Origin of the sequence: Pseudomonas sp. Leaf15, assembly GCF_001421425.1 — a bacterium.
In the GTDB taxonomy this organism is placed as follows: Bacteria; Pseudomonadota; Gammaproteobacteria; order Pseudomonadales; family Pseudomonadaceae; genus Aquipseudomonas; species Aquipseudomonas salomonii.
This window is the reverse complement of sequence record NZ_LMKI01000032.1, coordinates 7501-63057: the sequence shown is the minus strand read 5'-3', so window position 1 is coordinate 63057 and position 55557 is coordinate 7501. Positions and strand designations below refer to the sequence as shown.

The following is a 55557-nucleotide window of genomic DNA, read 5'->3' as shown; positions in this document are numbered from 1 at the left end:
CAGCGTGCGTCAGATCATTCGCGAGCTGGAAGCCTCGCAGGAACCGGTTTGGAGTCCTATGATTCTTAATGGCAGTGGCTTTGGCGTCCTCGCCAACCACTCGTTGGTCATGGCCAACTATATTTCCCGGGCAAACGCTGCAGTTATAGATTTGCGTCAGCTCCTCAACCAGGGGTGATGATGGACGCTACTCAAAAGGAGGCCGCGCATCGCGCGGCCTCCGACGCTGAGCTGATCTGCTGGGTCGACGAGCAGGACAACCTGCTCGGTCACTTCGTCAGGTCCGACCTGCGCCAGCGCGGCCTGATCGGCCGGTGCACCTTTATCTTTCTGTTCAACACCGCCGGTGAGCTGTGTGTGCACCGACGCACCCTGAGCAAAGCCCTGTATCCCGGTTTTTGGGACACGGCGGCGGGTGGCATGGTGGCGGCGGGCGAGAGCTACGTGGTTTCGGCTGCCCGTGAGCTGGAAGAAGAACTCGGGGTTGGCGGTGTGGAATTGGTCGAGCATGACCATTTTTACTTTGAGGACGGCGATAGCCGGTTGTGGTGCACATCTTACTCGGCAGTGTGGGACGGCCCGTTGCGCCTGCAGCCCGAAGAGGTCATGGAAGCGCGGTTTCTGCCCCTTGAAACGGTCCTGCAGGAAGCTGAACTGAAGCCTTACTGCCCGGATGCTCAAGAGGGCCTGCGGCGCTATCTGGCCTCACGTCGCTAAAGTTGCATAAATTGGCGCTATTTGGCCCTTAGCAATCGGGCTTTTTGCCGTTACACTGCGCGCCTTTTCACCCGAACCGCCTTGGCGTTTCGGTAGCGCTGCCCCTGCCTGAGTGGGGCTTCGCGGTCGGTAAGTTGCCTTAGCGAATACCGATCAGTCTTTGTCCTCCCAAGAGGATTGCCGGTGGCCAAAAAAGCCGCATCCTTCGCCGCCCTTGGTGGCCTGGTATTTTCCACCGATGCAGGTCGACACTGCCCGGACTGTCGTCAGCCCGTGGATTCGTGTACCTGCAAACAGACCCTGATCCCTGAAGGCGACGGTATTGCCCGCGTACGACGCGAGAGCAAGGGCCGTGGCGGCAAGACGGTGACCACCATCACCGGCGTGCCCCTGGCCGAAGAAGCCCTGAAGGAACTCGCTACCACGCTGAAAAAGCGCTGTGGCACCGGTGGCGCGTTGAAAGACGGCGTCATCGAGATCCAGGGCGATCACGTCGAGTTGCTGTTGGCCGAGCTGATCAAGCTGGGTTACAAGGCGAAGAAATCCGGCGGCTAGCCGCCTCTGTGAAACCCACCCCGATGACCGCTTTGCTGAACGCGAACGGTCGTCTCCATGGTTTTCACAGAGCCTGTTCCTGACCGGTGTCTAAACTCTGCCCTGCGAGTGGGGTCTACCTTCCTTACAGGCAAATCGTCATTTTCATTCTTTAGACTTCGCCAGCCTTGCAAGAAGGGTGTGGTGATCTTCGACTTTATATAGGGGACTTCGATGTCCGTACGACGCACACGCAAAGACGATGGCAGCCAATGGACAGTTGCGGACAGCCGCAGTGTTTATGGGATTCGCCATTGGGGGGCCGGGTATTTCGCGATCAATGATGCCGGTCGCGTTGAAGTCCGTCCGAACGGCCCGAACAGCACACCGGTTGATCTGTACGAGCAAGTCGACGAGCTGCGCAAAAGCGGCCTGTCCTTGCCGCTGCTGGTGCGTTTCCCCGACATCCTGCAAGACCGTGTACGCCAACTGACCGGCGCGTTCGATTCCAACATCGAGCGCCTGGAATACCAGAGCAAGTACACCGCGCTGTACCCGATCAAGGTGAACCAGCAGGAAGCGGTGATCGAGAACATCATCGCCACCCAGAACGTGTCGATCGGCCTGGAAGCCGGCTCCAAGCCTGAGCTGTTGGCCGTGCTGGCCCTGGCGCCGAAGGGCGGCACCATCGTCTGCAACGGTTACAAGGACCGTGAGTTCATCCGCCTCGCGCTGATGGGCCAGAAGCTCGGCCACAATGTATTTATCGTGATCGAGAAAGAATCCGAAGTCGGCCTGGTGATCGAAGAGGCTGCGAGCCTCAAGGTCAAGCCGCAGGTTGGCCTGCGTGTGCGTTTGTCGTCGCTGGCGTCGAGCAAATGGGCGGACACCGGTGGCGAGAAGTCCAAGTTCGGTTTGTCGGCGGCGCAATTGCTGTCGGTGGTCGAGCGCTTCCGCGCTGCCGGCCTGGACCAGGGCATCCGCCTGCTGCACTTTCATATGGGTTCGCAGATCGCCAACCTGGCCGACTACCAGCACGGTTTCAAGGAAGCCATTCGTTACTACGGCGAACTGCGCAACCTCGGCCTGCCGGTCGACCACATCGACGTGGGCGGTGGCCTGGGCGTGGACTACGACGGCACGCACTCGCGTAACGCCAGTTCGATCAACTACGACATGGACGATTACGCCGGTGTGGTCGTGGGCATGCTCAAGGAATTCTGCGACGCGCAGAGCCTGCCGCACCCGCACATCTTCTCCGAAAGCGGCCGTTCCCTGACCGCCCACCACGCCATGCTGGTGGTGCAAGTCACCGACGTTGAAAAACACAACGACGAAATCCCGCAGATCGAGAACAAGGAAAGCCTGCCGGAAACCGTGCAGTGGCTGGTCGACCTGCTGGGCCCGACCGACATCGAAATGGTCACCGAGACATACTGGCGCGCCACTCACTACATGAGCGATGTGGCCACCCAGTACGCCGACGGCAAGCTGACCCTGGCGGAAAAAGCCCTGGCCGAACAGTGCTACTTCGCTGTGTGCCGCCGCCTGCACAACTCGCTCAAAGCCCGCCAGCGCTCGCATCGCCAAGTGCTGGATGAGCTCAACGACAAGCTGGCCGACAAGTACATCTGCAACTTCTCGGTGTTCCAGAGCCTGCCGGACACCTGGGCGATCGGCCAGGTGCTGCCGATTCTGCCGCTGCACCGTCTCGACGAAGAGCCGCTGCGCCGCGCCGTGCTGCAAGACCTGACCTGCGACTCCGACGGCAAGATCAAGCAATACGTCGACGAGCAGAGCATCGAGACCAGCCTGCCGGTGCACGGTTTGAACGAAGGCGAAGATTATTTGCTGGGCATCTTCCTGGTCGGCGCGTATCAAGAAATTCTCGGTGACATGCACAACCTGTTCGGTGACACCGACTCGGTGAACATCTACCAGCGTGAAGACGGTTCGGTGTACAGCGCCGGGATCGAGACCCACGACACCATCGAAGACATGCTGCGCTATGTGCACTTGTCGCCGGAGGAGTTGATGACGCACTACCGTGACAAGTGCGCCAGCGCGAAGATCAGTGCCAGCGAGCGTACGCAGTTCCTGGATGCGTTGCGTCTTGGCCTGACGCGTTCGTCCTACCTGTCCTCGTAAGTACACTGCTCCCAGGCTGACAAAGATCTCAAAGTGACAGAGATCCAGTGTGGGAGCGGGCTTGCTCGCGATAGCGGTGTATCAGTCAGCACATTCAGGGCTGATACACCGCTATCGCAGGCAAGCCAGCTCCCACATTTGGATTTTCGTTTGGTCGTACCTTCTGTGTGAGGTCTGAACGATGTCGAGCAAATGGCTGCAAGCGTTAACCCTGGCAGTCGCCGCTTTTCTGTCTGCCTGCTCCCCGATCAAAGTGCTCAACGCACTCACCCCCTCCAGCACGTTCACCAAAACCTCATCCATTGCCTACGGCCCTGACCCGCGTCAGCAGCTCGATATCTATCGCCCCGTCACCGCCTTGCCCAACGCCCCGGTGGTGGTGTTTTTCTACGGCGGCAGCTGGAACAGCGGCTCCAAGGATGATTACGGTTTTGTCGGCGAAGCCCTGGCTTCACGCGGCATTGTGGTAGTGATCGCGGACTACCGGCTCTACCCGCAAGTGCGTTACCCCGCTTTTCTCCAGGACGGCGCCCAAGCGGTGGCCTGGACTCACCAACACATCGCCGAGTACGGCGCCGACCCCAAGCAGCTCTACCTGATGGGCCATAGCTCCGGCGCCTATAACGCCTCGATGCTGGCACTGGATGCGCGTTGGCTGAATGAGGTCAAGCTGTCACCCTCGATGCTCAAGGGCTGGATCGGCCTGGCCGGGCCCTATGACTTCCTGCCGATTGAAAACCGCGATGTGCGCCCGGTGTTTTTCTTTCCGGACTCACCGCCCGACTCCCAGCCCATCAACCACGTCAGCCATGGCGCACCGCCGAGCCTGTTGATTGCCTCGGTGAGCGACACGCTGGTCAACCCCAAGCGCAACACGGGCGGGCTGGCGAAGAAACTGCTCGAAGCGGGTGTGCCGGTCGAGGCGTTCTACTTCACCAGAACCAGCCACGCGACATTGGTGGCGTCCATTGCCAAGCCATTGCGCTGGCTGGCGCCAGTGCTGGATCAGGTCACGGCGTTTATCCGCTCCACTGCAGGCCAGTGAGGCTGGCTTTACCGGACTATCAGGGTGCACTTGGCCGAGCTTTCGGGGCTGTTTTTCTCCAGCGCGACTGACTGCAGCGTGTTTTGCGCTGAAGGGCTGACTGTCCAGCCATCGTCATTCTCCATCAGTGTTCGACCCTGTGGGGGGACCGTCGTTGTTATGCCTAGTCGTGTCACGACGATGTGAAAGTTCGTTTGATTCACAATCTCCACGCCTGCCGGGATGACGGGCTGCGTGGGGAGTGCTGACGGATCGTTATCCAGTTTGAGCGTCCATTCGCCCGTGTCCGCAGTGACTGGCGGAACCTGAACAGGCGGTTCGGCGATGGTTTCGGTTGGGGGGTTGGCCTTTTTCTTCCTGGGCTTACGAAGGACCGCGACAGCTATCAATACGACCACTATCAACGCGCCGATAATCCAATAGGTGTTGTTGCTCATGGGGGTTCTTCCTTGAGTTGAAAGGTGGTCGCGTCCTGAAGCTGAAGGCTCTTCAGGGGCGATCTCCATTCAACGCCGGAAAATCAGGGTTGTAACCTGTGAGAACTGACAGTTTTCATCAAACTGCGCGGGGCGCCTCATCCCCCAGGTAGCGATCACGCAACGGAACGCCCATTTCCTGGCGTAGCGCATTTTCGGTGAAGGGCAACGGGTTGAGGGTGGTTGGCCGGGTGAGCGGATTGTTGTCGTAATCGAACAGTTCCCCATCCTCAATGGCGAGGCCGAGCGCTTGGTACTCGACGTTATTGACGAAAACCGGCTGACCGTAGCGCTCAATGGGGTTTCCATCGGGGCCAAAAGCCTGTTGGTTTCCGGGTTGGTAGGTGCCGGTGGCGCCATTGAAGGCATGGGCCAACTCATGCTGGAGTGCAAGCAGCGGCGTGGTCGACAGCTGTTGGCCGAAGTGAAACGTTTGAAGCTCTATTTCGGCGTGAGTGGCGACTGAGCCGGCGACCTCATTTTTGATGTAGCCCAATTCGGGTTTATCTTGAAACCCTGAAGATTGCCCACTGGAAGGCCGGTCGCTATAGGCGTTGCGGAAGTAGTAGTAACTGCCGCTCATGTCGGCAGATTCGCGCAGGGTGACGGGAGACCTTATGGCGTCTACGAAATCGTCCATCTGCTCAAGCACCCGCTGGCCGACAGGCGAACCCCGAAGCTGGTCGAGAACGTCTTGCACAGCGTCGATGAACTCGGGTGTGCCTGCTATCTCCAGCCCTTTTCTACCGACGTCCCTGACCTCCATATGGGTGACTTTTGAAAGTCCAGTGTGATGAATCTCGTCGGACGCTTTGGCGTAAATTCGATCTTTTTTGCTCATGGACTGAATCACGTCATGGCCCGCTCCGGCGTAAAACGTGGTGTTAGCCGCGCCCTTCAGCCTATCGTCACCGCGGCCTCCATTTAGAACGTTGATGCCTCCCCCTGCGTGCAACTGGTCATTGCCCTGGTCGCCGTTCAAATAAACCAGCCGGCGGTTGGCGCTATTGCCTGCGCGCAGCACATCATTGCCTTTGCCGCCGCTCAGCACGGCATTGCCTGCGCCTGCGTGCATCCGATCATTGCCGTCGCCACCCAGGGCGATGCCGCCGCCGCTGCCTAAACGAATGGAATCGTTGCCACTGCCGCCATCGACCCGTGCATAGCCGGCGCCGGTTTTGACCCGGTCTTTGCCGTCGCCCGTCATGATCCGAACAGCCGTCTTGACGCCAGGACCAATGACCACCGTGTCATTTCCGCCCTGAGTTTCAATATTAATCATGTGCAGGTCTGTGTTTTCGGGCATTGGGAAGGGGTAGGTTTTCCCATTGATGGTTGCCTTCAATGTCCTGCTGTCATGGACTGTTATCTTTACGCGGTCTGCCTGATCGCCGGTGACGATGTGGGTCATGCTGGCTGAGTGGTAGTTGCCGGCGCTGTCTTGCCAGGTTTCCACTTCACGCTTGATCAGTACATTGGCGTCGTTGAACAAGGTGTGTGTCTGTTGGCCAAGGTCAGGCGTGGGTGCCGGCGGGCTGGGGGCTTCAGGCTGGGGTGCCAATGTCGGAGCGTCGGATGCGCCGAGGGGAATGCGGGAAGGTTGTGTGTTCACGGAAGCTCCTGTTTCCATCTGGCACGCGAGGATGCGCCAGGCGGCCTTGGGTGGTTGCAGCCCTTGGAAAGGCTCCGTGAGGAGTTGTGAGTTTTTCTTACGCCGTAACCCGGCCGCTCTTCACGGTCGGGCGCCGAGCCAGCGGTCCTGTTTGTTCAGGCGCCAGGCAATGGCCCACAGTGTCAGGCTGCGCAGGGCCATGAACAGCAGGAAGGTTATCCATAGCCCGTGGTTGCCGTAGCCCTGTAACAACCACGCGAACGGCAGCAATATCACCACCGTCAACAGCATGCCATTGCGCATCTCCCGGGCACGAGTGGCGCCGATGAACAGGCCGTCCAGCAGGTAGCTCCACACCGCAATCAACGGCAGCACCGCCAGGTAGGGCAGGTAAGTATCGGCGGTTTCACGCACGCTCGGGATGTCGGTTTGCATGGCGATAAACAGGTGCCCGGCGAAGGTGAACAGCAGCGCGAACCCCACACTGGCAATCAATGACCAGCCACAGGCAACCACCAGCGAGCGGCGCAACGCCTGGCGGTCATGCGCACCGATGGCGTGCCCGCACAGCGCTTCCACTGCGTGGGCCAAACCGTCGAGGGCGTGGGCGGTCAACAGCAGGCCGTTGAGCAACAGCGCATTGGCCGCCACGGTGGCATCGCCCAGTCGGGCACCTTGCACCGTTATCATGAAAAACACCGATTGCAGCGCCAGGCTGCGGATAAAGATATCGCGGTTCACCGCCAGCAGTGGGCGCCAGCTTTGCCACTGCTTTAATGCCGCCCAGGCGATATGCCCGGGATACGCACGCAGGGCTTTTTGCGTGAGGGCCAGGCCAAGCAGGGCGCCGGTCCATTCGGCGATAATGGAGGCGCGTGCGGAGCCGACCACACCCCAATCCAGGCCGAGTACAAACCACAGGTTCAAGGCGATGTTGACCAGGTTGGTGGTCAGCAGGATAGCCAGTGGTGCGCGGGCATTTTGCGTGCCGAGGAACCAGCCCACCAAGGCGTAGCTGGCCAGCGCGGCGGGCAGGCCGAACAAACGCGTGTGGAAAAAATCGCGAGTCAGCTGGTTCAGCTCGGGCGAGGGCTGCATCCACTCCAGGGCCAGATGGCTCAGCGGAATGCCCACCGTGCCCAGCAGCATCGCCAGCCCCAGCGCCAGCAGCAAACCTTGCAGCAGGATTTGCCTGAGCGCCGCGCCATCCCCGCGCCCGGCGGCTTGTGCGGCAAACCCGGTAGAACCCATGCGCAGAAAGCCCATGGCCCAGGCCAGGAAGGTATACAGGCTGGCGCCCACGGCCACAGCGCCGAGTTGATGGGCGTGGGGCAGGTGGCCGATGACCATGCTGTCCACCAGGGCCACCAGCGGCACCGAGATGTTCGACAAAATCATCGGCGCTGCCAATGCCCAGACGCGGCGATGGGTGGGGCGGTCGCGCCAATCAGTCAGCAGGGTGAGTGTTTTCAAGTATTAATGCACAACCCAACTGAGCAACCACAGCCCCAGCATCAACCAGATAATCCCCATAATGATCGACGCCCGCATAAACGCACGCACCGCCGAGTACAGCAACATCAACCCGATGATCAGGGCGGCGATGCTGATGATCGAGGTGTCCATGCCCAATGTGCGCGACAGGCCTTCAATAAAGTTGCCGCCTGCATGGGTCAAGGCGCCGAACAACCCGCTGAGCCCGTCGACGATAAAGCGGATGACGGAACCCAGTGCCTGGCCCAACCATTCGAAAAAGCTTTCTACCTGCATGTGTGTGTCCTGATGAAGAGAGGGGCGTCGCTGAGCCTTTGGTCGTTATTACACCAAGCGAGTTCCCTTTTAGCATAGAGGTTGATGCGTTACAGGGATTCACTTGCCTTCGCCCGGCATCCGCCCGAAGCTATACACCTTCAGGAGCCCCCGCATGAACCTCGAACACCTCACCGAACGCTTGCACCGTATTCGCGATACCAACGACTGGAAGCGCTTCCACAGCCCAAAAAACCTGGCCATGGCCGCCAGTGTGGAAATGTCCGAGCTGGTGGAAATCTTCCAGTGGCTGACCGAAGACCAGTCGCGCCAACTGCCGGCCGACACACTCGCCCACGCCGGGCAGGAAGTCGGCGATATCGTGCTGTACCTGCTGTTGCTGTGCAGTGAGCTGGGCCTGGACATGAACGAAGTGGTACGCGCCAAACTGGCCGACAGTGAACGGCGGTTTGCCCATGAGTGACCGTCACTTTGACCAGTTGGCCACGCGCTTTGCCGAGAAGATCTACGGTGGCGCCAAAGGCGCGATTCGCCTGGCGGTGTTGCAGTCCGACCTGACTGAAGCCTTGCCCGAGCGCCCGCTGCGCGTGCTGGATATCGGCGCCGGCCTGGGGCATATGTCGCTGTGGCTGGCCGAGCGGGGTCATCACGTGACCCTGGCCGAACCCGCCGAACCGATGCTTGAAGGCGCCCGTCAACGCTTTGCCGAGGCGGGGCAGACCGCGACCTTTATCCACGCGCCCTGGCAGGAATTGCTCGGCCAGCTCACTGAACCCTACGACCTGGTGTTGTGCCACGCCGTGCTCGAATGGCTGGCCGAACCTCACGCGATTCTGCCGGTGCTGCACCAGCTCACGGTGCCCGGCGGCTGGCTGTCGCTGGCGTTCTACAACCGTGATGCGCTGATTTACCGCAACCTGCTCAAAGGCCATTTCCGCAAAATGCGCAAGAACGACATGGCCGGCGAGAAGCAAAGCCTTACCCCGCAACAACCGCTCGACCCACGGGAACTGGCGGCGCAACTCGAAGGGCTTTGGCAGGTCGAAAGCCACAGTGGCGTGCGGGTGTTCCACGACTACATGCCGGTGGAATTCCAGGCCCGCGCCGATCTGCAGGATTTGTTGGAGATGGAACTCGCTCACCGTCGTCACCCAAGCTTCGCCGGGCTTGGGCGTTATTTGCACTGGGTCTGCCGTCCGGTTTAAGCGGCCCAGTCTGCGGAGGTCGAAATGCGTCGTCTCTGTTTACTCCTGTTATCGCTGGGCTTGAGCGCTTGCTCCACGCCCAACCCCTACGTGGCCGCCTCGGCCCCAATGCCGCCGGCTCCGGCCCAGGCGGCGAATACCTTTGATGCCAGCGCCTACCCGGCGCCGGTGCGCGACTATGGTGCCTACCGCAGTTGGGGCTGGCTCAACGGCCAACTGCCCGCGGGCACGGCCTGGGCCGATTCGGCGCAAATCGCCGAAGCGGTCAGCGGGGCCCTCGACCAGCGCGGCTTGCGCCCCTTGCATGACAACCGCGCTCCCGACCTGCTGGTGACCGCCGATGTGCGCCTGGAAAAACGCCTGCGCCAGGTGCAGGGCGACTATGGCTACGGCTACGGCGGCTATAACCGCTATGGCAATGGCTACGGCATGTACAACTCGGTGCCGGTGGTACGCACCTATGAGGTGACGGTGGCAGTGGCGCGCGTGAGCCTGTTCGATGCCCGCACGCGTCAGCCGGTATGGAGCACCAGCGCCGAAACCACCAGCCAGGGCAGCCTGAGCGAACGCGCTGATGCATTGCGCGAAGCGATGCAGAAGGCGATGAGCGCTTATCCACCCAGTTAGCCGCTATTCTCATCTCAGGCTTATTCCGTCTTTTGGAGAACCCCCATGTTTCGTCGCCTTGCTGCTCTTGCTGTGGTGGTTTTGTTGAGTGGCTGCCAGACCAGCCAGGTCAACCACGACTTTGATGCCAGCCGCGATTTTGGCGCCTACCGCAACTGGGCCTGGAAAGACCCGGCGCTGCAATACCGCCCGGATGATCCACGGATCAAGAGCGACCTCACCGAGCAACGCATCCGCCAGGCCGTGGGTGAGCAACTCGACCAGCGCGGCCTGCGCCCCGCCGCCGCAGGCACCAGGGCCGACCTGAATGTGCAGGCCTACCTGATCGTCGAAGACCGCCAGCAACAAGTCACCACCAACTACGGCGGCGCCTGGGGCGGCCCGTGGAATGGCTACTGGGGCGGGCCGATGTACAACGAAACGCGCAACATCACCTACAAAGTGGCGACCATCCAGATCGACCTGCTCGACGGCAAGGACGGCAAACTGGTGTGGCGTGGCAGCGACGAGCAGATGATGGCCAGCACGCCGAACCCGCAGGATCGCAGTGATGCGATTCGCAGCACGGTGACCAGGATCCTCTCCAACTACCCACCGCACTAAAGACCAGCGCAAAACCCTGTGGGAGCGGGCTTGCCCGCGATTGCGGTGGGTCAGTGGTGAATAGGGTGGCTGACACGCCCTCATCGCGGCACAGGTATCTACACAACGTTTGAAGGCAGCCAATTTCTCCTGTGGCGAGCAGGCTTGTCCTGCGTTGGGCTGCGAAGCAGCCCCAAACCCGGACGCTGAGTTCTTTCAGGAAAACTGCAGTGCCTTTACCGGGGCCGCTTCGCGACCCAACGCAGGGCAAGCCTGCTCGCCACAACAGCCCACTTGCCACTAACCGGTTGTGTAGATATCGATGGACATCGCGGGCAAGCCCGCTCCCACATTTTTGATCTTCACCACCTTCAGCCCTTGTCTACACTCAATTGCATCCCAGGAGAGTAAGCGCTCGGCAACTCGCCGGCACAGGAGTGCTCGATGTCTCCCCGACTTGGTTCCAGGCAACGTGGCGCAATCGGCCTGATGGCCGCCGGCGTGTTGGCGGTGGTGCTGGCCTTTACATTGCTGATGATCGACAGCGGCCGCCTGTACCTGGAGAAGCGCAAGCTGCAAGGCGTGGCGGACACGGCGGCGCTGGAGGCGGTGAGTCGCAGCGGCACGTGCCTGAGCGGTTTGAGCGCGGCGGCGTTTGCCGGGCAGAGCGTGGCGCGCAATCATTTTGTGGTGGGCAGCGGCAATACCCTGGTGACCCAATGTGGCAACGTGACCACCGCCGCGTCGGGCCGGCGCATATTCAGTGCCAACCCTGCGGTGTCATCGGCGATTCAAGTGGTGGTGAGCAAAACCGTGACCACCAGCGTGGCCGCCGGGGTGTGGGCGTTGTTCTCCGGCAACCCGGTGAGCCTCAATACCGTATTGACCGCGAGCGCCGTGGCAGCGGTGCCCACGCCGCCTTCGGCCCAACTGACCCTCAACAGCAACCTGGCCAGCGTCAACTCGGCGAGTGCGAGCCTTTTGAACCCGCTGTTCAGTGGCTTGCTCGGCGGTAACGTCAACCTGACGCTCGCCGGGTGGAATGGTTTGCTTACTACCGATATCAACCTGCTCAGCTACCTCAACCAACTGGCGATCAACCTCAACGTGGCCGCCGGTAACTACACCCAGCTGCTCAATACCAACGTCACCGCCGCGCAGTTGATCCAGGCTGCGGTCACCGTGCTGACCGCCAACGGTGCCACGGCGGATGTGATCACCGCCCTGGGCAGCTTGCAGGTCGCCGCGATCAACCAGACGCCGTTGACCGTCGGGCAGATCCTGCAATTGCAGACGGGCACCACTGCTGCAGCGCTGAATGCCAATTTGCAGGTGTTTCAATTGATCCAGGGCGTGGTGCAACTGTCCAACAGCAAAAGCGCGGTGGCGGCGACGTTGCCCGTGAGCCTGCTGGGGCTGGCCAATATCACCACCCAGGTCAAAGTGATCGAACCGCCGCAGTTATCGGCGATCGGCAACCCGGTGCTGGCGGCGGCCAACCCTACAGGGCCTAATCAAATTTACGTGCGTACCGCCCAAGTGCGTACTGAAGTGACCGTGAGCTTGCCGGTATTAAGTGCATTGTCGGGGTTGAACACCGCGGTCAACGACTTGTTGGGGCCACTGACGCCGGTGCTCGGCAGCCTGCTGCACCTGAACCTGGTGAGCACGATCAACTCGGCCTTGTGTTTGCTGGGCGCCGGTTGCCAGCAGGCGGATTTGCTGGTGTTGCCCGGCAACCTGCCGATTAACGTCGTGCTGGACGCCGGCGCCGCGAGCAGTTACGTCACCGCCTACAGCTGCCCCACCGGCAACGCGGGCACCAAGAGCCTGACGGCGTACACCACCACCTCGCTGGCGTCGTTGAACGTGGGCAGTATCACCAATGCGTTTTCCACCACCTTACCGATGACGGTAGCGCCGTTACCCCTGATCGATATTGGCACCAAGACCTGCCACAAGATTCTTGGCATCGGCAGCTGTGACCCGCGCGTGCCGTTTGCCGGTGGGGGCATCGCGATCAAGGTGGTGAGTCCGATTGCGCAGAGCAATCAAACCCTGGTGTTCTCCAGTACCACGCCATTTGCCACACCACCGAATGTGGGGCTTACACCGACCTACAAGGCCGCGACGCCCGCCACCAATGTGGTGAGCAGCCTTTCAAGCACGCTCAATGGCGTGGGCATCACGGCCTACCAACCGTCCGGAGCAAGCCCGTTGGGCATTCTGGCGCCTACGGTCACAGCGTTGCTCGGTGGTGTCAGCGCCATTGTCACGCCGGTGGTGGATGGCCTGCTCGGCCCGCTGCTCAACCCGATCCTCAACAACCTGCTGAGCATGCTGGGCATCAGCCTGGTGAATGTGAACGTCGGCGCCAACCTCACCTGTGGCCAGACCGGCGAGGCCTACCTGGTGATTTAAACGTCGATGGCCCTGGGCAGCTCCACACAGAAACGTGCGCCGTGTTCGCCGTTGCTGACGCTCAGGCGCCCGCCCATGTTCTCGACGATGCCGTAACTCACCGACAAGCCCAACCCGGTGCCCACGCCAATGGGCTTGGTGGTAAAAAACGGCTCGAAGATGCGCTCCAGCAAGCGCGGGTCGATGCCGCCGCCGTTGTCTTCGACCCAGATGCGCACGTGGCGGCTGTCGTGTTCGGTGTGCAGGGCGATCCAGGGGCGCAGTTCGGGGTTCTTCTCGCGTTGGCTCAACAGCGCATCGCGGGCGTTGACCATCAGGTTGATCAGCACTTGCTCCAGCTGGTCGACGTAGCCTTTGACCTGCACCGGGATATCCGCCTGGGTCAGGCGCACTTCGACACCTTTGCCACGCAGGCCTTCACTGAGCAACGACAAGGTGCCCTCCAGCGCCTGCGCCGGGTCGAAAGGTTGCTGCTCGACCTCCGAGCGGCGGCCGAACACGCGCATATGGTCGACCACCCGCGCCGCACGCTGCACCTGGGCGTCGATGCGCTGGAGTTTTTCGGTCAGGTAGTCGATCTGCACATCGCCATTGCTCAGGCGCTTGAGCACATTGACGATGGCCATGCGCATCACGTTCAGCGGCTGGTTGATCTCATGGGCCAGGCCGGTGGCCATTTCGCCGAGGGTGGCCATTTTTGCGCTTTGCGTGAGTTGCTGCTGGGAGCGCCGCACTTCGGTGTTGTCGCGGCCCACGGCCTGCACTTCGACCAGGGCGCCGTGCTCATCGAAGACGCCTCGGTCCGACCACACCCACCAGGCATGTTCGCGGCCGGGCAATTGCAGGCTGATTTCCGCCGTGCTCACCGGGAACTCCGGCGTCAACTGCTGGATGCGCTGCACAAACGCTTCGCGCTGTTCGGTCGACAGCCATTCACCCAGGTTCACCCCGCGCAACTGCGCAGGCGGGCACTCCAGGTAATTGGCCAGCGGCGTGTTGCCGAAGGTCAGGGTCAGGTCCGGGCGATAGCGGCAGATCATCGCCGGGGAGTCTTCGACGAGGATGCGGTAGCGCTCCTCACTGTCCTTGACCTGCTGGGCGGCCAGGGTCGCCTCGGTCACATCCAGCCACAGGCCGACGGCTTCCACCGGCACGCCCAGGTCGTCGCGCAGCAGCTTGGCTTCGTCGAGCAGCCAGTGGTAATCCCCGTGGGTGTCTTGCACGCGGTAACGGCTGCGCACGCTGCCTTCACGCAGCAGTTGGCGGGTGCGCTGGAAGTACAGGTCGCGGTCGTCCGGGTGTACCCATTGCACCAGACTGTCATGGGTGCAATCGGCGAGGGTGCGACCGAGCAGGGGCAGCAGACTGTGACTGAAAAACACCGGCTGCAGCGCGCCATTCATATAGCGCTGCACATAGATCACCGCCGGTGAGCTGGCGATCAGGTTGTCCAGGCGGGCGCGGGCGGCGTCGGCTTGCAGTTGCTGGTTCTGGATGTCGCTGATGTCGAGCATAAACCCGACCCAGCGCCGCTGTTCACCGGCGCCCAGCACCTGGCCCTGCACGCGATACCAGGTCGGCGTGGCGCCGTCGCTACGGTTCAGGCGCACGCTGGCGAGCAAGGGTTTGCCGAGGGTTTGCAGGTCGCGCAGGCGGCTGTGCAGCTCCTGGCGGTCGGCCGGGTGGATGTGGTTCAGCCACGCCTCGAGGGGTTGCCGGGTCGGGCCGTCTTCCGGGTCGAGGTTGCGCATCAATTGGGCGGCAAGCTGGATTTCGTCGCTGGCGGGCAACAACTCAAACCAGCCCGTGCCCAACAGGCCTTGCAACGCTTCCTGGCGTTCGAGTTGTTGATGGTGGCGGTGTTCGCGCAAGCGGCTGAGCAAGGGCGCGGCGAGGGCGGCGGCGAGGTTCAGCCAGTCGCGGTCGTTGCTGTGTGGCTGGCCGCTGTAGGCGCCGCACAGCAGCCAAGCGGCGACACCTTGGCCGTCGCGATAGGGCACGAGGAAGCCATCGGCATTGCCGAAAATGCTGTGCAAACGCGGGTGCTCGCCGCGCCCATAAGGGGCTTGCAGGCTCAGCGGCGTGGTGCCGTTGAGGCTGTCCAGGCAGGTGCCCAGGCGCTGGCCGGTGTGCCAGAACAGCGGCGCGTCATGATTGGCGTACTGGCTGTAAATCACCCAGCCCTGGTCTTCCTGATCGAGCAGGGCCAGGGCCACGCAGGGGATGCGCCAGCGCTGCGCCACACTGCATAACTGTTCGTTGAACACCTCGGGCAAGCGGCTGAGGCTGCACACGCGCAGTTGCTCACTGACGCGGCTGGTCAATTGGTGGTTCTGTTCGCGCTGCTCGGCCAATTGCCGGCTGCCGAGCAAGTCGCCAATGTCTACGGCGTGCAGCAGCCAGCCATTGTCGTGGGGTTGAAGTGTGCCGCGGGTGTGCAGGATTTGCCCGGCGATCCCGTGGAAATCCAGGTCGAGGCTGTGGCGCTGCCAATCGGCGGGCACGCCTTCGACCGTTACGGCGCTATGGGCACTCAGCAGCGCTTGCAAGTGCGGCGAGTTAACCAGTGGCGGCAACTGTGGGCGCAGCGTGCCGCTGAGGTCGAGCACGCGGCCCTGGCTGTCCAGCTGCACGTGCAGCCCGGCAGACGGCGGCGCGGGCGGGTCGATTTCCAGCGCGCCATTGCGACCGAGCAGGCGCCCGAACAACGTGTCCCCCGAGGTCAAAACTGCAGGCTCGACTGGGCCTGCAATGTCGTCGGCAGTTGCGGCACGGTGCCGATGCCCGGCAGGACAATAAAGGGCAGCACCGCCTGGAGGTTGGCCGACGGGTAGTTGATCTGCACCTTCAACAGCCCGCTGGTGAAGGTGGTGGTGACTTGGGTGGAAGCGTCGAATTTGTAGGCGTTGGGAATCCACCCCAAACGGTTGGCGACCGCCGTTTTGGCAGTGGCCTGTACGGCGGCGGGGTAGCCTTGCATATTGGGGTCCAGCCCAACGCTCAAGCGCACGGCTTCGGCGGTGGCCTGGTTGAACGACTGCATCAGCAGCAGCGGCAGGCTATAGCTGACCGTGCCGTAGAACACGGCAAAAAAAATCACGAACACGGCAATGAACTCGATGGCTGCCGTGCCTTTTTGCTTCTCGGGGAGGCTTGTTTTCATCACCGCGTCTACCCTGACGGCTACTACTTGATATCAGCATAGAATCAATCGGCGAAAAGGGATGTTTTTTACGTGATCCATAGCGCAGTGGTGCTGTTGTGGTTGGGGCTGTGTGCCGTGCAGGACGTTCGCCAGCGCTTGCTCGCCAATCGCCTGACGCTGGGCGCGGCGTTGCTGGCGCTGATCTACCTCGTGTGGACGGGCCACACCTGGCTTGGCGCTTGTGTCGGGCAGGGGCTGTGGGCGTTTTTTCTGGCGCTGCTGCTGACCTTGCCCGGTTACGCCCTGGGCCGCCTGGGCGCCGGTGATGTAAAGCTGCTCGCGGCCCTGGCGCTGGCCTCCAATGCCGATTACCTGCTGGGTTCATTTGTGGGCGCCGCCGTCGCCAATCTGCTGTGGCTTTTGGCCGCGCCAAGGCTTTGGCCGCTTATGGGTCAAGGGGTTAAAAACCATCTGGGTTATCTGGCGCCGGATCCGTCAAGAAAACTGCCGTTTGCGCCGTTTTTACTGGTGGGTTTTGCCGCCACCCAATTTTGGATCCATTAATCGTCTGAGGGTATTAACGCTATGTACATAGTTGGAAAGTACGTCTACGTTTAATACGTGGCTGTACAGGAAAATTCGTGGTGAAGGATTAGTCAAACTTTTGGCTTGCTATGCATGGAGTAGCGCGTGAACAAGCTTACCTCTGCAGTAAAAGTGCTCGTGGTCGACGATCAACCGCTGATCGTGGAAGAGCTCTGTGAATTTCTTGAAAGCAGCGGTTTCCGCTGCGTCCCGTGTGAATCCAGCCAGCAGGCCTTGAAGCGTTTTACCGAAGACGCCGAGATTGGCCTGGTGTTGTGCGATCTGCATATGCCGGATATGGACGGCATCGAGTTGGTCCAGGCCCTGCAGAAGGTTGCGGGCAAGCAGCGCGCCTTTGAGGCGATCATGTTGACCGGTCGCGCGGACAAGCAGGATGTGATCAAGGCGCTGCGCGCAGGCATCGCGGATTACTACCAGAAGCCGATCAATCTCGATGAACTGCTCGAAGGCTTGCAGCGTCAGGAAGCGGCGTTGGAGGAGCGTAAGAAAGAGCTGCAACTGGGGCACTTGAACCAGAAGCTGCAATTTCTTTCCGAGTCGATCAACGACCTGTACCAGGACCTCGACAAAGCACGCCGCAGCCCGCCAGGGCATGAGGGTGACGAGGTGTCGGCCGAGGAGGCCGGGCCGCTGGAGATTCCGGCGATCTTCAACCAGCTGTCGCCGCGTCAGCTGGATGTTGCGCGACTGGTGGGCAAGGGGCAGACCAACTACCAGATCGCCTGCGAGTTGGGGATTACCGAGAACACCGTGAAGCTGTATGTGTCCCAGGTACTGCGCCTGACGCACATGCATAACCGCACGCAGTTGGCGCTGGCGTTGTCGCCCAGTAACTCGGCGCTGCGCCAGCGAGTCACTGCCCACTGATCACTTGTGGGAGTGGGCTTGCCCGCGAAAGCGGTGGATCAGTCAATTTATCTGTCACTGACCCACCGCATTCGCGGGCAAGCCCGCTCCCACAGTTGACCGAGTTCGACTTCAGCTATCTGGTCCTATCAGTTACCGCTCTTCACTGTCCCGCCTGCCTTCTGATCGAAGTACTCCGGAATCGGGTGCTTGTAGCTTTCCAGCAAGCGTTGCGTCGCCAGGTCTCGTTCGGCGGCGGAGGCTTTTTGCTGGGTGTTTGATGCGGCTTTCCCGCTGGATTGCAAGGTCAGCCAGCTTTCGGTCACCGCCTGCTGCGGCGATGACGGGCCGGGCTCAATGGCCATGACCGTGAGGGGCAAGGCCAGCACGGCGAGGCTGGCGAGATAGGGCATTTTCATGATCAATTCCTCGGGGTGCTGGCGGCATCACTCACGGTCGCCACTGGGTCTTTGGCCTTGGTGACGGGAAGGCTGGCGCCCTTGAGTTTCTCGGCGCGGGCCTGGGCGTCGGTGACTTGTTCGGGGCTCAGGTTCATTTGGCTGGCCACTTGTGCGGCCTGCTTCCAATTGTCCTGATAGATCAGCAGGGTGACCAGGTTGATCGCCGCCAGCGGGTCGCTCTGCTTGAGCTCCATAGCGGTCATGAATTCGAAGCGCGCGTCTTCCAGGCGCAGTTGGTTGAGATACACCACGCCCAGGTCATTGCGGATTTTTTCATCGGTCGGCGCCAGCCGCGCCGCACGTTGCAGGTGCGCCATGGCTTGGCTGTTGTCGCCCTTGGCCGAAGCCAATTGGCCCAGGCCGTGCTCGCCTTCGGCCGCCATGCAGGTGCCGATCAGGCTTTGATAAAGCCCCTGCGCTTCGGCGCGTCCGAGCAGGCGATACGCCTTGGCCTGGCGCAAGCGTACCTGGGGCAGGTTGGCCGGCAGGTTTTGCAGGTTGGCCAGGCTGGCGTGCAGCTTGCCGTCGCCGGCCATTTCATCGGCCAGGTTCAGCGCCAGTTCCTGGTCCGACCCGGGTTTGAGGCAACTGCCGCCCGCCGTCAGGGCCGCCCACGGCGTTTGGCCGTTGGTGGCGCAACCCCCGAGCAGCAACAGGCTCAAACCGGCTATCAAGGCTTTCATCGGGCGGTCCTCATAAGTGGCTCAAGGCCCGGGAGATGCCGATGAACGCCGGCCCCCCGAGCACGATCAGCAGGGCGGGAAACAGAAACACCATCATCACCACCGACATCTTTGCCGACATCTTCGACACGAATTCCTGAATGCGTGTGAGGCGGCGGTCGTCGAGCAATTGCTTGAGCGCCAGCAGCGATTTCATCGCGCCGCCGCCTTGCTGGACCAGTTGCTGGAGGATGGTGCAGGTGTCAGTGAATTCATCCACGGCCAGCATTCGCGCGGTCTTGCCCAGCTCTTCGCTCAGCTCCAGGCCGGAGTCGACACGCGTCAGGATCAGGCGCAGTTCATAAGTCAGGTCCGGCAGCAGGCGCTGCGCTTCAATGCTCAGCACGCGCAGCGCTTGTTCCACCGCCATGCCGGACTCGAAGAGGATGCGCAGCAACGGAATGAAGGTCGAGACCTCACGGGAAATGCGTTGCTGACGGGCCTTGGCGGCCCTGGCCAGGATGCGTTTGGGCAACAGATAGCCGATGCCCAAACCGATTGCGGGCGCCAGCCACGGCGAGGCCGTGTGGGGAAACAGCAGCTGCTGGCCCACCAGCACCATGCCCAGCGCCAACAACGGCGTGCCGACCTGCAGGGCGGCGAACATCGAGCGTTGGCTGGCCTGGCGCCAACCGACGCGGCTGAGCAGCAGCTGGGTTTCATTGTCCAGGCTGACTGATCGTTGCGCGATAGGGCTGTTGCCCAATTGGCGCATCAACGTATTGAGCGTGCGTTCACGGCCCATCTGGCCCTGCAAGCGCTGGGCGACCAGGCGCTGGCCGCGCCGGTGTTTGAGCAGGTTGGCCAGCACCAGCGCCAGGGCGGCCAGGAGCAATACGGCGCTGATCAGCAGTGGGATAGCCATCTCATACGCTCCGCAGCATGCGCCACAAGGCGAAACAGCCCAGCAGTTGCATGCCGAGTGCCACGAACAACAGCATGCGCCCGGTGCCGTCATTCCACATGGTCATCAGATAAGCCGGGTTCACCGCCAGGAAGTAGCCGATCATCGAAATCGGCAGGGCGCCGAGCACGTAGGCGGTCACGCGGGTTTCGCCGGTCAGGGCGCGTAACTGGCGGGCGGCCTGCTCGCGCTCGCGGATCATCTTGATCAGGTTTTCCAGCAGTTCGCTGGCGTTGCCGCCATAGCGATGGTTGATCTTCAAGCCCAGCGCAAACAGACGAAACTCATCACGCTCGTAGAACTCGGCAAAGTCGTGGGTCGACTCCGGCAGGCTGACGCCCAACTGCACGTTGCGCTGGATGCGGCCCATGGCCTGTTTCAGCGGGTCTTCGGTGATCTCGATACCGCCGAGCACCGAGTCGGCCAGGGTGCGCCCGGCCTTGAGGCTGCGCACGGTGTGGTCGAGCAATTGCGGCAGCTGTTCAATCATGCGCTTGATGCGTCGTTGGTAGCGCCAGGCAATGTACAGGCGCAGCAGCAACGGCGGCAGCACCAGCATCACCAGCAGCCCGAGCCAACCGGCCACCAGCAGCCCCAACGCCACGCCCAGGGCCCAGATCGCCAGCCACAGGCCCAGGCTGTCCGTGGGTTTGCCCAGGCCTGCGCGCAGGAACATCCGTTCCACGCCACTCCACTGGTTGGCTTCTTCGCCGGACTGCGGCTGGCCCTCGGCGAGCCGGCTCAGTACCCGTTCGGTCTGGGCACGGCGCAGGCCGTTCTGAAAGGAGCGGACCGACAGGCCGATCAGGATCAGGCAGATGAGTAGCAGAATGGCCCCGGTCATGGTCATGTCCCTTTCAAGGCTAAGCCGGTTCGCGGCGCAGTTTATCGCCGGCGGGGTTGACCGCTTCGCGCAAGAAACCGAAGCCGGTGCGCCGGTCATGGCGGAACAGGGTATTGGTCACGTACACGTCTTCGCGGATACCCACCACCTCGACCACTTCGCTGACGCAACGACGCCCGTCCGGCAAGCGCGTCAACTGGATCACCACATCGAGCGCCGCGCAGATCATTTGCCGCAGGGTTTTCTCCGCCACCACGCGGCCGGTCAAACCCACCAGGGTTTCCAGGCGCAGCAGCGCGTCGGCGGCGTTGTTGGCGTGCACGGTACTCATGGAACCGTCGTGGCCGGTGTTCATGGCGGTGAGTACATCAAGCACTTCCACGCCACGGATCTCGCCAAGGATGATGCGATCGGGGCGCATCCGCAGGGCGTTGCGGATCAGGTCGCTGGCCTTGACCTCGCCGTGGCCCTCGGCATTCGGCGGGCGGGTTTCCAGGCGCACCACGTGGGGGTGGCCCAGTTGCAGCTCGGCCACGTCTTCGATGGTGACCAGGCGTTCATGGGGGTTGATCAGTTGGCTGAGAATGTTCAGCAGCGTGGTTTTACCGGTGCCGGTACCACCGCTGATCAGGATATTGCAGCGCTTGCCCACGGCTTCCTGGAAGAAGTCAAAGATGTTCTGGTCGATGGTCTGCATTGCCACCAGGTCGCTGCTTTTGAGCATGTCCTTGCGGAACTTACGAATCGACAGGCACGGCCCGTCCAGGGCAATCGGCGGGATGATCGCGTTGACCCGGCTGCCATCCGGCAGGCGTGCATCGACCATCGGCGACGACTCATCCAGGCGCCGCCCCAACGGTGCGAGGATGCGTTGCATCACGCGTTCAACGTGGTGTGAGTCGATAAAGCGCAGGTCGCTTTGATGCAGCAAGCCGTCACGTTCGATAAACACCCGGTGCGGGCCGTTGACCAGGATTTCGGTTACGGACGGATCGCGCAGCAACACTTCCAGCGGGCCAAAACCGGTCAGCTCATCGACGATCTCTTCGGCCAGGCGTTCCATCTCATAGCGGGAAATCGCGAGGTGCATGCGGTTGATGTATTCGGCCACTTTGTCGATGACAAACTGCGCCAACAGCGGGCGTGAACCCTCCAGCAAATTTTTCCCCGACTCTTCGATGGCATCGATGATGTAGCGATGCAGTACCAGCTTGAGCCCGTCGTGGTCAGTGTTGCCACCCAGGCCGCGGGCGGGGGCGCCGAAGAGTTTTTCACCGTTCATTTTCCAGCCCTCAGCAGGCGTTCAAACCAGGTGTGCGAGGGTTGCTTCATGCCTTCGGAGCGCTTTGCCAGGCGCTCGCCCAAGGTTTTGAGGTTGTGGGTCAGGGTTTCGCGTGGGGCCAGGGCGAACAGGGTTTGCCCTTGGTTCTTGGCATTCAGGCGCACCTCCGGGCTCAGCGGCAGCACCGCGATCACCTCCAGGCCATAGCTTTTGCTCAGGGCGTCTGCGTCGGGCGCGCAGCCTTTGATGTAGCGGTCGACCAGCAGCTTGGCGTGTTCCAGCTTCATGCCTTTTTCGCGCCACTGGTTGAGCACGCCGAGGTTGCGACGGCAGTCCAGCACGCTCTGGTCGGTGCACCACAGCAGCTTGTCGCAGTGGCTGACAAAGGTGCGCAGCGCTTCGCTGTCCGGCTGGCCGGCGAGGTTCACCACGATATGCTGGAAGTGTTGGCGCAAGGCACTGAGCAGCATGTACAGCTCGGCCGCGCTGGTCTGTTCCAGAGGCTCGTCATTGGGGGCGTAGGCGAGAATACGCAGGCCGTCTTCAGCGCAGGTAAACGCGCTGTTGATCAAGGTGGTGTCCAGGCGCCTGAGGTGGCGCAAGGCGTCGCCGAAATTGAACGAGCTTTCCAGCCCCAGCAACGCCAGGCTGTCACCGCGCGGCAGGCCCAGGTCGAGCAACAGGGTTTGCTGGCCGCTCTTTTGCACCACCAGCGCCAAGTGGCTGGTCAGCAGCGCGCCGTCGGCGTTGCTTTGGGTGCCGTAGAGCACGGTGAGGCCACCCAGTTGAGTGTTGGTGGCCACCGGCGGCAGGCGTTTGCTCAAACGGCGCACCAGCCCGGCGACTTCGCTGGAGCGTGAGCCATAGGCGACAAAATCGCGGGCGCCGGCGCGCATGGCGTTGAGCACCAACTGGTTGTCCATGCCATCGCCGAGGGCGACGATGGCGAGCATCGGTTTGGCCTCCAGCGCGCCTTCGATCAGCGCGCTTTGGGCCACCACGTGTTCGCGGTCGAGGCCGATAAACACCAGATTGGCGAAGGTCACATCCACCAGCGCGAGCAACTCGTCGAGGGTGCCGCTGCCGGCGCTGACCACTTGGCCAAGCGGTGCCAGCGCGCCCTGCAGCCATTCCAGGTCGGTGGTGTTGCGGGTGATTGCCAGAAACGTCTGGCTCAGACTATCGCTCATTGAGACAACCCATTGAGTCGGTCGAAATTGCCGTTTTCCAGGAAGTACAAGCGGTACCAGTTCGGGTCGTAGTTGCGCAGCTTCTCGCCGGGCAACGATGGCAGTTGGGCATTGGCGGCCAGCGGCTGCACCAGGTGCGGGGTGACGATCATCAGCAGCTCTTTGTCCTGGCGGTTGACCGAGGAATCGCGAAAGAACGCGCCGAGAATCGGGATATCGCCCAAGCCCGGAAACTTGCTGATAGTGGTGGTGTTGGTGCTGCTGATCAGGCCGCTGATCACGAAACTTTCACCGTCAGCCAGCGACACGCTGGTGTCGGTGCGGCGGATGGTCAGCGCCGGTACCTGGATGCCTTGGATGGTCACGGCGTTGGTGTAGTCCAGTTCGCTGACTTCCGGCGCCACCTTGAGAGAAATACGGTTACGGTCGACCACTGTCGGCGTGAGTGTCAGGCGAATACCGAATTCCTTGTACTCGATCGAGATGTTGTTGCTGGCGCTGCTGGGTACCGGGATCGGCACTTCGCCGCCGGCCAGGAACGTCGCGCTTTGCCCGCTCAAGGCCACCAGGCTTGGGCGGGCCAGGGTGTAGGCAAAACCACTGCTTTCCAGTGCGTTGATCATGGCGGAGACACGCCCGCCACCGAAGCCGATATTGAAGTTACTGTCGCTCACCGGCAGTCGAAAGGTGCCGGCAGTCGGGGATACCAGTTTAGGGCTGCCGAGGAAAAAGTTGCTGCCGATGCCGAGGATCTTGGTGCTGGCTTCCTTGAGTTTGGAGCGGCTGACTTCGACGAAGCGGATATCGGTCTGCACCTGGCTGGGCAGCGTCGGGTCGTCCGACGGCGACAGCGACAGGCTGGTCAATGCCGAGGTGGCCTTGCCTATGACGAACACCATGCTCTGGCGCGGCGTGTTCGAGCAGGCGGTCCAGACCATCAGGCTGGTGGTGCCGGAGGCGATGCCGGTGAGCAGGAAGCCGCGATCACCGTTTAAATGTACGTCGGCGATTTTCGGGTCGCCAATGGCCAGGCGCGTGATAGCGACGGGGGATTGCAGTTCCTGTTGCAGGCCCTCGCCCACGGAGAGCGCTGCGGGTAATTGGCCCAGGCTGCCGCAGTTGCCCGGCGCGGCTGCAACGAGCCCCGCACACAAGTTCGACAGCATCAGGGCACAGGCGATTTTCAGCGTGAACACCGGTGCGAAACGTCGGTTCATGCACAGCATCCTTGTTCAGTCGGGTGTTTGTTGGGTGGCTTGATTGCCGCGTATCACCTCGACACCGGTGCGGCGCGCGGGGCCACCCTGGGCGACTTTTTTGGGCGCCTGGACGAAGGCCAGTTGGGTGAATTGGTAGAGGTCGCGGTTGGCGCTTTGCAACTTGCCCGGCGCATCGCTTTCACCGGCCCAGTAGTGGCTCAGCAAGCGCTCATCGGCGCTGCGCACGGCCAGGCGCAAGGTGCCGGCCTGGGTCGCCAGCATCAGTTGGCTCAGCAATTGTTCGGGCACCGCCAGCACCACGGTGCGAGAGGGCGCATGGCGTTGGGCTTTTTCTTCGGCGGTCATTGCCGGCGGTGAAGCGGGGACGCCGTCGTTGGTCAGGCCCATTTGATCGCCGACGCTGAGCAGGCGCATGGCGGGGATCACCACTTGGGCGGATTGTTCGACGTTGGCGACGTCCTGGCGCAGGTACAGCAGCACGTCCACATAGTCGCCAGGGCTCAACTGGCCGGCAGCGCCAATCACTTCATCGACGGCAACCGCCAGCGCGCGTTCATCGGGGCGGATCATCCGCGCCAGTGGGCCACCGGGGCTGAAACTTTCGTCGTTGAGCCAGGTGCCGGCCTGCAGGGCGCGCCACGGTGTGCGGCCGATGGCCTGGTCCACGCTGGTCATGCTGCCAGCTGGCGCCGTGCGCAGTTTTTCGATGCTCAGGTCGGCGGCGGTCAAGGCAATAAAGGGCGGGACATCGTGGGCCAGTACCACCACCGATTGGCGGGTCTGGTCCTCTACCACGGCGACGGCTTTTTCGACGGGTGCGGTTGGCGGCGGTGGCGGTGCCGGGGCAGGTTCGCGGCTGAGCACCAACCCCCAGTAACCTGCAAACAGCGCACCGACCAAAAGCACACCGGCCAGTACCATGCTCAGACGCGTGTTCATGACGGCTCTCCTTTTCCTGTTGGACTAAAACCCGTCGATCCGAACAGGCTAATTCCGCAACCTGGCTGCTATGAACAGTGACTAACTATTTCGCTATTTGAAGGTAGTTCAGCTAGGACAAAATGCCATTACTGACAGAAAGATTTCTTCGCGGCGAGCCTCGATAGCCTTGAAAACAAGGGATTCAGGCGCCAGCAAAATGACCACTACTTTGTGATTAATCAGTTCTTACAGTTGTGAGGGTGGGGTTTGTTGACAATGCTCAGGTGGCACATGGCAATTACTGTGCAGCACCGAGCTAGGGCGCCCAGCCGCCATAGGAGACGTATTATGATCCTTGATCTGTTGATGAAAGTTCACGTTCAACTTCAGTCGCTTTTTCACCGCAAGGACGGTGCGACCGCGATTGAGTACCTCATTCTCGTGGCGATTGTTGCGTTGGTGATATTGGCAGCCGGGACTACTCTCGGGCCGCAGATCACCGCCTTCTTTACCAGGATTGGGGCCGCGATTTCCCCGGCCGCTACAGGTGGTTGAGTTTCAGGCAGTATGCTGTGAGTACAGACGTCACTGATTGGCAACGCCAGGTCGTACCCATGAACGCTGCCGCTAAACCTCATCGCCAGCAGATCCTGTTGGTGGACGACGAAGAAGATGCCCTCGTAGAACTGGCGGAGTCGCTGGAGAACGAGGGCTTCGTTTGTTTTACCGCGAACTCCGTGACTTTCGCTTTGCAGGAGCTGACCCTGCATCCTGACATTGCCCTGGTCATCACTGACCTGCGCATGCCAGAGGAAAGTGGCATCTCCCTGATCAAGCGCCTGCGCGAACACACCGATCGCCAACACCTGCCGGTGATCGTGATGTCCGGCCATGCCGAGATGGATGATGTGAGCGACATGCTCCGCTTGCAGGTGCTGGATCTGTTTCGCAAGCCCATTTATCTGGTGCGCTTGATTGATACGCTTAACAGTCTTTTTCCTCTGCAGAAATCTCGCCCGTAGCCCCGTAGCCCCGTAGCCCCGTAGCAGGGAGTTGGGTGAATACAATTGTGTGGGAGCTGGCTTGCCTGCGATGGCATCAACTCGGTACGTCAGGTGCACCGGGTTGATGCCATCGCAGGCAAGCCAGCTCCCACTTTTTGATTGCGCAGACTCACAACTGATAACTGAAACTCAAGGTATACCGCGGCCGCCGGTTAAAGCTGTCCAGGGCGATGTCCGACATCGGCTTGGCCGCTTCCAGGGCGATGTTGTAGTACTTGTTATCGCCAAAGCGCAGGCCCACGGCCGCCGAGGACATGTCGTTGCCTTTGACCGGCAGCTCGTTGAACCAGGTCTTGGCGCGGTCAAGCACCACATAGGGTTGCAGGATCTTCACCCAGTCGCCCGCGCGGTTGAAGCTGTAGTTGACCTCGTACGCCACGCCCCAGCCCTTGTCGCCCGATGCTTGATCATCGGGGTAGCCGCGGCCGAAGTTCTGCCCGCCGAAGGTGGCGCGCTCGCTGTCGGGCAATGTGGCGTCGCTCCAGTAGAACGCACCCGAAAGCACGCCTTGCCAGTTGTCGAAGAACTTGTCGCTCTGCACCCCGGAGAGGCGCAGGCGGAAGAAGTCCAGATCAGGTTTCGCCGTGCCCAGGTCGCTGTGAGCTCTGGCCCCCAGGCCGTTGATGCCTTGGTACAGGCCGGCGCTGACGATGCGCAATTGACGGGTATCGGACTTGCGCCAGTCACCCTCGAACGCAAGGGCGCGCAGGTCGCTTTCGATGTCGAAACGGTTGGGGTAGCCCACCAGTTGATAGCGCGTGGTCTGGTCCACGGCATACAGGCGTGTGGCCAGGGTCAGCGATTCATTGGGTGAGGCAATCAGCGGGTGGCTGAGGCCGATGGTGTAGCGGTCGATTGACTGGTGTGGCTTGAGTTCGAAGCCACCGTCCAGCTGGATATTGCTGCTGGGGTCGGCGCGATAACGCTCGGCGCCCAGTATCAACTGGCTGCCCTCGGCATTGATGAACTGGCTGTAGCCCACGCGGTAGTAATGTTCTTTGTCGTCACCCGGCGGGAACAGGCCGCTGACGTAAAGCTGCTCGCCCATGGACGTCTGGGAATTGCTGGTGGCGGTGAGCAATGCTTGGGTGCCGTTACGGTTGTTATCGACCAGGCTCATGCTGGTGGTAAACGGTTTGCGCGAGGCTTCGATCTTCATGTGCGTGGCGCCATCGGTGGTGCCCGGCGGCGGCACTTGCGCCTGCAGGGTCACGCCGGGAATACGCCCCATCAGCGTGGTATAGCGCTCGAACGTTTTGCGCGTGAGCGGGCGCTCGGCCAGCAGTTTGTTAGCCAGCTTGTCGACGTAGGCCGAGACTGAGCCGATGTCGCCGCTTTGCTCGTAATCCTTGATGTAACCCTCCACCAATACCACGCGCACCAGGCCGTTTTCAAAGGTCTGTTGCGGCAGGAACGCGTAGGACAACAGGTAGCCATCCTGCTGGTAGCGACGCGTGATCGTGCGGGTGGCTTCGATCAGTTGCGCAAGGTTGGTCTCACGGCCAATCAACGTCGCGTAGGCCTTGGCCGTTTCGTCCAGCGGGTAGATCGTACCACCCTCGATCTGCAGCTTGCGGATGGTGACTTTGGTGTCCATCAGCAACGGCTGTTTCTGGGTGGCGGGCGCTTGCGGCAACTGGGTCTGGGGTGTGTTCGGCCGATAAGCATCGGCGGGCAGGTTGGGCACCGGCAGGTTGCGGATGGTGTCGTTGCTGTTGAGGAAGCTGGGAAGGGTCTCGGCCTGAACGTAGGCACTGAGGGTGAGCAATAACAACGGCGTCAACACGCGCATAGGACACTCCATGGTCAAACTGCAGCAGCGTTTCGGGCCCGCCGGGTTCTGGGACGCGGTTCGGGAGGGCGAGGTTTTTTTGATCAGGGCCAGCCCATAAAAAAGACGAGAGACTTATAAGGGTCTCTCGTCTCAACCAAGCGTAGGCGCTGTAGGGGAGGCCGTCTAATCGGCCAGGTGCAATTTATTTTTTGCCGGTCAGGCCGTTCAGCAAACCGCCCAGACCGCCGCTTGTGCCCGTGGTTGTGGTGCCACTGCCCGATGTGCTGGCGCCGGTGCCGCCGGTGAGGCCGCCGAGCAAACCACCGCTACTGCCACTGGTGCCACCGGTGACCAAACCACCTACCGAGCCTACGGTGTTGCCGACTGTGGTGACGGTGGTGCCTACCGCGTTGGTGACTGGGTTGGCATTGGCGGCGGTCAGGTTAGTGCCGAGACTGCTCACCGCACCGCCGACTTGGGTTACCAGGCCGTTGACTGGCGCGCCGACGCCTGTGGTGGTGCCGACGTTTTGGGTCAGGGTGGCCACACCGGACGTTACTGGGTTGAGCGCCGCGCCGACGTTAGTGGCCAAGCCTGCGACCGGCGCCGTGGCGGCGGTGTTGGCGACGCCAGTGCCGCCGATAACGGTGCCGAGCGAGGCGACTGTGTTGCCCACTGCGCCACCGGTAACACCGGCAGCACTCACAGTGCCGTTGGTGTTGCCGGCATTCAGGCCGTTACCCACGTTGGCCACCAGGCCGCCGACCAACTCCGGTATACCGGGCGCTGCGGCGCCGCTGGCTGGAGCCACATAGCCGCCGGATTTATCCAGTGTGCCACCTACGCCCGTCAGCGCGCTGCCGACGATGGTGGTAACAGGGTTGCCAGTACCGCCAGCACCGGCAACTTGAGTGCCCAGGCCAGTGACGGTGCTGCCGACTTTATCCAGCAGCCCATTCACAGGGGTGCCCAGGCCGGTGGCCTTGCCGAGGTTGCCGGTGGTGTTTTCCACCAGCGACACCACAGGCACCAGTACTTTGCCGCCCACTGTGTTAGTCAACGAACCCAATGGGCCAGTGGTGCTGGCCGTGCTGACGGTATTGCCGAGCATGGTGACGGCCTCGCCGACTTTATCCACGACACCTCCTACCGTGCCGCCTACGCCACCGGTCAAGCCGCCCACCACGGGCACGCCGCCAAGGGTGGTCGACAGCGATTTCCCGGTGGTCGACAGACCAGTGCCCAGGTCGGCGACGCCATTACCGACACCTGCGACAGTGATGCCCAGGGAGTTGCTGTTAGTGCCCAGCGAACCAAGGCCGCTGGTGACGCCAGTGCCGATGCTGGTGACCGCAGTGCCGGTGGCCGTGACCAGGCCGCCTGCCGTTGTGCCGACAACAGGCACATTGTTCAAGGTCGAACCCAGGTCACCGACTGCTGCGCCTACGTTACCGACAGTGCCGCCCAGGGTGCCGGCAATCTGGCCGGTAACCAGAGGTGTAGTGGTCGAACCTGTGCCACCGCCGGTTCCGCCACCTGTGCCACCGCCAGTGCCGCCGCCAGTGCCGCCGCCAGTGCCACCGCCAGTGCCGCCGCCTGTGCCACCACCGGTTCCGCCGCCAGTGCCGCCACCTGTGCCACCGCCGGTTCCGCCATCTGTACCGCCGCCAGTGCCACCACCGGTTCCGCCATCTGTACCGCCGCCAGTGCCACCACCGGTTCCGCCACCTGTGCCGCCGCCAGTACCACCGCCGGTTCCGCCATCTGTGCCGCCACCAGTACCACCGCCTGCACCTGCATCAGGCGAAGAGGCTGCCACGCTACTGTGATGCCCGCCACCACCGCTGCTGCAGCCACCGAGGCTCATCGCCATGACCAGGGCCAGCGCGGTACTTGCTTTCCAAAGCACTACTTGAGTTTGAGTTTTCATGATTGAGTTCCCTTGCACCTGTACAACCTTGGTTGTTTTCAAACGCTCGCTATTTCTTGGGATAGCGATACGTTTGTCCGTGTTGTCATCACAGACCCGGGCACTCTTTCGCGCAACGCTCAACTTGGTATTAACGATTTATATACACCAGGCCTTGGTCGGCTTAATGACTAATACCAAGGGTGTAATCGAGAGATGTATCAAGATGTTTATATTTTATAATTCATGGGTTTGAATAAAAAACGGACGCCGAGGCGTCCGCTATAACTTAGGGTGTATATATACAATTAATGTGCATTTTTCAGGCGATGGGCCGCCACTTGCCGAGCATATGTTGAATATCGCCAGTGCCTTTCAACTGCAACTCTCCGCTCGAGCCTGCGGCACTGCTGAGCAATATCACTTCACTGGGCAGGCGTACCGGTTTTTTGAACTCGACTTCTATTTCTACATTGGCGGCAGGCAAATGCTCATTCAGCGCGGCCAATGTGCGCGCGGTATTCCACAGCCCATGGGCGATAGCCTGGGGAAAGCCGAACAGCTTGGCCGTCAGCGCGCTCAGGTGGATCGGGTTGTAGTCGCCGGATACCCGCGCATAGTGGCGACCGATATCGGCGGGCGCCTTCCAGCGCGCGACTTCGCTGACAGTGCCGCAGATGGATAAAGGCGCCTCTTGCGCTTCGCCGTCCAGCTTCACGCCTCGACACAACATGCGGCTGTCGGCTTCCCACAACAGCCCCAGCGCGTCCTCCACCGTGGTCACAATGTCAAAGGTCGCACCCTTGGCGTGGGGCTGCAGGTTGTGTGCGTATACGCCGACTATCAGATTGTTCACGCCGCCCAATGGCCGGTGGATGCGGAGTCGATTGCTCAGGTGAATCAGCCCCAACAGCGGAAAGGGAAAATGTTTGTCGGTGAGCAATTGCATCTGCAAACCGAACGCCAGGATATGCGGATAAGTACCCGGCAGCACCGGGCTGTCGGCAAACCCGCAGACCTTGCGATAGGCCGCGACGTGCTCAGGGTTCACGCGTACATGGCAGCGCAATCCGCCATCAGGCAAGGTGCTGCCGCTGATCTTGCGCTTGAGCGCCGCGCGCCAATACAGCGGCAACAGAAACGGGGGGCTGTCCAATGTCTGCCACTGCATAGTCACGCTCCCAGCAGGCTTTGCCCGCACACCCGCAGCGCCTGGCCGCTGACGGCCCCGGAGCCCGGCTGCCCGAGCCAGGCGACGGCTTCGGCCACGTCTTGCGGCAAACCACCCTGGCCCAATGAACTCATGCGCCGCCCGGCTTCACGCAGGGCGAAGGGAATGTGCGCGGTCATCTGGGTTTCGATAAAACCCGGCGCGACCGCGTTGATGCTGATGCCACGCTCGCCCAGCAGCGGCGCCCAGGCCTGGGCCAGGCCAATCAGCCCGGCCTTGCTCGCGGCGTAGTTGGTTTGCCCGCGATTACCGGCAATCCCGCTGATGGACGCCAGCAGCACCACGCGGCCGTTGTCGTGCAGGGTGCCGCTGTCGAGCAGAGCCTTGGTCAATACTTGCGGCGCATTGAGATTGACCGCGAGTACGGCGTCCCAATATTCCGGCGTCATGTTGGCCAGGGTTTTATCGCGGGTGATGCCGGCGTTATGCACCACGATGTCGATGCCGTCCGGCAGGTGTTCGATCAACTGTGTGGCGGCGTCTTCGGCGCAGATATCCAGCACCACGGTGCGCGCGCCGAGGCGAGCGGCGAGGGCTTCGAGGTCGGCCTTGGCCTGGGGCACATCCAGCACTATCACCTCGGCACCGTCGCGCGCCAGGGTTTCGGCAATGGACGCGCCGATACCACGCGCAGCACCCGTTACCAACGCCTTGCGCCCAGCCAGCGGGCGCGTCCAGTCTTCAACCGGGGTGGCGCAGGCTTGCAAGCGAATAACCTGGCCGGAGATATACGCACTTTTCGGCGACAGGAAGAAACGCAGCGCACCTTCCAGCTGATCCTCGGCACCGTCGCCCACATACAACAGTTGCAGCACGCCGCCGCTGCGCAGTTCCTTGGCCAGTGAGCGGCTGAACCCTTCGAGGGCCCGCTGAGCACTGGCGGCAAACGGATCGCTGAGGCTTTCCGGCGCGCGTCCCAGAATCACCAGATGCGCGCTGTGATCGAGATTTTTCAGCAAGGGCTGAAAGAATTCGCGCAGTTGCTTGAGCTGGTCGGTGTGCTGCAAGTCGCTGGCGTCAAACACCACGGCCTTGAGCTTGGGACCGTGGCCCGGGATCCAGGTCGACGACTCGGCGCCGTAGGTGTAAATCGCGTCGGTCAATTTGTGCGCAAACACCTGCACTTTGGCGGCCAGCGCGCCGCCGCCCAGCAGCAGTGCACCCTCTACCGGGCGCAGGCGTCCGGCCTGCCAGCGTTCCAGGCGTACCGGTGACGGCAGGCCAATGGCGGCGACCAGGCGATGGCCGAGGCTTGAGTTGGCGAAGTCGATATAACGGTCAGACATGGAACGCTCTCCGAGTGCTGGGGTTCAAACGGTGGACCATCAATAGGTGAAAGTCGTTCGATTGAGCCTAGGCTAGTCTCAAAGACTCGACCCACAACCTTCAGGGAGCTTTCCATGACTCAATTGCGCCGTGTAGCGATCATTGGCGGTAACCGCATCCCCTTCGCCCGTTCCAATGGCCCATATGCCACGGCGAGTAACCAGGCGATGCTCACCGCTGCCCTCGAAGGCCTGATCGAGCGCTACAACCTGCACGGCCTGCGCATCGGCGAGGTGGCGGCCGGGGCGGTGCTCAAGCACTCGCGCGACTTCAACCTCACCCGCGAATGCGTGCTGGGCTCGCGCCTGTCGCCGCAAACCCCGGCCTATGACATTCAGCAGGCGTGCGGCACGGGGCTGGAAGCGGCGTTGCTGGTGGCCAACAAGATTGCCCTGGGCCAGATCGAGTGTGGGATTGCCGGTGGCGTCGACACCACCTCCGATGCGCCGATTGGTGTGAATGAGGGCCTGCGCAAAATTTTGCTGCAAGCCAACCGCAGCAAATCCATGGCGGATAAATTAAAAGTCCTGTTACAACTTCGTCCCCATCACCTTAAGCCGGAGCTGCCGCGCAATGGCGAGCCGCGCACCGGCCTGTCCATGGGCCAGCATTGCGAGCTGATGGCGCAGACCTGGCAGATCCCGCGCGCCGAGCAGGATCAGTTGGCATTGGAAAGCCATCATAAAATGGCCGCGTCCTACGCCGAAGGCTGGCACAACGATTTGCTCACGCCGTTTCTGGGCCTCACCCGCGACAACAACCTGCGCCCCGACCTCACCCTGGAAAAACTCGCCAGCCTTAAACCCGCGTTCGAGCGCAGTGAAAAGGGCACGCTCACTGCCGGTAACTCCACGCCACTCACCGACGGCGCCTCCTTGGTGCTGCTGGGCAGTGAAGCCTGGGCCAAGGAGCGCGGCTTGCCGATTCTGGCTTACTTGCGCGATGGCGAAGCGGCGGCTGTGGATTTCGTCAACGGCGCCGAAGGCCTGCTGATGGCGCCGGTGTACGCGGTGCCACGCTTGCTGGCGAGAAATGGCCTGACCCTCCAGGATTTTGACTACTACGAGATTCACGAAGCCTTTGCTGCCCAAGTGTTGTGCACGCTCAAGGCCTGGGAAGACCCGGAATATTGCAAGACCCGCCTGGGGCTGGATGCGCCGTTGGGCGCCATTGACCGCAGCCGGCTCAACGTCAAAGGCAGTTCATTGGCGGCCGGGCACCCGTTTGCCGCCACGGGCGGGCGCATCGTCGCCAACCTGGCCAAACTGTTGGACGCGGCGGGCAAGGGCCGAGGGCTGATTTCGATCTGCGCCGCCGGTGGTCAGGGTGTGACGGCGATCATTGAACGCTGATTGCCGACTAAATTGGCATATTGAGTGCATTCTTCAGTGGTCAGAGGTCGGTAGCCCCTCCCACCGGCGCGCCGATTGCCGTATAACGAGTGCCATACGCGTATTTGGTAATAAAGGACCCACAATAAAAGCTGATGAAGACTCCTAAACGCATTGAACCCCTGATCGAAGACGGTCTGGTCGACGAAGTGCTGCGCCCTCTCATGAGCGGTAAAGAAGCAGCTGTTTATGTGGTGCGCTGCGGCAATGAATTGCGTTGCGCCAAGGTTTACAAGGAGGCGAATAAACGAAGTTTTCGTCAGGCATCCGAATACCAGGAAGGCCGTAAGGTCCGCAACAGCCGTCAGGCCCGGGCCATGGCCAAAGGCTCCAAGTTCGGCAAGAAAGAAACCGAAGACGCTTGGCAAAACGCCGAAGTGGCGGCGTTGTTCCGCCTCGCCGGCGCGGGCGTTCGCGTGCCTCAGCCGTTCGACTTCCTGGAAGGCGTGCTGCTGATGGAACTGGTGGCCGACGAGTATGGCGATGCAGCGCCGCGTCTTAACGACGTCACGCTGGAGCCGGACCAGGCGCGCGAATACCACGCCTTCCTGATTTCCCAGATCGTGCTGATGCTGTGTACCGGCCTGGTGCACGGTGACCTGTCCGAGTTCAACGTACTGCTCACGCCAACCGGCCCGGTGATCATCGACCTGCCCCAGGCAGTGGATGCGGCGGGCAACAACCACGCGTTCAGCATGCTGGAGCGGGATGTGGGCAACATGGCTTCCTACTTCGGGCGTTTTGCCCCGGAGTTGAAGAAGACCAAGTACGCCAAGGAAATGTGGGCGCTGTACGAAGCCGGCACCTTGCACCCGGCCAGCGTGTTGACCGGCGAGTTTGACGAGCCGGAAGAGCTGGCGGACGTGGGCGGTGTGATCCGCGAAATCGAAGCGGCGCGGCTGGATGAAGAGCGCAAGCAAGCGGTTCGGGCGGCGGATGACGCGCCACCGAGCAAGACCGCGGAAGAACCGCCGCCGCCTTGGATGCAGTGATCTAACAACGATCCTTCGGCTTGATGAAGATCTAATGTGGGAGCGGGCTTGCTCGCGAATGCGGAGTATCAGTCAACAGATTCACTGGCTGATACAACGCATTCGCGAGCAAGTCCGCTCCCACATTTAGTTCTGAGTATGCCTGCTAAGTATTGATCAGGCGCAACAGCTGCCCGACGCCAACTCCTTGAGAATCGGGCAATCCGGCCGATGGTCACCCTGGCAGTGTTCCACCAGGTCCTGCAAGGTATCGCGCAATTGCCCCAGCTCCAGAATCTTCTGGTTCAACTCCTCGATATGCTGGCGCGCCAGGGCTTTTACATCGGCGCTGGCCCGCTGGCGGTCTTGCCACAAGGTCAGCAGCTTGCCGACTTCTTCCAGTGAAAACCCCAGATCCCGCGAGCGTTTGATAAACGCCAACGTGTGCAAGTCATCGCTGCCATACACGCGGTAGCCGCTGTCGGTACGATGCGCGGCTTTGAGCAGGCCGATGGATTCGTAGTAGCGAATCATCTTGGCGCTCAGCCCGCTCTGGCGGGCGGCCTGGCCGATGTTCATGGGCGTTGATCCTCGTAGTCCTTGGGTTTCCAGGTTTTTAACAGTAACGCATTACTCACCACGCTGACGCTGGACAAGGCCATGGCCGCACCTGCGAGCACCGGGTTGAGCAGGCCAAAGGCCGCCAGCGGAATGCCGATCAAGTTATACACAAAGGCCCAGAACAGGTTCTGGCGGATTTTTGCGTAGGTCTTGCGGCTGATCTCCAGCGCGGCCGGCACCAGGCGCGGGTCGCCGCGCATCAACGTGATACCGGCGGCGTGCATGGCCACATCGGTGCCGCCGCCCATGGCGATGCCGATATCGGCGGCGGCGAGGGCCGGAGCGTCGTTGATGCCATCGCCGACCATGGCGACGACACCGGTCTTTTTCAACTCGGCCACGGTGGCGGCCTTGTCGGCCGGCAGCACTTCGGCGTGTACATCATCGATGCCCAGCGCCTGGGCTACCACGCGGGCACTGCCGCGATTGTCGCCAGTGAGCAAATGGCTGCTGATGTGTTGAGCCTTGAGTTGTTCCACGGCGTCCAATGCGCCGGGCTTGAGGGTGTCGCCAAACGCAAACAGCCCCAACACACGTGGGTGTGCGCCTTGTTCAATCAACCACGACAAGGTGCGGCCTTCGGCTTCCCAGGTTTTGGCAGACTCGGCCAGATCACCTGCGCTCAAGCCGTTCTCTTCGAGCATGCGGCGGTTGCCCAAGGCCAGTTGCCGGCCGTCCAGCGTACCGGCAATGCCACGGCCGGTCAGGGACTGACTGGCACTCACGTCCGCCACATTCAGCCCTTTTTCACCACACGCCTCCAGCACGGCCTTGGCCAACGGATGCTCGCTGCCGCGTTGCAAGGCGCCGGCCTGTTGCAGCAACAGATCTTCATTGCCATCCACCGCCGCCAGGTGCGCAATTTTTGGCGCGCCGGAGGTCAGCGTGCCGGTCTTGTCGAACACCACCGCGCTGACGGCATGGGCGCGCTCCAGTGCTTCGGCGTCCTTGACCAGAATGCCGTAGCGTGCGGCAACGCCGGTGCCGGCCATGATTGCGGTCGGCGTGGCCAGGCCCAGGGCGCATGGGCAAGCGATTACCAGGACCGCGACGGCATTGATGATCGCCGTTTCCAGCGAGGCGCCGTACAACCACCAGCCCACCAGCGTAACCAAGGCCAGCACCAACACGGCTGGCACAAAGACCTGGCTGACCTTATCCACCAGTTTCTGAATCGGTGCTTTGGCGGCCTGGGCGTCTTCCACCAGGCGGATGATCCGCGCCAACACGCTCTCTGCGCCCAGCGCCTGGGTGCGGACCAGCAAACGGCCTTCGCCATTGATGGCGCCGCCGGTGACTTTGTCGCCCGGCTGTTTCGGTACCGGCAGGCTTTCGCCGCTGATCAAGGCCTCGTCGGCATGGCTTTGGCCGTCTACCACTTCGCCGTCCACCGGGAAGCGCTCGCCGGGTTTGACCAGCACCAAGTCGTCGAGCTTCAGCGCGGTGATAGCGACGTCTTCTTCACGGCCTTCAAACACGCGAATCGCGCGTTCCGGACGCAGGGCTTCGAGGGCGCGGATGGCGCTTGCGGTCTGGCGCTTGGCGCGGCTTTCGAGGTATTTGCCCAGCAACACCAGGGCGATCACCACGGCTGAGGCTTCGAAATACAGATGCGGCATAGTGCCCACGGGCGCGGTGAGCCATTCATAAATGCTCAGGCCATAACCGGCGCTGGTGCCGATGGCCACCAGCAGGTCCATATTGCCGGCGCCGGCGCGCACGGCTTTCCAGGCCGCTCTATAGAAGCGCGCGCCAAAAATGAATTGCACCGGAGTGGCCAACGCGAATTGCACCCAGGCCGGGAGCATCCAGTGCAGGCCGAACGGCTCCACCAGCATCGGCAGCACCAATGGCAGCGCCAACGCGATGGCCAACAACAACGACCAGCGCTCGTGGTGCAGACGCTGGGCCTGTTTAGCGTCGGTGACGGTCTCGCTTTGCGGCAGGGTGGCGGTGTAGCCGGCCTTGTCGACGGCGGCGATCAGCACGGCGGGGTCCATCTGGCCCAGCACTTCGATGTGGGCCCGTTCGTTGGCCAGGTTGACGCTGACGCTTTGCACCCCCGGCACCTTGCCCAGCGCGCGCTCGACACGCCCGGCACAGCTGGCGCAGGTCATGCCGCTGATGGGCAGGTCAAAGGTGGTGGATCCATTCATGGGGCAGTCCTCCAGAGAAGTTGCCCCCAGCATCAACCTTGACCTGTGGGGAAGGTCAAGCGCCTTTAATACTCCAGTGCGGCGGGTTTAAGGTACATACCGTCCGGGCCTTGGGCGATACGCAGTTTGCGTATGTCTCCGGCCTTCAGCGTAATGTTCTGCGCAGGCGGCGCGAGCATGCCCGGCAGGCAACCTGGCGATTGGCCCGGCAGCAGCTTGAGGCGCAGCGATACATTGCCCGCCGGCAGGTTGAACGACGTGGCCTGTTCCTGGAACAGACGCCCGGCCAATTGGTCCTGGATATACAGGCCGATTTCGCAATTGGTCGGCACTTCCAGGCGCTCGCGGGAAATGATCAACACCGCATAGTCTTGATCCGCACAGGCCATGGGCGCAGCGGCGGACAAGCTCAACAGGCCGATAAGGCTAAAAAACGACCAGCGCATGGCGAATGCTCCGTGGTTCAAATCCAAGATGCGTGAAGCTTGGCCGAGGCAACGCCGGAATACCAGCCCGGCCGCAATTTTGAGCGCTTGACCTTGCCATCGTGGCAAGGTCGAGACTGGCCCCAACCTCATCAAAGGAGTCATGTCATGCAAGTATTCAGTGTTGAAGGAATGACCTGCGGCCATTGTGTTAGAGCGGTCACTCAAGCGGTACAGAGCCAGGACCCGGCGGCGAGCGTCAACGTCAACCTGGCCGCCAAGGAAGTCGGGGTTGAAAGCCGACTGTCCGCCGAGCAGGTTATAGCGCTGATCACCGAAGAAGGCTACAGCGCCAAGCTCGCTTGAATTTTCCGATAGTTAGCGAGCTATCGTAATGTTCATCACACCCAAGCGCAGCTAGACTGTCGGGCTGCCGACTCACTTGGGTGTCTGATGAACCTCCGCATAATCCTGATTCTGGGCGCCTTGAGCGCCTTCGCGCCGTTGGCGATCGATTTTTACCTGCCGGGCTTTCCGGCGATGGCCACCGCCTTTGCCACCGACGAAAAACACATCCAACTGACCCTCGCCGTGTACTTCGGCGGGCTGGCTATCGGCCAATTGATCTATGGGCCACTGGCGGATCGTTTTGGTCGGCGTGTGCCGCTGCTCAGCGGCGTGACCCTGTTTACCCTGGCTTCGTTCGCCTGTGCCTACGCGCCGTCCCTGGATTGGTTGATCGGCGCACGTTTTGTGCAGGCCCTTGGCGGCTGCGCGGGCATGGTGATTTCGCGGGCGGTGGTCAGCGACAAATGTGATGCCGTGGGCTCGGCCAAGGTTTATTCGCAGTTGATGCTGGTGACCGGTCTGGCGCCGATCCTCGCGCCGTTGGCAGGTGGGGTGATGGTCGGGCTGTGGGGCTGGCAGTCGATTTTCCTCGCGCTGTCGATCTTCAGCGTGATGGCCGCCATCGCTGTTGCAGTCGGGTTGCCCGAAACCTTGCCGGCCGACAAGCCGCGTCAACCGCTGTCCGGCTCGCTGAGCCGCTATGTCAGCCTGTTGTCGGACCGGGTTTATCTGGGTTATGCCCTCACCGGCGGTATCTCGATTGCCGGCATGTTTGCCTACATCGCCGGTTCACCGTTCGTCTTTATCAAACTCTATGGCGTGCCCGCCGAGCATTACGGCTGGGTATTTGGCTCCAACGCCGCCGGCTTCATCCTGGTTGCGCAACTCAATGCGCGGTTGCTGGCCAAGCGTGGCCCGGCGTTTTTGCTGTCGCGCACCGTGTGGGTCTACGTGGCGGCGGCGTTGACGCTGTTGGGCATTGCCGCCCTGCGCACCGAAGCGTTGTGGCCATTACTGGTGCCGCTGTTTATCTGTATCGCCAGCCTGGGCTGCATTTTGCCCAACACCTCGGCGTGTGCCATGGCCGGGCAGGGCGCACGGGCCGGCAGCGCCTCGGCGTTGCTTGGTTGCATTCAGTTTGGTGTGGCGGCGGGTGCGGCGTCGTTGGTCGGCGTATTGCACGACGGCACGGCGATGCCGATGGCGATGGTCATCAGCCTGTGCGGTGTATTGGCGGTGACGATTGCAGTGTCGACCCAGCGCCTGCAACGGGCGAGGGCCGCGCAGGCGCAAGTCTGAGGTGCGGATCAGCCGGCGGCGGAACGTTGCTGGCTGAGGGGAATGCGGTGGGGCGCCTGGATGCGCGCTTGCAGGGTGTCGGCAAAGGCGCGAGCCTCGGCCTCACTGCGGAAGGTGAAGGCGTCGCCGTCGAGGCTGACCTGCCATTTGTTGCCTGGGGATTTTGCTAACGCTCTTATCAGGATCTTCATTGCTGACTTCCTCACGTAAAAGAATCGTGGCAAAGGCGGCCAATATAAACCCGAATGCGTTCGCAAATATGACAAAGATCAACTCTCTGACTAGCGGTGTCGTCCATTACTCACATGAATAATGGACGACTCTGACAGCTACTTGTTAGAACCCTTCCAATACGATCTTGCCCTTGGCCTTGCCGCTTTCCAGCAGCGCATGGGCGCGGCGCAGATTTGCCGCGTTGATCACGCCGAAGTGCTCGCCCACCGTGGTTTTCAGGGTGCCGGCGTCGATCAGCTCGGCCACGCGGTTGAGCAGGTTGTGCTGTTCGATCATGTCCGGCGTCTCGAACATCGAGCGTGTGTACATGAACTCCCAGTGCAACGACAGGCTCTTGCGCTTGAGTTTGCTCACATCCAGCACCTTGGGGTCGTCGATCAACGCCAGCTTGCCTTGCGGCAGCAGGGCTTCGACCAGTTCGTCCAGGTGATGGTCGGTCTGGGTCAGGCTGGCAACGTGGGTCACTTGGGGCTGGCCGGCGTTTTTCAGGGCTACGCTCAGCGGCTGGCTGTGATCGATCACCACATCGGCGCCGAGCGCCTTGGCCCATTCCTGGGTTTCCGGGCGTGAGGCGGTGCCGATAACGTTCAGCGCGGTGAGTTGCTTGGCCAGCTGGGTCAGGATCGAACCCACACCACCGGCGGCGCCGACGATCAGCAGGCTCTGGCCTTCATCTTCCTTACCTTCACGCACTTGCAGGCGCTCGAACAGCAGCTCCCAGGCGGTGATGGCGGTGAGTGGCAGTGCGGCGGCTTCGGCAAAACCCAGGCTCTTGGGCATATGGCCGACGATGCGCTCGTCCACGGTGTGCAGTTCGCTGTTGCCGCCTGGGCGCACCAGGGAGCCGGCGTAGAACACCTTGTCGCCGGCCTTGAACAGCGTCACTTCGCTGCCGACCGCCTTGACCACGCCAGCCACGTCCCAGCCCAGCACCTTGGCGGCGCCGTTTTCCGGGGCGACGTTCTGGCGCACTTTGGTGTCCACCGGGTTGACGGAGATGGCTTTGACTTCCACCAGCAGGTCACGTGGGCCGGCGACCGGCTCCGGCAGTTGGATGTCTTGCAGGGATTCTTCGTCGCTGATCGGCAGTGAGGCGTAGTAGGCAATGGCTTTCATGATGGCTCCGGGAAAAGGGTGGTGATCAGGCAAGAAATTTCAGGCGCTTGAGTTCGAAGTGTTCGAGCACATCCGCAGCCTTGGCGCGGAAGCTTTGGATATGCGCGCTCTGGTCGTGGTCGGCCAGCGCCGCGTCGTCGCTCCAGCGCTCGAGCATGTAGAAGGTTTCCGGGTGTTGCAGGTCCTGATGCAGGTCGTACTGCTCGCAACCGGCTTCCAGGCGAGTCGGTTCCAACAGGCCGCGCAGCAGGGTTTCCAACTTGGCCTGCTGGCCGGGTTTGGCGATCAGCGTGGCGATGACGTTAAAGGCAGCGGACATATTCAACTCCAGACACGTGATGAACGGGATGGGCAGATGATTAGCTATTTCCAGCGCCGATAAAAGCGGCTAAAACAGCAGTCTGTTTCAATGAAATTTTGATAATGGGCGAGGGTAAATGCTGCGTTTTGATGATTTGCAGTTGTTTGTGCGGGCGGCGGACCTCGGCAGTTTGTCGGCCGCTGCACGCATCATGGACCTCTCGCCTGCCGTGGCCAGCGCGGCGCTCAAGCGTATCGAACAGCAACTGGGCACGCGCTTGCTGGCGCGTTCCACTCGCAGTTTGCGCCTGACCGCCGAAGGCGAGGGGTTTTTGGAATATGCTCGCGCCGCGCTGAGTTCGCTGGACGAAGGACGGCGCCTGTTGGCCAGCGGCCAGGACCATGTCAGCGGTGTGCTGCAACTCTCGGCGCCGTCGGATTTCGGGCGCAACCAACTGTTGCCGTGGCTCGATGAGTTTCAGCTGGAGTACCCGCAATTGAACATTCGCCTGCTGCTGGGCGACCGCATCGCCGACCTGTTCCGTCAGCCGGTGGATATCGCTTTGCGCTACGGCGAGCCTGAAGATTCCAGCCTGGTCGCGCTGCCCATTGCCCCGGACAATATTCGCGTGCTGTGCGCCGCGCCCAGTTACCTGGCGCGGCATGGCGAGCCCCGGCATCTTGAGCAACTGGCGCAACACAATTGCCTGCTGTACATGCTGGGCAGCCGCGTCCATGACCACTGGGGCTTTTACGACGGCAAGCGCGAGGTCGGCCTGACGGTCAGCGGTGACCGCTTCAGTGACGACGCCGATGTGGTGCGCCGCTGGGCGGTGGCGGGTGTCGGCATTGCCTACAAATCGTGGCTGGATGTGAGTACCGACGTGCTGGCAGGGCGTTTGCGCCTGGTGTTGCCGGAGCTGCGCGGCGAGCGCACGCCGCTCAACCTGCTGTGCGCCCACCGTGCTCAGTTGAGTAAACCCATTAACTTGCTGCGGGAAATGCTCGTGTCCCGTTGTGCGGCTTTGACCGCCCAAAGGCCGGGGCGATAGAGCGTTAGGCAATAGCCTCCACCAAAGCCGGAAATTTCACTCAGAGCCTGTCCCCATTCGCGCTGTCGGACGCCGCGGAATGGGCGGTTTGCGCCCCTATACTTTGGTTCCAACCGCAGCAGACAAATGATTTACAAGGAGTGAATACATGGAAGAAGCACCTTGCATCAGTCAGATCGCCAGCTTGCTCGCTGAGCCCAAACGCACCGCCATGCTCTGGTCACTGATGGACGGTTCGGCAAAAACCGCAGACGAACTGGCGATGCTCGCCGGCCTGTCCGCCGCCTCGGCCAATGCGCATCTGGCGCGCCTTATCGGCAGCGGTCTGCTGCGCAGCGAGGCCAAGCGTGGCAAGCGCTGGTTTCGCGTGGCCGCCGCCGATGTCTGTGCTGCCGTCGACGCATTGGCTTGTACCACCCTGGCCTGTGCCGCACGCAGTGCGCCGCAGGTTTGCCCGCGTGTATCCCTGGCACCGCCGCCATTGCGGCGCGCGCGTTTATGCCAGGGGCATCTGGGCGGTGAGCTGGCGGCGGGGCTTTATCAGCGCATGCTGGAAGCCGGCTGGATCGACCGCTACGAACAGCGTACCGACGTGACCGTCACCGGCGCGCAGCACTTCGCGACCCTGGGCATTTTTACCCAGGCGCTGTCTGCGCCGCTGGCCTGCGACTGTTTTGACTGGAGCCAGCAGCAACCGCACCTGGGGGGCGCATTGGGCGCCGGGTTGTTGCAGTTGTTTTTGCAGTGCGGCTGGATCAACGCGGTCAACGAGTCGCGTGCCTTGCTGGTGACGGACCTGGGGCTTGCGGAAATCAACCGTCTGGCCACGGCGTAGGCGGGTGCGTCGTTCAGAGTTGCAGTCAGGTCGTATCCAGCAATAACCGGGTAAAACGATGCCGCACACTCGCCTTGGGGATTTTCACACAGGGGGTGCGGCATGGGTATGCAAGGCTATAGCGCGGCAGAGCGGCTGGAACGGTTGCCCATCAGCGGTTACCACCGAATCATTTTCATCATCATCGCCCTGGCGTTTTTTTTCGACTCCATGGACCTGGCGATGATGACCTTCCTGTTGGGCTCGATCAAAACCGAGTTCGGCCTGAGCACGGCCCAGGCCGGGTTACTCGCCAGTTCGAGTTTTTTCGGCATGGTGGTCGGCGCGTCGTTGTCCGGCATGTTGGCCGACCGCTTCGGGCGCAAGCCGGTGTTTCAGTGGAGCATCGTGTTGTGGGGCGTCGCCAGTTACCTGTGCTCCACGGCGCAGACGGTGGAAACGCTGACGCTGTTTCGCATCCTGCTGGGGATCGGCATGGGCATGGAATTCCCGATTGCGCAGTCGATGCTCTCGGAGCTGATTCCCGCCAAGGGCCGTGGGCGTTACATCGCCTTGATGGATGGCTTCTGGCCGCTGGGGTTTGTGGCGGCGGGTGTGCTGTCCTACTTTTTGCTGCCGGTGATTGGCTGGCGCGACATCTTCCTGGTGTTGGCGGTGCCGGCGGTGTTTGTGCTGGCGATTCGTTTTTTTATCCCGGAGTCGCCACGCTGGCTGGAACAGGCCGGGCGGCATGAGGCGGCGGACAAGGTGCTGCTCGGTATTGAGCAGAAAGTACGCGACTCGTTGGGGCGTGCGGACTTGCCGGAGCCGATCGCCTTGCCTCGGGTCGAGAGCGTGCCAGGCACGTTTTTCTCGGCGTTCCAGCAGCTGTGGTCGGCGCAGTATCGCCAGCGCACGATGATGATCTGGAGCGTGTGGTTTTTTGCCTTGCTGGGTTTTTACGGGCTGACTTCCTGGCTGAGTGCGCTGTTGCAGCAGTCGGGTTTTGCCGTGACGCAATCGGTGTATTACACGGTGATTATTTCCCTGGGCGGGATACCAGGGTTCTTGATGGCGGCCTGGCTGGTGGAGCGTTGGGGCCGTAAACCGGTGTGTTTAGTGACGCTGCTGGGCGGCGGGGTGATGGCGTTTCTGTATGGGCAAAGCGCGGTGTTTGGCGGCAACGTGGGGCTGCTGATTACCTCGGGGCTGTTGATGCAGTTCTTTCTGTTTGGCATGTGGGCGGTGCTGTACACCTACACGCCTGAGCTGTATCCCACTTCTGCGCGGGCAACCGGTTCCGGGTTTGCCTCGGCTATTGGCCGGGTAGGGTCATTGCTGGGGCCGTTGGTTACCGGGCTGGTGTTTCCGATAACCGGGCAGGGCGGGGTGTTTGCCTTGGGCGCGCTGTGTTTTGCGGTGGCGGCGCTGGTGGTGTGGGTGTTTGGGATGGAGACCAAGGGCAAGACCCTGGAAGAACTGACCGAAATCTAGAGGTCAATACACAATCAATGTGGGAGCCGGGCTTGCCCGCGATAGCGGTGGCTCAGGCAGCGAATGGCTGGCTGATGAACCGCTATCGCAGGCAAGCCAGCTCCCACATTTTTTGAACTGCGTTTATGCAGTTATGGCTTCACGAGCCGCGCATCCAGGCTGTTCTGCGCCAGGCGTTTGGCCTGGTCCTGGGTCATGCCCAGGGAGGTGTACAGCGCGTGGAAGTTCTCGGTGACATAGCCGCCGAAGTACGCCGGGTCATCCGAGTTCACCGTCACCTTCACGCCACGCTCAAGCATGTCGAGGATGTTGTGCTGGGCCATGTCGTCGAACACACAGAGCTTGGTGTTGGACAGCGGGCACACGGTCAGCGGAATCTGCTCGTCGATGATGCGCTGCATCAGGCGTTCGTCTTCGATGGCGCGCACGCCATGGTCGATACGCTGGATTTTCAGCAGGTCGATGGCCTCCCAGATGTACTCGGGCGGGCCTTCCTCACCGGCGTGGGCCACGGTCAGGAAGCCTTCATGGCGGGCGCGGTCGAACACGCGCTGGAACTTGCTCGGCGGGTGGCCCATTTCCGAGCTGTCCAGGCCCACGGCCACAAACGCGTCACGGAACGGCAGCGCCTGGTCGAGGGTTTTCTCGGCTTCGGCTTCGCTCAAGTGGCGCAGGAAGCTCAGGATCAAACCGCTGGTGATGCCCAGTTGCTGCTCGCCATCTTTAAGCGCAGCGGCGATGCCGTTAAGCACCACTTCGAACGGCACGCCACGGTCGGTGTGGGTCTGCGGGTCGAAGAACGGTTCGGTGTGGATCACGTTCTGTGCTTTGCAGCGCAGCAGGTAGGCCCAGGTCAGGTCGTAGAAATCCTGGGAAGTGCGCAGCACATCGGCGCCCTTGTAATACAGGTCGAGAAACTCTTGCAGGTTGTTGAAGGCGTAGGCCTTGCGTAGGGTTTCGACGTCATTCCACGGCAGTGCAATCTTGTTGCGTTCGGCCAGGGCGAACAGCAACTCAGGCTCCAGCGAGCCTTCCAGGTGCAGGTGCAATTCAGCCTTGGGCAGGGCGTTGAGCCAATCGTACATGTTCTAAATTCTCATCAGGTGCAATGGCGGCATTCTACAGGCCATGGCTGAAATAGTCGGCAAAACCTGACCAGCAGGAGAGTATTGGTTTTATTCGCGCAAGGGCCATCTGAACTAAGGTGTAACGAAACGTTAGCGACGTGGTGCAGTCTGTACCCCATCAATGACTGATTTGCTGCACAAAAAGGCCCGGAATGCTCACATCCCTCAAGCAAGAAAAATTCATGTGGCTGGCGTTGATCGCCGCCATCGCCGCCTACCCGTTGGAGCACTGGATGCTGCACAGCGGGCAGATGATCGCCCTGCTGGGCGGCTTGGCGCTCATCGCTTTTATTGTCATGGCGTCGATGCGCGTCGCCCACCACGCCGAGCAACTGGCGGAAAAGGTCGGTGACCCCTACGGCACCATGATCCTCACCCTTGCCGCCGTGCTGGTGGAAGTGGTGATCCTGGCGATCATGATGAGCAACGAGCCGTCGCCGACGTTGGTGCGCGACACGATTTATTCGGCAGTGATGCTCGATATCAACGGCATCCTCGGCCTGGCCGCGCTGATGGGCGGCATCAAGCATGGCGAACAGTCCTACAACGATGATTCGGCGCGCAGTTACAGCGTGATGATCCTCACCGCCATGGGCGTGTCGATGGTGGTGCCGGAATTTATCCCCGAAGCCGACTGGAAAATTTACTCGGCCTTCACCATCGGCGCGATGGTGTTGCTTTACACCCTGTTCCTGCGCATGCAGGTGGGGCCGCACAGTTATTTCTTCAGCTACAGCTACCCGGAAAAGCGTCGCAAAAAACAGCCGGAAGAACAGCAGGAGCCGCCGATCAACCTGGCGTTTTCCATCGGTACTCTGGTGTTTGGCGTGATTGTGATTGGCGCATTGGCCGAGGTGATGTCCAAGACCCTGGACCTGGGCCTGGAAGGCACGGGCGCACCGCCGGTGATTACCGCGATTGTGGTGGCGGCGATTTCGGCCGCGCCGGAAATTCTCACGGCGTTGCGTGCAGCCCTGGCTAACCGCATGCAATCGGTGGTGAACATCGCACTGGGTGCGTCGTTGTCGACGGTGATCCTGACCGTGCCGGTGATGGAAGCCATGGCGCTTTATACCGGCCAGCCGTTCCAGATGGCGATGACGCCGGTGCAAACCGTGATGGTGTTGATCACGCTGGTGGTGAGTGCGATCAACCTCAACGATGGCGAAACCAATGCCATCGAAGGGATGACGCACTTTGTGTTGTTTGCGACCTTTATCATGTTGTCGTTGCTTGGGGTGTAACCGGCCTTCAAGTACACCTTAAAACCCATGTGGGAGCCGGGCTTGCCCGCGATGGCATCCACTCGGTATGGCTATAGACCGAGGTGTCTGCATCGCAGGCAAGCCAGCTCCCACAGTTGGCTTTGTGCAGGGCTCAGGTGCCGGCGATCAGCTGTTTCGCCGCCTGGCTGTGATCGGCAATCAAGCCTTTAAGGTCCAGCCCTTCAACCTGCCCATCGATCACCCGCCACTTGCCGCCGATCATCACCCGGTCCGCGCGGTCGGCGCCGCACAGCAGCAGCGCCGAAATCGGGTCATGGCTGCCGGAAAAACGCAGCTCATCGAGCTTGAACAGCGCCAGGTCTGCCTGTTTGCCCACGGCCAACTCACCGATATCCGTGCGCCCCAGCAACTGTGCCGAGCCTTTGGTGGCCCAGCCCAGCACGCCTTCCGGGGTGATCTTTTCCGCGCCGTAACGCAGGCGCTGGATGTACAGGGCCTGGCGCGCTTCGAGGATCATGTTCGAGGCATCGTTGGAGGCCGAACCGTCGACGCCCAGGCCAATCGGCGCGCCGGCGGCGAGCAGGTCCAGGGTCGGGCAGATGCCGGAAGCCAGGCGCATATTCGAACTTGGACAATGGCAGATGCCGGTGCCGGCCGCGCCCAAGCGGGCGATCTCGTCCGGGTTGAAGTGAATGCCGTGGGCCAGCCAGGTGCGCGGGCCAAGCCAGCCGACGCTGTCGAGGTAGTCCACCGTGCGCAGGCCAAAACGCTGCAGGCAGAAGTCTTCTTCGTCGAGGGTTTCGGCCAGGTGCGTGTGCAGGCGCACGTCGAGGCTGTTGGCCAGTTCGGCGCTGGCTTGCATGATTTGCGGGGTGACCGAAAACGGCGAGCAGGGCGCCAGGGCGATCTGGATTTGCGCGCCGTCGCCGCGCTGGTGGTATTCGCGGATCAGGCGCTGGCTGTCATCGAGGATCACCTGGCCTTGTTGCACGGTTTGCTGCGGCGGCAGGCCACCATCGGCTTCGCCCAGGCTCATGGAGCCGCGAGTGAGCATGGCGCGCATGCCCAGTTCGCGCACGCTTTCTACTTGTACATCGATGGCATTTTCCAGGCCGTCAGGGAACAGGTAATGGTGGTCGGCCGCCGTGGTGCAGCCAGACAGCAGCAATTCTGCGAGGGCGACTTTGGACGCCAGCGCGAGTTTTTCCGGGGTCAGGCGTGCCCAGACCGGGTACAGGGTTTTCAGCCACGGGAAGAGCGGCTGGTTCACCACCGGCGCCCAGGCGCGGGTCAGGGTTTGGTAGAAGTGATGGTGGGTGTTGATCAGGCCGGGAAGCACCACATGCTCGCGTGCATCGAACACTTGTGCACAGGGCACGGCGGGCTCTTTTCCCCAGCCCAGCACTTCGGTGATCACACCGTCTTGCAGCACCAGGCCACCACGGGCGTCGAGGCCATTGGCGGTGAAAATCGCGAGGGGGGTTTTTAACCAGATACGGGTCGCAGGCATTGGCCGGCTCCTCTGAATGATGGGTTCAGGTTTGCCAGCTCAGTGTTGCCCTGTCTGCTGATCCAGGGTCGCCGGTGAGGGCGAGGAGCAGAGTTTACGTGTAGTCCATGATCAGGTCTATCTGTAGGAGCGAGGTGCTCTTGAGACCATCGCGGGCAAGCCCGCTCCCACAGGTTGGACCGAGCTGTTACCAGGCGATGGTGTCGCCCTTGTAGTCCACGAAGTGATGGCCGCCTTTGCCGGTGTAGGCATTCACCTGCTCCACCAGGCCGCGCACGCTGGTGTCGACATCAATGTGCGCGTTTTCGCCGCCCATGTCGGTCTTCACCCAGCCCGGATGCAGCGACAGCACCGTGAGTTTAGGGTCACTCAGTTGCGTGATGAAGCTGTTGGTCATGGAGTTGAGTGCAGCCTTGCTGGCCTTGTACAGCGCCAGGTCGGAGCCATCGGGAATCGTCACGCTGCCCAGCACCGAACTCATGAACGCCAGCACGCCGGTGTCTTTGCGGATCTGCCCGACAAAGCGCTGGGCCAGGTTGATCGGCGCCACGGCGTTGGTGAAAAACAGCTGGCCGACTTCCGCCAGGGTGGCGTGGCCCGGCTCCTGGTTGGCAGGGCCTTTGACCCCGGCGTTGACGAACAGCAGGTCGAAGGTGCGCTCTTTCAGGCGTTGGGCCAAAGCGATCACCGCCTGCTGATCGTCCATGTCCAGCTTCTCGATCTGCACCTGGCCCACGGCTTTGAGCGCATCGGCCTTGTTCGGGTCACGCACGGTGGCGGTCACCTCCCAGCCGTCCTGCAGCAATTGCTTGACCAGGCCAAGGCCCAGCCCGCGCGAGGCGCCGATGATCAGTGCGGTTTTTGGCGTAGACATGAAAGGCTTCCTTTGAAATGGAGGTTCACGGATTTAATGGACAACGTTGCCCGAGCCTTTGCTGCAACTCCTGGCGCAGATGGCCGAGTTCAGTGATGCGGGTTTCGATCAGGTTGAGCTTGTCGTGCAGCAATTGTGTGACGGCAGCGTCGGGGTCGGGTGCCTGCCATAAGGCGGCGACGCTGGTGCCGATCTCGCCGAGGCTGAAACCCAGGCGCTGGGCAGTCTTGATATAGAGCACCAGTTGCACCATGTCCGGCGGGTAGTCGCGGTAACCGTTGGCGCTGCGTTGCGCGGCGATCAACCCGCGCTGCTCATAGAAGCGCAAGGTGTCGCGGCTGACCTGGCTGGCCTGGGCTAATTCGCCGATACGCATGAGACGGGCTCGAGAGGGCTTGACCCTGGAGCATACTCCAGGCTTTAGCCTGCTGGCTTCTTGAATTGAAGGAGCTTGCTGCTATGTGGACACAAAAACACTACCGAACACTGGTGCGGGCCAGCGCCTGGTATGACTTGATCATCACCGCGGCGTTTGTCACGCCGTGGAGTTTTGCATTAGTGCACGGCCTGTTGCAGGGCTTGAACCTGCCGGGCGAGCTACCGCCGTTTCTGCCTGCGCACGTGCTGATGGCCAACCTGCTCGGTTCGATTGTGTGCGTGTGGGCAGTGCTGCGTATTCGCGACCCTCAGCGCCAATTCGGGCGGTATGACGCGGCCGGCCGTGGGCTGTTTGCGACCTGGCAGCTGTACGCGCTGATGCAGGGCGCCACGTCGGTGCTGTGGATAATTCTGCTGCTGGAAGTGTTGTGGGGCGTTGCGCAGATATTACCGGTGAATACTGATCAAAAAATGATCGGCGCCCGTAAGCCCTTGTGAAAGAAGGGTTACAGGCGGGTGTACTCAGGTTATCCACAGGCAGGTGCACAGTAGATGTGGGCAGTTTCAGCGTTCGAGCAGAATGCGCCCACGGCTGAGGTCGGCGAGCTGGGTTTGCAGCGTGTCGATGTGCGCCTCGCCGAGTGCGAGCTGTAGCTCGACGCCATTGGCGGTGAAGGTTTCTTCCACCACCAGCCCGCCCAGTTCGGCCACGCGCAGTTTCACCAGGTTCAATTCCGAGAAACTGCAGGCACAACTGAGCGGTACACGGCTGATCAACTCGATGCGTTCGGCATTCTGCAGGCATTTGTTGGCGCCGCCGCCGTAGGCGCGGGCCAGCCCGCCGGTGCCCAGCTGGATGCCGCCGTACCAGCGAATCACCAATACGGCGACCTGATCAAAGCCTTGGGCTTCAATGGCGGCCAGGATCGGCCGCCCGGCCGTTCCGCCGGGTTCGCCATCGTCATTGCTGCGGTACTGGTCGGCGAGCTTCCAGGCCCAGCAGTTGTGCGTGGCGTTGAGGTCGCTGTGCTGCTCGAAAAACGCCTGGGCGTCTTGCGCGCTGGTGATCGGCGCGGCCAAGGTGATAAAGCGGCTTTTGCGTATTTCTTCACGAAATTCGCAAAAGCCGGTCAGCGTGAAAGGCATAAGTCGCTTCGTTTATAGGGTCGGCTTGATGCCGCAGCCTTTGAGGATGATATGGATCAGGTTGGTGCCGGCGTCTTCCATGTCCTGCTTGGTCAGCTTGGTGCGACCGGTGACGCGACAGATCTGGGTGGCGAAGTCGGCGTAATGCTGGGTACTGCCCCACAGCAGGAAAATCAGGTGCACGGGGTCGATGGGGTCCATCTTGCCGGCTTCGATCCAGGCCTGGAACACCGCTGCGCGGCCACTGAACCAGGCGCGGTAGTCCTGGCTGAAATATTCGGTCAGGCATTCACCGCCGCTGATGATCTCCATGGCGAAGATCCGTGAGGCTTGCGGGTGGCGTCGGGAGAACTCCATTTTGGTGCGGATGTAGCGTGTCAGCGCCACGGCAGGGTCGTCCTCGGCGGTCAGCGCGTTGAAGGTGCTGTCCCACAGTTCGAGGATATTGCTCAGTACCGCAATGTACAGGCCGAGCTTGTTGGTGAAGTAATAATGCAGGTTGGCCTTGGGCAGCCCGGCACTCGAGGCAATGGTGTTCATGCTGGTGCCTTTGTAGCCATGGCGCGCGAATTCGTCTTCAGCCGCCTGGAGAATCGCTTGTTCATTCTTTTGCCGAATACGGCTGGCAGGTTTACCGGCGTGGTTGCTGTGGGCAGGAACTTCGAGGCTCATGGAGGTTTCCGTGCTGATCGATAGAGACGACGTGTGCACAGATAACCCACCCTCAAGCCTCAGACAAGTCCCGATGCAATAAAACCGTCAAAGCGGTTCCAGTGTGTCGCTTTCCGGCGCGTGGTTTGCGCCAACCGCAGCCGCTTTGGCCTCGGGCAATAACAGGCACAACACGATGGCCGTCAGGCCGCCGCTGGTGATGGCCGAGTCGAACAGGTTTTGCACCAGAGGCGGCATCAAGTGCAGCAACTCAGGTTGGGCGGCGATGCCCAGGCCAACACCAAAGGAGGTGGCGATGATCAACATGCTGCGTCGGTCCAGTGGCGCCTGGGCAAGAATGCGCACGCCAGCGGCGGCCACGCTGCCGAACATCACCAGGGTGGCGCCGCCCAATACCGGTTTGGGGATTTGCTGCAGCACCGCGCCGATCAATGGAAACAAGCCGAGACAGAACAGCAGCACGCCAATGTATAAGCCGACGTAACGGCTGGCCACGCCGGTGAGTTGGATCACGCCGTTGTTCTGCGCAAACGTGGTATTGGGGAATGCGCTGAAGGTGGCGGCGATCATGCAACTGACGCCATCACCCAATACGCCGCCCTTGAGTCGGCTTATATAGGAAGGGCCGCTGATGGGCTGGCGGGCGATCATGCAGTTGGCGGTGAGGTCGCCAACGGTTTCGATACTGCTGATCAGATAAATCAGCGCGATGGGCAGGAAGGCGCTCCAGTCGAAGTTGAAACCAAAGCGAAACGGCATCGGCACGCTGATCAATGGCAAGTCGGGCAAGGCTTGGGGCACCAGCTTGCCGCTGAACCACGCGGCCAGGCTGCCGAGGGCCAGGCCGATGATGATTGCCGAGAGGCGCACCCACGGCGTGTTCGAGCGGTTGAGCAAGATGATCGTCAATACGACGAACAGCCCCAAGGCCAGGTTGGTCGGTGCGCCGAAGTCAGGCGCATTGAAACCGCCGCCCAGGTCGGTGATGCCGACTTTGATCAGGCTGATGCCGATCAAGGTGATGACGATACCGGTGACCAGGGGCGTGATCACACGGCGCAATTGCCCGATGAAACGGCTCAACACGATCTGCACCGCCGCGCCGAAAAAGCACACGCCGAAGACCATCGCCATGATGTCTTCCGGGCTGCCGCCGCGTTGTTTCACCAGAAAGCCTGCTGACAACACCGCACCGAGAAACGCAAAGCTGGTGCCTTGCAGGCAGATCATCCCGGCGCCGATACCAAATGGCCTGCGTGCCTGAATGAAAGTGCCCACGCCGGACACCATCAACGCCATGCTGATCAGGTAGGGCAGGTGGGCGGTGAGCCCCAACGTAGAACCGATGATCAGTGGCGGGGTGATGATGCCGACGAAGGCGGCCAGCACATGTTGCAAGGCTGCCAGTAGCGCGGGCAGTGGTTTCGGGCGGTCGTTCAGGCCGTAGATCAGGTCGTTGGGGCTCAAGGTTTCTGGTGGCATGGCGGGCAAACTCAGGGCGGACGGTTCAAGGTCCTGGTTCCCTTGCAAAAAGCTGTCCAGTTGCTCAGCTTTTAACGAGAGGCCCGAGTTAGCGCGTTGCCGCCAGGCTCTCCAGAAAGCTTTCCAGCACCAAATGAGGGCGGCGGCCCTTGCGCGTGACCGATGCGAGGCTCAAATCGTAAAAACGTGTAGCCGGTTTCAGCGCGCGCAGTCGGCCTTGTTGTACCCACAGGCTGGCGTAGTGGTCGGGCAGGTAGCCGATATAGCGCCCGGTGAGGATCAGGAACGCCATGCCTTCACGGTCCGAAGCGCTGGCCGTGCAATTGAGTGCCTGGTAATGGGCCTGGATTTCGGCGGGCAAGCGGAAGGTCGGGGCGATGGCGTCCTGGCTGTCGATACGTGGGTCGTCCAGCTGCTTGTCTTCCGCGTAAAACAACGGGTGGCCGACCGCGCAGTAGAGCAACGAGCGTTCGCTGTACAGGGGTTGGTATTCCAGGCCCGACAAGGCACTCGCCTGGGGCACTACGCCGACATGCAGGCGGCCATCGAGTACGCCTTGTTCCACTTCATTCGGGGCGATCATGCGGATCTGGATCTGCACGTCCGGGCCGCGCTCCTTCAACTGCGCCAGGGCGTGGGTGATGCGCATGTGGGGCAGGGTGACCAGGTTGTCGGTGAGGCCGATGATCAGTTCGCCGCGCAAATGCTGGTGCAGGCCGTTGACCTCGGTGCGAAAGCTTTCCAGCGCACTTAATAGCTGCAAGGCCGATTGGTAGACCTCGCGGCCTTCTTCGGTCAGGGAGAATCCAGCGCGCCCGCGTTGGCACAGTCTTAACCCCAGACGTTGCTCGAGGTCGCTCATTTGCTGGCTGATGGCCGAGCGGCCGATGCCGAGCACGGTTTCTGCCGCCGAGAAACCACCGCATTCCACCACGCTGCGAAAGATACGCAGAAGGCGGATATCGAAGTCGCTGACTTGGGCCAGGGGATCGGGTCGACGGCTGCTCATAGTTTAGTGAAGGCCTGACTGAAGGTTAGAAGAGTTGGATTTCACCGACTTTATCGCCGTGGCAATTTAGCTGCAACAACGCTTTTCAATCCCGACGCTGCCTTTTGCCCCGCGAGGTTTTGCTGATGAACATGCCCGAAAACGCCCCATCGTCCCTGGCCAGCCAACTGAAGTTGGATGCGCACTGGATGCCTTACACGGCCAACCGCAACTTCCAGCGCGACCCGCGCCTGATTGTCGGCGCTGAAGGCAGCTGGTTGATTGATGACAAGGGCCGTCGGGTGTACGACTCGTTGTCGGGCCTGTGGACCTGTGGCGCCGGGCACACCCGTAAGGAGATTCAAGAAGCCGTCTCCAAGCAATTGGGCACCCTGGACTACTCCCCGGGCTTTCAATACGGTCATCCGTTGTCCTTCCAACTGGCGGAAAAGATCACCGACCTGACCCCAGGCAACCTGAACCACGTGTTCTTCACCGACTCCGGTTCTGAGTGCGCTGATACCGCGGTGAAGATGGTGCGTGCCTACTGGCGCCTTAAAGGCCAGGCCACCAAGACCAAGATGATCGGCCGCGCACGTGGCTATCACGGTGTGAACATTGCCGGGACCAGCCTGGGTGGCGTGAACGGCAACCGTAAGCTCTTTGGCCAGGGCCTGATGGACGTTGACCATCTGCCGCACACGTTGCTGGCGAGCAATGCGTTCTCCCGTGGCATGCCGGAGCAGGGCGGTATCGCCTTGGCCGATGAGCTGCTCAAGCTGATCGAGTTGCACGACGCGTCGAACATCGCAGCGGTGTTTGTTGAACCGATGGCCGGTTCCGCGGGCGTGCTGGTGCCTCCACAGGGTTATCTCAAGCGTCTGCGTGAGATCTGCGACCAACACAACATCCTGCTGGTGTTCGATGAAGTGATCACCGGTTTCGGCCGTACCGGCTCGATGTTCGGCGCCGACAGCTTTGGTGTGACCCCGGACCTCATGTGCATCGCCAAGCAAGTCACCAACGGCGCGATCCCGATGGGCGCGGTGATTGCCAGCAGCGAGGTCTATCAGACCTTCATGAACCAGGCGACGCCGGAATACGCGGTGGAATTCCCCCACGGCTACACCTACTCGGCGCACCCGGTGGCTTGCGCAGCTGGCTTGGCGGCATTGGACCTGTTGCAGAAGGAAAACCTGGTGCAGAGCGTAGCCGAAGTCGCCCCGCACTTTGAGAATGCGCTGCACGGGTTGAAGGGCAGCAAGAATGTGATCGACATCCGTAACTACGGCCTGGCCGGCGCGATCCAGATTGCCCCGCGTGACGGTGATGCCATCGTGCGTCCATTCGA

At 61.6% G+C, this 55557-nt stretch carries 56 protein-coding genes (2 of these 56 cut by a window edge); 24 read left to right on the top strand and 32 right to left on the bottom strand.

The features are described 5' to 3' along the window. The 5 genes from ASE80_RS19815 to ASE80_RS19795 all read left to right on the top strand — a co-directional run. Window positions 1-178 carry the end of a DUF2333 family protein gene (locus ASE80_RS19815; RefSeq protein WP_371850841.1) on the top strand. Its footprint begins 800 nt before the window's first position, so 178 of the gene's 978 nt are visible here — the last part of the coding sequence; its start codon lies off the left edge, out of view; the stop codon is at window positions 176-178. Window positions 179-180: 2 nt separating this feature from the next. After that, a complete protein-coding gene (locus ASE80_RS19810; RefSeq protein WP_056860453.1) occupies window positions 181-717 on the top strand; it encodes an NUDIX hydrolase in 537 nt (178 codons plus the stop codon). A gap of 183 nt (window positions 718-900) precedes the next feature. Continuing rightward, window positions 901-1272 (top strand): translation initiation factor Sui1, encoded by a 372-nt coding sequence (locus tag ASE80_RS19805; protein ID WP_012722004.1) that lies wholly within the window; start codon window positions 901-903, stop codon window positions 1270-1272. Window positions 1273-1485: 213 nt separating this feature from the next. After that, window positions 1486-3399, top strand: a complete 1914-nt coding sequence (gene speA, locus ASE80_RS19800) for an arginine decarboxylase (protein WP_056860452.1) — start codon at window positions 1486-1488, stop codon at window positions 3397-3399. A gap of 181 nt (window positions 3400-3580) precedes the next feature. Next, window positions 3581-4444 carry an alpha/beta hydrolase gene (locus ASE80_RS19795; protein ID WP_056860451.1) on the top strand — a complete coding sequence of 288 codons (864 nt, stop codon included), beginning with the start codon at window positions 3581-3583 and terminating at the stop codon, window positions 4442-4444. An 8-nt stretch (window positions 4445-4452) separates the two neighbouring features. On the opposite strand, the gene ASE80_RS19790 is transcribed toward ASE80_RS19795, so the two are convergent. The 4 genes from ASE80_RS19790 to ASE80_RS19775 form a co-directional block, all read right to left on the bottom strand. Continuing rightward, the gene (locus ASE80_RS19790; RefSeq protein ID WP_056860450.1) at window positions 4453-4881 is read right to left on the bottom strand and encodes a hypothetical protein; all 429 of its coding nucleotides are present in this window, start codon (window positions 4879-4881) and stop codon (window positions 4453-4455) included. A gap of 118 nt (window positions 4882-4999) precedes the next feature. Beyond that, on the bottom strand, window positions 5000-6532 hold the full coding sequence (locus ASE80_RS19785; protein ID WP_056860449.1) for a M91 family zinc metallopeptidase: 1533 nt from the start codon (window positions 6530-6532) through the stop codon (window positions 5000-5002). Window positions 6533-6652: 120 nt separating this feature from the next. Continuing rightward, window positions 6653-8005: an MATE family efflux transporter gene (locus ASE80_RS19780; RefSeq protein WP_056860448.1), complete on the bottom strand. Its 1353-nt coding sequence runs from the start codon at window positions 8003-8005 to the stop codon at window positions 6653-6655. 3 nt (window positions 8006-8008) lie between these two features. Then, window positions 8009-8302 (bottom strand): hypothetical protein, encoded by a 294-nt coding sequence (locus tag ASE80_RS19775; protein WP_017136733.1) that lies wholly within the window; start codon window positions 8300-8302, stop codon window positions 8009-8011. A gap of 154 nt (window positions 8303-8456) precedes the next feature. Between ASE80_RS19775 and ASE80_RS19770 the strand changes: the two genes are divergently transcribed. From ASE80_RS19770 to ASE80_RS19750, 5 genes are all read left to right on the top strand, one after another. Further along, window positions 8457-8765, top strand: a complete 309-nt coding sequence (locus ASE80_RS19770) for a MazG-like family protein (RefSeq protein ID WP_056860447.1) — start codon at window positions 8457-8459, stop codon at window positions 8763-8765. Further along, complete coding sequence (locus ASE80_RS19765; protein WP_056860446.1) at window positions 8758-9507, top strand: methyltransferase; 750 nt, start codon at window positions 8758-8760, stop codon at window positions 9505-9507. The genes ASE80_RS19770 and ASE80_RS19765 overlap by 8 nt, the downstream gene beginning before the upstream one ends. Window positions 9508-9531: 24 nt before the next feature. Continuing rightward, window positions 9532-10134 carry a DUF4136 domain-containing protein gene (locus tag ASE80_RS19760; protein ID WP_056860445.1) on the top strand — a complete coding sequence of 201 codons (603 nt, stop codon included), beginning with the start codon at window positions 9532-9534 and terminating at the stop codon, window positions 10132-10134. 45 nt (window positions 10135-10179) lie between these two features. Continuing rightward, complete coding sequence (locus ASE80_RS19755) at window positions 10180-10737, top strand: DUF4136 domain-containing protein (RefSeq protein WP_056860444.1); 558 nt, start codon at window positions 10180-10182, stop codon at window positions 10735-10737. A 423-nt stretch (window positions 10738-11160) separates the two neighbouring features. Beyond that, a complete protein-coding gene (locus ASE80_RS19750; protein WP_056860443.1) occupies window positions 11161-13137 on the top strand; it encodes a pilus assembly protein TadG-related protein in 1977 nt (658 codons plus the stop codon). Here the strand turns inward: ASE80_RS19750 and ASE80_RS19745 are convergent. Then, window positions 13134-15863 carry a PAS domain-containing sensor histidine kinase gene (locus ASE80_RS19745; RefSeq protein WP_056860442.1) on the bottom strand — a complete coding sequence of 910 codons (2730 nt, stop codon included), beginning with the start codon at window positions 15861-15863 and terminating at the stop codon, window positions 13134-13136. The genes ASE80_RS19750 and ASE80_RS19745 overlap by 4 nt on opposite strands. Then, window positions 15860-16300: a TadE/TadG family type IV pilus assembly protein gene (locus ASE80_RS19740; RefSeq protein ID WP_056860441.1), complete on the bottom strand. Its 441-nt coding sequence runs from the start codon at window positions 16298-16300 to the stop codon at window positions 15860-15862. Before ASE80_RS19740 ends, ASE80_RS19745 begins: the two co-directional genes overlap by 4 nt. A gap of 72 nt (window positions 16301-16372) precedes the next feature. Between ASE80_RS19740 and ASE80_RS19735 the strand changes: the two genes are divergently transcribed. After that, complete coding sequence (locus ASE80_RS19735) at window positions 16373-16846, top strand: prepilin peptidase (protein ID WP_056860440.1); 474 nt, start codon at window positions 16373-16375, stop codon at window positions 16844-16846. Window positions 16847-16972: 126 nt separating this feature from the next. Then, the gene (locus ASE80_RS19730) at window positions 16973-17755 is read left to right on the top strand and encodes a response regulator transcription factor (protein WP_056860439.1); all 783 of its coding nucleotides are present in this window, start codon (window positions 16973-16975) and stop codon (window positions 17753-17755) included. Window positions 17756-17883: 128 nt separating this feature from the next. Here the strand turns inward: ASE80_RS19730 and ASE80_RS19725 are convergent, their stop codons facing one another. From ASE80_RS19725 to cpaB, 8 genes are read right to left on the bottom strand one after another with little or no spacing between them, the layout of a single operon-like run. Beyond that, window positions 17884-18153 carry a DUF3613 domain-containing protein gene (locus ASE80_RS19725; RefSeq protein ID WP_056860438.1) on the bottom strand — a complete coding sequence of 90 codons (270 nt, stop codon included), beginning with the start codon at window positions 18151-18153 and terminating at the stop codon, window positions 17884-17886. A gap of 2 nt (window positions 18154-18155) precedes the next feature. Then, window positions 18156-18878 carry a tetratricopeptide repeat protein gene (locus tag ASE80_RS19720; protein ID WP_056860437.1) on the bottom strand — a complete coding sequence of 241 codons (723 nt, stop codon included), beginning with the start codon at window positions 18876-18878 and terminating at the stop codon, window positions 18156-18158. Window positions 18879-18888: 10 nt separating this feature from the next. Then, entirely contained in the window at window positions 18889-19782 is an 894-nt protein-coding gene (locus ASE80_RS19715; RefSeq protein ID WP_082463657.1) for a type II secretion system F family protein, read from the bottom strand. A gap of 1 nt (window position 19783) precedes the next feature. Continuing rightward, window positions 19784-20665, bottom strand: coding sequence for a type II secretion system F family protein (locus ASE80_RS19710; protein WP_056860710.1), 882 nt, complete (start codon window positions 20663-20665; stop codon window positions 19784-19786). 19 nt (window positions 20666-20684) lie between these two features. Then, window positions 20685-21947, bottom strand: a complete 1263-nt coding sequence (locus tag ASE80_RS19705) for a CpaF family protein (RefSeq protein ID WP_017136720.1) — start codon at window positions 21945-21947, stop codon at window positions 20685-20687. Next, a complete protein-coding gene (locus ASE80_RS19700; RefSeq protein ID WP_056860436.1) occupies window positions 21944-23137 on the bottom strand; it encodes a pilus assembly protein in 1194 nt (397 codons plus the stop codon). The genes ASE80_RS19705 and ASE80_RS19700 overlap by 4 nt, the downstream gene beginning before the upstream one ends. Further along, on the bottom strand, window positions 23134-24354 hold the full coding sequence (locus ASE80_RS19695; protein WP_056860435.1) for a type II and III secretion system protein family protein: 1221 nt from the start codon (window positions 24352-24354) through the stop codon (window positions 23134-23136). The genes ASE80_RS19700 and ASE80_RS19695 overlap by 4 nt, the downstream gene beginning before the upstream one ends. Window positions 24355-24369: 15 nt before the next feature. Further along, on the bottom strand, window positions 24370-25296 hold the full coding sequence (gene cpaB, locus ASE80_RS19690; protein ID WP_056860434.1) for a Flp pilus assembly protein CpaB: 927 nt from the start codon (window positions 25294-25296) through the stop codon (window positions 24370-24372). Window positions 25297-25626: 330 nt separating this feature from the next. Between cpaB and ASE80_RS19685 the strand changes: the two genes are divergently transcribed. Continuing rightward, window positions 25627-25833: a Flp family type IVb pilin gene (locus tag ASE80_RS19685; protein ID WP_056860433.1), complete on the top strand. Its 207-nt coding sequence runs from the start codon at window positions 25627-25629 to the stop codon at window positions 25831-25833. A gap of 59 nt (window positions 25834-25892) precedes the next feature. Then, entirely contained in the window at window positions 25893-26300 is a 408-nt protein-coding gene (locus ASE80_RS19680; protein ID WP_056860432.1) for a response regulator, read from the top strand. A gap of 151 nt (window positions 26301-26451) precedes the next feature. Here ASE80_RS19680 and ASE80_RS19675 read toward each other — a convergent pair whose 3' ends face one another. From ASE80_RS19675 to ASE80_RS19655, 4 genes are all read right to left on the bottom strand, one after another. Continuing rightward, window positions 26452-28134 carry a ShlB/FhaC/HecB family hemolysin secretion/activation protein gene (locus ASE80_RS19675; protein WP_056860431.1) on the bottom strand — a complete coding sequence of 561 codons (1683 nt, stop codon included), beginning with the start codon at window positions 28132-28134 and terminating at the stop codon, window positions 26452-26454. A 184-nt stretch (window positions 28135-28318) separates the two neighbouring features. Further along, window positions 28319-30046, bottom strand: coding sequence for a collagen-like triple helix repeat-containing protein (locus tag ASE80_RS19670; protein ID WP_236708855.1), 1728 nt, complete (start codon window positions 30044-30046; stop codon window positions 28319-28321). Window positions 30047-30347: 301 nt separating this feature from the next. Beyond that, the gene (locus ASE80_RS19660; RefSeq protein ID WP_056860429.1) at window positions 30348-31196 is read right to left on the bottom strand and encodes a MaoC family dehydratase; all 849 of its coding nucleotides are present in this window, start codon (window positions 31194-31196) and stop codon (window positions 30348-30350) included. A gap of 2 nt (window positions 31197-31198) precedes the next feature. Beyond that, window positions 31199-32542 carry a 3-oxoacyl-ACP reductase gene (locus tag ASE80_RS19655; protein ID WP_017134703.1) on the bottom strand — a complete coding sequence of 448 codons (1344 nt, stop codon included), beginning with the start codon at window positions 32540-32542 and terminating at the stop codon, window positions 31199-31201. Window positions 32543-32656: 114 nt separating this feature from the next. Between ASE80_RS19655 and ASE80_RS19650 the strand changes: the two genes are divergently transcribed. Together ASE80_RS19650 and ASE80_RS19645 are read left to right on the top strand one after the other, a co-directional pair. After that, window positions 32657-33934 carry an acetyl-CoA C-acetyltransferase gene (locus ASE80_RS19650; protein ID WP_056860428.1) on the top strand — a complete coding sequence of 426 codons (1278 nt, stop codon included), beginning with the start codon at window positions 32657-32659 and terminating at the stop codon, window positions 33932-33934. Between the two features lie 134 nt (window positions 33935-34068). Next, window positions 34069-34965, top strand: coding sequence for a PA4780 family RIO1-like protein kinase (locus tag ASE80_RS19645; RefSeq protein ID WP_017134705.1), 897 nt, complete (start codon window positions 34069-34071; stop codon window positions 34963-34965). Window positions 34966-35121: 156 nt separating this feature from the next. Here the strand turns inward: ASE80_RS19645 and cueR are convergent, their stop codons facing one another. The 3 genes from cueR to ASE80_RS19630 all read right to left on the bottom strand — a co-directional run bounded on the left by cueR (window position 35122) and on the right by ASE80_RS19630 (window position 38167). Beyond that, the gene (cueR, locus tag ASE80_RS19640) at window positions 35122-35523 is read right to left on the bottom strand and encodes a Cu(I)-responsive transcriptional regulator (RefSeq protein ID WP_017134706.1); all 402 of its coding nucleotides are present in this window, start codon (window positions 35521-35523) and stop codon (window positions 35122-35124) included. After that, window positions 35520-37721 (bottom strand): heavy metal translocating P-type ATPase, encoded by a 2202-nt coding sequence (locus tag ASE80_RS19635; RefSeq protein WP_056860427.1) that lies wholly within the window; start codon window positions 37719-37721, stop codon window positions 35520-35522. The genes cueR and ASE80_RS19635 overlap by 4 nt, the downstream gene beginning before the upstream one ends. Window positions 37722-37786: 65 nt before the next feature. Further along, window positions 37787-38167 carry a hypothetical protein gene (locus ASE80_RS19630; protein ID WP_056860426.1) on the bottom strand — a complete coding sequence of 127 codons (381 nt, stop codon included), beginning with the start codon at window positions 38165-38167 and terminating at the stop codon, window positions 37787-37789. A gap of 147 nt (window positions 38168-38314) precedes the next feature. On the opposite strand from ASE80_RS19630, the gene ASE80_RS19625 reads away from it, so the two are divergent. Then, a complete protein-coding gene (locus tag ASE80_RS19625) occupies window positions 38315-38512 on the top strand; it encodes a heavy-metal-associated domain-containing protein (protein ID WP_056860425.1) in 198 nt (65 codons plus the stop codon). A gap of 87 nt (window positions 38513-38599) precedes the next feature. Continuing rightward, window positions 38600-39793 (top strand): multidrug effflux MFS transporter, encoded by a 1194-nt coding sequence (locus ASE80_RS19620; RefSeq protein WP_056860424.1) that lies wholly within the window; start codon window positions 38600-38602, stop codon window positions 39791-39793. An 8-nt stretch (window positions 39794-39801) separates the two neighbouring features. Here ASE80_RS19620 and ASE80_RS19615 read toward each other — a convergent pair whose 3' ends face one another. The 3 genes from ASE80_RS19615 to ASE80_RS19605 form a co-directional block, all read right to left on the bottom strand. Next, window positions 39802-39984 carry a hypothetical protein gene (locus ASE80_RS19615; RefSeq protein ID WP_017134711.1) on the bottom strand — a complete coding sequence of 61 codons (183 nt, stop codon included), beginning with the start codon at window positions 39982-39984 and terminating at the stop codon, window positions 39802-39804. A gap of 145 nt (window positions 39985-40129) precedes the next feature. After that, the gene (locus ASE80_RS19610; RefSeq protein WP_056860423.1) at window positions 40130-41143 is read right to left on the bottom strand and encodes a zinc-binding alcohol dehydrogenase family protein; all 1014 of its coding nucleotides are present in this window, start codon (window positions 41141-41143) and stop codon (window positions 40130-40132) included. A gap of 25 nt (window positions 41144-41168) precedes the next feature. Further along, the gene (locus tag ASE80_RS19605; protein ID WP_056860422.1) at window positions 41169-41462 is read right to left on the bottom strand and encodes a putative quinol monooxygenase; all 294 of its coding nucleotides are present in this window, start codon (window positions 41460-41462) and stop codon (window positions 41169-41171) included. 118 nt (window positions 41463-41580) lie between these two features. Here ASE80_RS19605 and ASE80_RS19600 point away from each other — a divergent pair, with 118 nt between their 5' ends. From ASE80_RS19600 to ASE80_RS19590, 3 genes are all read left to right on the top strand, one after another. Beyond that, entirely contained in the window at window positions 41581-42495 is a 915-nt protein-coding gene (locus tag ASE80_RS19600) for a LysR family transcriptional regulator (RefSeq protein WP_017134714.1), read from the top strand. 148 nt (window positions 42496-42643) lie between these two features. Beyond that, a complete protein-coding gene (locus ASE80_RS19595) occupies window positions 42644-43330 on the top strand; it encodes an ArsR/SmtB family transcription factor (RefSeq protein ID WP_056860421.1) in 687 nt (228 codons plus the stop codon). A 102-nt stretch (window positions 43331-43432) separates the two neighbouring features. Further along, window positions 43433-44803 (top strand): MFS transporter, encoded by a 1371-nt coding sequence (locus ASE80_RS19590; RefSeq protein WP_056860420.1) that lies wholly within the window; start codon window positions 43433-43435, stop codon window positions 44801-44803. A gap of 131 nt (window positions 44804-44934) precedes the next feature. Here the strand turns inward: ASE80_RS19590 and ASE80_RS19585 are convergent, their stop codons facing one another. Further along, the gene (locus ASE80_RS19585) at window positions 44935-45888 is read right to left on the bottom strand and encodes an adenosine deaminase (protein WP_043051475.1); all 954 of its coding nucleotides are present in this window, start codon (window positions 45886-45888) and stop codon (window positions 44935-44937) included. A gap of 194 nt (window positions 45889-46082) precedes the next feature. Between ASE80_RS19585 and ASE80_RS19580 the strand changes: the two genes are divergently transcribed. After that, on the top strand, window positions 46083-47174 hold the full coding sequence (locus ASE80_RS19580) for a calcium:proton antiporter (RefSeq protein WP_056860419.1): 1092 nt from the start codon (window positions 46083-46085) through the stop codon (window positions 47172-47174). 133 nt (window positions 47175-47307) lie between these two features. Here ASE80_RS19580 and ASE80_RS19575 read toward each other — a convergent pair whose 3' ends face one another. The 3 genes from ASE80_RS19575 to ASE80_RS19565 form a co-directional block, all read right to left on the bottom strand. Next, entirely contained in the window at window positions 47308-48666 is a 1359-nt protein-coding gene (locus tag ASE80_RS19575) for an 8-oxoguanine deaminase (RefSeq protein WP_056860418.1), read from the bottom strand. Window positions 48667-48853: 187 nt separating this feature from the next. Continuing rightward, complete coding sequence (locus ASE80_RS19570) at window positions 48854-49540, bottom strand: SDR family oxidoreductase (protein WP_056860417.1); 687 nt, start codon at window positions 49538-49540, stop codon at window positions 48854-48856. A 25-nt stretch (window positions 49541-49565) separates the two neighbouring features. Next, complete coding sequence (locus ASE80_RS19565) at window positions 49566-49916, bottom strand: MerR family transcriptional regulator (RefSeq protein WP_056860416.1); 351 nt, start codon at window positions 49914-49916, stop codon at window positions 49566-49568. 83 nt (window positions 49917-49999) lie between these two features. Between ASE80_RS19565 and ASE80_RS19560 the strand changes: the two genes are divergently transcribed. After that, entirely contained in the window at window positions 50000-50416 is a 417-nt protein-coding gene (locus ASE80_RS19560; RefSeq protein WP_056860415.1) for a hypothetical protein, read from the top strand. 66 nt (window positions 50417-50482) lie between these two features. Here ASE80_RS19560 and ASE80_RS19555 read toward each other — a convergent pair whose 3' ends face one another. The 4 genes from ASE80_RS19555 to ASE80_RS19540 all read right to left on the bottom strand — a co-directional run bounded on the left by ASE80_RS19555 (window position 50483) and on the right by ASE80_RS19540 (window position 54227). Then, the gene (locus ASE80_RS19555; protein ID WP_056860414.1) at window positions 50483-51064 is read right to left on the bottom strand and encodes an IMPACT family protein; all 582 of its coding nucleotides are present in this window, start codon (window positions 51062-51064) and stop codon (window positions 50483-50485) included. A 12-nt stretch (window positions 51065-51076) separates the two neighbouring features. Further along, window positions 51077-51736: a TetR/AcrR family transcriptional regulator gene (locus ASE80_RS19550; RefSeq protein WP_056860413.1), complete on the bottom strand. Its 660-nt coding sequence runs from the start codon at window positions 51734-51736 to the stop codon at window positions 51077-51079. Between the two features lie 87 nt (window positions 51737-51823). Then, window positions 51824-53218 (bottom strand): uracil-xanthine permease family protein, encoded by a 1395-nt coding sequence (locus ASE80_RS19545; protein WP_056860708.1) that lies wholly within the window; start codon window positions 53216-53218, stop codon window positions 51824-51826. Window positions 53219-53306: 88 nt separating this feature from the next. Further along, window positions 53307-54227, bottom strand: a complete 921-nt coding sequence (locus ASE80_RS19540) for a LysR family transcriptional regulator (protein ID WP_056860412.1) — start codon at window positions 54225-54227, stop codon at window positions 53307-53309. A 125-nt stretch (window positions 54228-54352) separates the two neighbouring features. Here ASE80_RS19540 and ASE80_RS19535 point away from each other — a divergent pair, with 125 nt between their 5' ends. Next, window positions 54353-55557, top strand: partial view of an aspartate aminotransferase family protein gene (locus ASE80_RS19535; RefSeq protein WP_056860411.1) — the 5' portion only. Its footprint extends 145 nt past the window's final position; only the first 1205 of its 1350 coding nucleotides appear in the window; it begins with the start codon at window positions 54353-54355; the stop codon falls past the right edge of the window.

Excerpts from the sequence above, each read along its gene's own strand:
- ASE80_RS19750 (WP_056860443.1), top strand. The coding sequence starts at position 11,161 with ATGTCTCCCCGACTTGGTTCCAGGCAACGTGGCGCAATCGGCCTGATG.
- ASE80_RS19760 (WP_056860445.1), top strand. The coding sequence starts at position 9,532 with ATGCGTCGTCTCTGTTTACTCCTGTTATCGCTGGGCTTGAGCGCTTGC.
- ASE80_RS19755 (WP_056860444.1), top strand. The coding sequence starts at position 10,180 with ATGTTTCGTCGCCTTGCTGCTCTTGCTGTGGTGGTTTTGTTGAGTGGC.
- ASE80_RS19540 (WP_056860412.1), bottom strand. The coding sequence starts at position 54,227 with ATGAGCAGCCGTCGACCCGATCCCCTGGCCCAAGTCAGCGACTTCGAT.
- ASE80_RS19720 (WP_056860437.1), bottom strand. The coding sequence starts at position 18,878 with ATGAAAGCCTTGATAGCCGGTTTGAGCCTGTTGCTGCTCGGGGGTTGC.
- ASE80_RS19545 (WP_056860708.1), bottom strand. The coding sequence starts at position 53,218 with ATGCCACCAGAAACCTTGAGCCCCAACGACCTGATCTACGGCCTGAAC.
- ASE80_RS19635 (WP_056860427.1), bottom strand. The coding sequence starts at position 37,721 with ATGAATGGATCCACCACCTTTGACCTGCCCATCAGCGGCATGACCTGC.
- ASE80_RS19685 (WP_056860433.1), top strand. The coding sequence starts at position 25,627 with ATGATCCTTGATCTGTTGATGAAAGTTCACGTTCAACTTCAGTCGCTT.
- ASE80_RS19795 (WP_056860451.1), top strand. The coding sequence starts at position 3,581 with ATGTCGAGCAAATGGCTGCAAGCGTTAACCCTGGCAGTCGCCGCTTTT.
- ASE80_RS19680 (WP_056860432.1), top strand. The coding sequence starts at position 25,893 with ATGAACGCTGCCGCTAAACCTCATCGCCAGCAGATCCTGTTGGTGGAC.
- ASE80_RS19560 (WP_056860415.1), top strand. The coding sequence starts at position 50,000 with ATGTGGACACAAAAACACTACCGAACACTGGTGCGGGCCAGCGCCTGG.
- ASE80_RS19765 (WP_056860446.1), top strand. The coding sequence starts at position 8,758 with ATGAGTGACCGTCACTTTGACCAGTTGGCCACGCGCTTTGCCGAGAAG.
- ASE80_RS19570 (WP_056860417.1), bottom strand. The coding sequence starts at position 49,540 with ATGTCTACGCCAAAAACCGCACTGATCATCGGCGCCTCGCGCGGGCTG.
- ASE80_RS19615 (WP_017134711.1), bottom strand. The coding sequence starts at position 39,984 with ATGAAGATCCTGATAAGAGCGTTAGCAAAATCCCCAGGCAACAAATGG.
- ASE80_RS19550 (WP_056860413.1), bottom strand. The coding sequence starts at position 51,736 with ATGAGCCTCGAAGTTCCTGCCCACAGCAACCACGCCGGTAAACCTGCC.
- ASE80_RS19595 (WP_056860421.1), top strand. The coding sequence starts at position 42,644 with ATGGAAGAAGCACCTTGCATCAGTCAGATCGCCAGCTTGCTCGCTGAG.
- ASE80_RS19705 (WP_017136720.1), bottom strand. The coding sequence starts at position 21,947 with ATGAACGGTGAAAAACTCTTCGGCGCCCCCGCCCGCGGCCTGGGTGGC.
- ASE80_RS19605 (WP_056860422.1), bottom strand. The coding sequence starts at position 41,462 with ATGTCCGCTGCCTTTAACGTCATCGCCACGCTGATCGCCAAACCCGGC.
- ASE80_RS19710 (WP_056860710.1), bottom strand. The coding sequence starts at position 20,665 with ATGACCGGGGCCATTCTGCTACTCATCTGCCTGATCCTGATCGGCCTG.
- ASE80_RS19740 (WP_056860441.1), bottom strand. The coding sequence starts at position 16,300 with ATGAAAACAAGCCTCCCCGAGAAGCAAAAAGGCACGGCAGCCATCGAG.
- ASE80_RS19670 (WP_236708855.1), bottom strand. The coding sequence starts at position 30,046 with ATGAAAACTCAAACTCAAGTAGTGCTTTGGAAAGCAAGTACCGCGCTG.
- ASE80_RS19725 (WP_056860438.1), bottom strand. The coding sequence starts at position 18,153 with ATGAAAATGCCCTATCTCGCCAGCCTCGCCGTGCTGGCCTTGCCCCTC.
- ASE80_RS19790 (WP_056860450.1), bottom strand. The coding sequence starts at position 4,881 with ATGAGCAACAACACCTATTGGATTATCGGCGCGTTGATAGTGGTCGTA.
- cpaB (WP_056860434.1), bottom strand. The coding sequence starts at position 25,296 with ATGAACACGCGTCTGAGCATGGTACTGGCCGGTGTGCTTTTGGTCGGT.
- ASE80_RS19695 (WP_056860435.1), bottom strand. The coding sequence starts at position 24,354 with ATGAACCGACGTTTCGCACCGGTGTTCACGCTGAAAATCGCCTGTGCC.
- ASE80_RS19600 (WP_017134714.1), top strand. The coding sequence starts at position 41,581 with ATGCTGCGTTTTGATGATTTGCAGTTGTTTGTGCGGGCGGCGGACCTC.
- ASE80_RS19675 (WP_056860431.1), bottom strand. The coding sequence starts at position 28,134 with ATGCGCGTGTTGACGCCGTTGTTATTGCTCACCCTCAGTGCCTACGTT.
- cueR (WP_017134706.1), bottom strand. The coding sequence starts at position 35,523 with ATGAACATCGGCCAGGCCGCCCGCCAGAGCGGGCTGAGCGCCAAGATG.
- ASE80_RS19610 (WP_056860423.1), bottom strand. The coding sequence starts at position 41,143 with ATGAAAGCCATTGCCTACTACGCCTCACTGCCGATCAGCGACGAAGAA.
- ASE80_RS19700 (WP_056860436.1), bottom strand. The coding sequence starts at position 23,137 with ATGAGCGATAGTCTGAGCCAGACGTTTCTGGCAATCACCCGCAACACC.
- ASE80_RS19655 (WP_017134703.1), bottom strand. The coding sequence starts at position 32,542 with ATGTCTGACCGTTATATCGACTTCGCCAACTCAAGCCTCGGCCATCGC.
- ASE80_RS19580 (WP_056860419.1), top strand. The coding sequence starts at position 46,083 with ATGCTCACATCCCTCAAGCAAGAAAAATTCATGTGGCTGGCGTTGATC.
- ASE80_RS19775 (WP_017136733.1), bottom strand. The coding sequence starts at position 8,302 with ATGCAGGTAGAAAGCTTTTTCGAATGGTTGGGCCAGGCACTGGGTTCC.
- ASE80_RS19715 (WP_082463657.1), bottom strand. The coding sequence starts at position 19,782 with ATGGCTATCCCACTGCTGATCAGCGCCGTATTGCTCCTGGCCGCCCTG.
- ASE80_RS19630 (WP_056860426.1), bottom strand. The coding sequence starts at position 38,167 with ATGCGCTGGTCGTTTTTTAGCCTTATCGGCCTGTTGAGCTTGTCCGCC.
- ASE80_RS19810 (WP_056860453.1), top strand. The coding sequence starts at position 181 with ATGGACGCTACTCAAAAGGAGGCCGCGCATCGCGCGGCCTCCGACGCT.
- ASE80_RS19770 (WP_056860447.1), top strand. The coding sequence starts at position 8,457 with ATGAACCTCGAACACCTCACCGAACGCTTGCACCGTATTCGCGATACC.
- ASE80_RS19590 (WP_056860420.1), top strand. The coding sequence starts at position 43,433 with ATGGGTATGCAAGGCTATAGCGCGGCAGAGCGGCTGGAACGGTTGCCC.
- ASE80_RS19660 (WP_056860429.1), bottom strand. The coding sequence starts at position 31,196 with ATGCAGTGGCAGACATTGGACAGCCCCCCGTTTCTGTTGCCGCTGTAT.
- ASE80_RS19625 (WP_056860425.1), top strand. The coding sequence starts at position 38,315 with ATGCAAGTATTCAGTGTTGAAGGAATGACCTGCGGCCATTGTGTTAGA.
- ASE80_RS19575 (WP_056860418.1), bottom strand. The coding sequence starts at position 48,666 with ATGCCTGCGACCCGTATCTGGTTAAAAACCCCCCTCGCGATTTTCACC.
- ASE80_RS19620 (WP_056860424.1), top strand. The coding sequence starts at position 38,600 with ATGAACCTCCGCATAATCCTGATTCTGGGCGCCTTGAGCGCCTTCGCG.
- speA (WP_056860452.1), top strand. The coding sequence starts at position 1,486 with ATGTCCGTACGACGCACACGCAAAGACGATGGCAGCCAATGGACAGTT.
- ASE80_RS19645 (WP_017134705.1), top strand. The coding sequence starts at position 34,069 with ATGAAGACTCCTAAACGCATTGAACCCCTGATCGAAGACGGTCTGGTC.
- ASE80_RS19650 (WP_056860428.1), top strand. The coding sequence starts at position 32,657 with ATGACTCAATTGCGCCGTGTAGCGATCATTGGCGGTAACCGCATCCCC.
- ASE80_RS19585 (WP_043051475.1), bottom strand. The coding sequence starts at position 45,888 with ATGTACGATTGGCTCAACGCCCTGCCCAAGGCTGAATTGCACCTGCAC.
- ASE80_RS19565 (WP_056860416.1), bottom strand. The coding sequence starts at position 49,916 with ATGCGTATCGGCGAATTAGCCCAGGCCAGCCAGGTCAGCCGCGACACC.
- ASE80_RS19555 (WP_056860414.1), bottom strand. The coding sequence starts at position 51,064 with ATGCCTTTCACGCTGACCGGCTTTTGCGAATTTCGTGAAGAAATACGC.